Source organism: Falsiroseomonas selenitidurans (assembly GCF_012103215.1).
In the GTDB taxonomy this organism is placed as follows: Bacteria; Pseudomonadota; Alphaproteobacteria; order Acetobacterales; family Acetobacteraceae; genus Falsiroseomonas; species Falsiroseomonas selenitidurans.
The window spans coordinates 1-53,878 of the sequence record NZ_JAAVNE010000029.1; the positions used below are offsets into that span (position 1 = coordinate 1).

Below are 53,878 nucleotides of genomic sequence, written 5' to 3' on the forward strand. Positions count from 1 at the left end.
GTGGCGCCCGCGCCGCTCGGCGGCACGGCGAGCCCGCCGGGGCAGGCGGCGGTGGTGCTCGCGCTGATGGCGCCGGATGCGGCGATCCTGCGGCTGGCGACGGCCTCTGCGTAGGGCCGGGGAGGTGCGGCGCTGGCTGGCCCTGGCGGCGGTGGCCTGGCTTGCCGCCTGCGCCGCGCCGGCCCCGCCGCCGGCCCTGGCACCGCCCCTGTCCTACCCGCCCGCGGCGGCCGAGCGCGCGCTGCGCCTGGCGCTGGCGGAATGGCGGGACTGGGGCGGGCTGGCGCGGGAGGCGTGGTCCGCGCCCTCCACCGCGCCGCCGCCGGAATCGCAGACGGCGAACTTCCCCCGCGTGCTCGCCTATTGGCGCGCGGTGGAGGATGATGAGGGCGCGATCCGCGACAACCGCCCGATCTATGCGGCGGCGCTGTCCGGCATGACCTCCACCGCCCTGTGGTCGGAGCCCGCCTGGTCGGCCGCCTTCATCTCCTGGGTGTTCCGCAGCGCCGGGGTGGATGCGCGGGAGTTTCCGCCCAACGCCACCCATTCCCTGTACCTGGACGCGCTGATGGCGGATGCGGCGGCCTTTCCCGCCACCGCCCCCTTCCTGCCGCAGGCGCCGGAGGCCCATGCGCCGCGCCCGGGCGACCTGGTCTGCCTGGACCGCAGCCGCGCGCCGCTGGGCCATTGGACACAGCGCCGGGCGGAAGCCGGCATCCCCCGGCCGATGCATTGCGACATCGTCACCGCCGCCCTGCCCGGGGTGGTGGAGGTGGTGGGCGGCAATGTGTCCGATTCCGTGACGCTGACCCGCTATCCGGCCGATGCCGCCGGCCGCCTGCTGCCAGCGCCGCCCGGCGGCACGCCCGTGCTGGTCGTGATGGAGAGCCGGCTCGGCCGCCTGCCGCCCTTCGCGCCCGGCCCGCAGATTTCCGCCACGAGGTGAATATCCCCGATGACCGACCTGTTCTCCCCGCTCAGCCTGCGTTCCGTCACCCTGCCGAACCGCATCGGCATCTCCCCCATGTGCCAGTATTGCTGCGGCGAGGATGGCCGGCCGACCGACTGGCACCTGGCGCACCTGCTGCAGCGCGCCATCGGCGGCGCCGGGATGGTGATGGTGGAGGCGACGGCGGTGACGCCGGAAGGGCGGATCACGCCGGGCGATGTCGGGCTGTGGGAGGATGCGCAGATCCCCGCCCATGCGCGCATCGCCGCCGCCATCGCCCATGCCGGCGCGGTGCCGGCCATCCAGATCGGCCATGCCGGCCGCAAGGCCAGCCGCGCGCCGGCCTGGTTCGATGAGCCGGCGAAGCCGGGCTGGGAGATCACCTCCGCCAGCAACCTGCCGATGGGCCATTTCGCGGCGCCGCGGCCGATGACGGAAGCCGAGATCCTGGACCTGCCGGCGGCCTTCGCCGCCACGGCGAAGCGGGCGGTGGAAGCCGGCTACAGGCTGATCGAGCTGCACGGCGCGCATGGCTACCTGCTGCACCAGTTCCTCTCGCCCATCTCCAACAAGCGCAACGACCGCTGGGGCGGCGATTTCGAGGGGCGCACGCGCCTGCCGCTGGCCATCGCCCAGGCGGTGCGCGAGGCGGTGGGGGAGGCGGTGCCGCTGGTGCTGCGCATCTCCCACACCGACTGGATCGAGGGCGGCTGGACCACGGCGGAAAGCGTGGAACTGGCGAAGCGCATGGCGGCGGTGGGCATCGACATGATCGATGTCTCCTCCGGCGGGATCGACCCCGCGCAGAAGATCGTGCTCGGCCCGGGCTACCAGGTGCCGGGGGCGGAGGCGGTGAAGCAGGGTGCCGGCGTGCTGGTGGCCGCCGTCGGCCTGATCACCGAGCCGGAGCAGGCGCAGGCGATCATCACGGAAGGCCGCGCCGACCTGGTGCTGCTGGCCCGCGCCACGCTGCGCGACCCCTATTGGCCGATGCGCGCCGCCGTGGCGCTGGGCCGCGTGGACGCCATCCGCACCCCGCCGCAATACGACCGCGCCTGGGGGTCCATCGCGCGCATGGGCATGCGCCTGGAGACCGGCATGCCGATGCCGCCGCTCGCCTGACATCTCGCCAGGCCCTCTCCGCCCGCAGGGGGGGAGAGGGTTGGGTGAGGGGAGGCGCGCCACCCTCGAAGGCGAAAATGGCAGGTCGGCCAAGGCAACCCGCTCTCCACCCGCAGGGGAGAGCGGGCCTGAAGGTCACGCCCGGCCGGCGGCCTTGTCGGCCTCGTAGCGCGCCTTGGTCTCGGCGTTGGCGGGGTACAGGCCGGGCAGGGCGAGGCCCTTGCCGACCTCGACCATGATCCAGGCCTCCAGCCGCTCCTGCTCCACCGCGGCCTCCACCACGGCGTCCAGCAGCGCCGCCGGGATCACCACGGCGCCGTCCTGGTCGGCCACCACGATGTCGCCCGGCACCACGGTGACGCCGCCGCAGCCGATCGTCTCCTGCCAGCCGACGAAGTTCAGCGCGGCGACGGAGGCCGGCGCCACATAGCCCTGGCAGAACACCGGCAGCCCCGTGCCGATCACGCCGGCGCCGTCGCGCACCATGCCATCCGTCACCAGCCCGGCCACGCCCTTCACCGCCATGCGGGCGCACAGGATGTCGCCGAAGATGCCGGCGGCGGTGCTGCCCATGGCGTCCGCCACGGCGACGCAGCCTTCCGGCATCGCCTCGATCGCGGCGCGGGTGGAGGTGGGGGAGGACCAGCTTTCCACCGTCGCCAGGTCCTCGCGCGTTGGCGTGAAGCGCAGCGTGAAGGCGGGGCCGACGATCCGCTTCGCGGCGCCCGGCACGAGCGGCCGGCTGCCGGCGATGTAGCAGAAGCGCACGCCCTTCTTCAGCAGGACCGTGGTCAGGGTGGCGGTGGTCACCCCCATCAGGGCGGTGCGGGTTGCTTCGTCCATCGGGCGGATCGTCCTTGGCATGTCGGGAAGGCGGGGATGCTGCCTCCTTCAAGCGCGCGCCAGGGGTGCCGTCCAGGGGGGGGCAACCCCACGGCCTATCCGATGCTGGTCAGCGACACGCCCCAGGGCGGCAGCGTCGCGCCTTCCGGGAAGGGCGTGCCCGCCACCGGGCCGCCGACGGGGCCTTCCGGCAGCGGCGCTTCCTCCGCCGAGAGGTTGAACAGGCAGCGCAGGCCGGTGCCGCTGGCAGCGTCGATGCGGTCGTAGCCCAGCAGCGGCGCGGCCAGGCCGAGCGGCACCAGCCTGCCGGTCCGCAGCGCCGGATGCGCCTGGCGCAGCTTCAGCAGCGCCCGGGTCAGGTGCAGCGGGCTGTCCGGGTCGGCCTCCTGCACATCCACCGCCATCGGCAGGTGCGGGTCCACCACGGGCAGCCAGGGCGTGCCGGTGGTGAAGCCGCCATGCGGCGCGTCCCGGCGCCAGGGGATGGGGGTGCGGGACCCGTCGCGGCCGGCGAAATCCGGCCAGAAGGCGATGCCGAAGGGGTCGCGCAGCGCCTCGAAGGGCAGTTGCGCCTCCGGCAGGCCCAGCTCCTCCCCCTGGTAGAGGCAGATGCTGCCGCGCAGCGTCAGCAGCAGGGACAGCAGCATCCGCGTCACCCGCGGCTCCGCCACGCCGCCCGGCGCCCATCGGCTGGCGGCGCGCACCACGTCGTGGTTGCTGAAGCACCAGCAGGCCCAGCCCTCCGGATTGGCCGCGGCCTCCACCAGCGCGGTGGCGATGGCGTGGTCGAAGGCGCCGCGCAGCGGGGCGAGCGTGTAGGCCATGTGCAGCAGCCCCGGCGCGGTGGAGCGCGCGACGCGTTCATGCGCCCCGGGCTGGGAGGACAATTCCCCCAGCAGGGCACGGCCGGGGAAGGCATCCGCCGTGTCGCGGAAATGCCGCAGGATGGTCGGCGTCTCCGGCCCCATCATGTCGTGCTGGTGCAGCTGCATGCCGAACAGCTTGGAGGGGATTTCCGGCTTCGGCGGCGCCGCCGGATTGTCCCGCAGCTGCGGGTCGCGATGGAGAAAATCCAGCGCGTCGATCCGGAAGCCGTCCACGCCGCGCTGCATCCAGAAGCGCATGATCTCGGCCACCGCCTCCCGCGTCGCGGGCTCGGCCAGGTTCAGCGCCGGCTGCTCCGCCAGGAAATGGTGCAGGTAGTATTGCCGGCGGCGGCTTTCCCAGCGCCAGGCGGGGCCGCCGAACACCGAAAGCCAGTTGTTGGGCGGCGAGCCGTCCGGCCTGGGGTCGGCCCAGATGTAGCGATCCGCCAGCGGCCCGGTGCGCCGGGCGCGGCTTTCCAGGAACCAGGGGTGCTGCACGCTGGTATGGCCCACCACCAGGTCCAGCATCACCTTCAGCCCGCGCGCATGGGCGCCTTCCACCAGCGCGTCGAAATCCGCCATCGTGCCGTAGGCGGGGTCGATCGCGCAGTGATCGGCGATGTCGTAGCCGAAATCCGCCTGGGGCGAGACATAGATGGGCGAAAGCCACAGCGCGTCCACGCCCAGCCCGGCAATATGGTCCAGCCCCGCCAGCAGGCCACGCAGGTCGCCCACCCCGTCGCCATCCGAATCCCGGAAGGATCGCGGATAGACCTGGTAGATCACGGCGCCCTGCCACCATTCCTGCATCGATCGATCCTGTTCCTGTTGCACGGCCCCATCCCGCCCGGGCGCAACCCGCCATGCCACGCCTGCGTTCCCTGCCACCCTGGCAGAAGGACCCCGGATATGGACGACAAGGATCGGATGGGCGAAGCAAAAGGCGCGGAGGATTCGCTGCGGCCCGGCCTGACGGGCGGCGAACGGGTGCGGGAGGGCGAGACCGGCGCGGAAACCACGGCCGGCACGGAAGCCCAGGATACCGACGCCGCCGGCACCGTGGCCGATCCCATCCACCCCGGCGAGGCCCAGCCGGGCGAGACCATGGAACAGGCGCAGCTGCGCGGCGGCCCGGTGGATATCTCCCCCGCCCGGCCGCGCGGGCACTAAGGGTCAGCGGGTCGCGGCCTCATAGGCCAGGGCGGCGGCGGCCAGATCCTCGCCGGCCCAGCCGACCGACTTGAACACCGTCACCTCCGCGGCGGTGCGGCGGCCCGGATGCTGGCCGCGGCAGAGTTCGGCGAGGTCGGCCGCGACATCGCCTTCCGCGATCGCGCCTTCCGCGATGGCCTGCACCACGTCCCCTGCCTCCGCCAACCCGCCGGCCCGGGTGTCCAGCACCAGGGTGGCGCGGGCCAGCAGGGCGCCATCGGATTCGCGCATGGTCGGGCGGAAGGCGCCGACCAGGTCGACATGCGCGCCGGGCGAAACCGCCGCGCCGCGCACCAGCGGGGTCTCGGACAGCGTGGCGGCGGAGACGATGTCGTAGCCCGCCGGGTCAGGGTCCTGCGTGGCTCGCGCCGGCAGCCCATGCGCCGCCAGCCGTGCCGCCAGGGCGGCGGCATGGGCGGGGTTGCGGGACCAGACGGCGCAGTCGGCGATCGGGAAGCGGTCGCACCAGGCCTCCGCCAGCGCCGCCCCCACCCGCCCGGCGCCCAGCACCAGCAGGCGGCGGCTGTCCGGCCGCGCCAGGAAGCGGCCGGCCAGCGTGCTGGCCGCAGCGGTGCGCCGGTCCGTCAATTCACCGCCATCCAGCATCGCCAGCGGCTGGCCGGTGGCGGCATCGGACAGCAGATAGACCGCCTGCACCGCCGGCAGGCCGCGGGCGCCATTGCCTGGTGCGACATGGACAATCTTCACGCCGCTGTAACGAGCGTTCCAGGCCGGCATCAGCAGCAGCATGGCCTCCGCCAGGCCATGCCGGTGCCGCAGCGGCGCGTCGCAGCCGTTGCGGAACACGGCCTCCAGCGCCGTTTCCAACGGCGCCCAGGGCAGGCCCCGGGCGATCTCTGCCGCCGAAATGTTCCGCATAGTTCCGGGTCTCCTTCTGTCAGCCCTGCTGCCACAACCCTGGCTGCGCCACGGGAATCGGGAAAGAGGCGGTTTGACAGCGCTGGCCCCGCCGCCTACCGGACAGGCGGACGCGCGCTCGCGCGTTGATCCCGGACCAAGGCAGGCGCAGCATCCTCGGTGCGGGAGGCGCCGCCGACCGGGCCGGGGAAGGCAACACGGCCGCGCATCGGCGCGACGAGATGAGGGAGTTGACGGTATGAAGGCACTTCGCCTTGCCCTGACGGGCGCGATCGCCGGCGCCGCCATGCTGGCGGGTCCGGCCATGGCCCAGGCACCTGGCTCGCCGACGCTGGACGCGATCCGCGCCCGCGGCACGCTTGTCTGCGGCGTGAACACCGGCCTCGCCGGCTTCGCGCAGCCGGACAGCCAGGGCGTCTGGCGCGGCTTCGACGTGGATTACTGCCGCGCCGTGGCCGTGGCGCTGTGGAACGACGCGTCCAAGGTCCGCTACGTGCCGACCACGGCGCAGAACCGCTTCACCGCGCTGCAGTCGGGCGAAGTGGACATGCTGGCCCGCAACACCACCTGGACGCTGTCGCGCGACACCTCGCTCGGCTTCGACTTCCCGGCCATCAGCTTCTTCGACGGCCAGGGCTTCATGGTGAAGGCCTCCGCCGGCGTGCGCACGGCGCGCGACCTGAACGGCGCCACCATCTGCGTGCAGCCCGGCACGACCACCGAGCAGAACCTGACCGACTGGGCGCGCTCCAACCGCATCCGCTTCACCCCGGTGGTGATCGAGCGGGTCGAGGAAGCCGTCGGCGCCTATGTCGCCGGCCGCTGCGACGCCTACACCACCGACGTCTCCGGCCTGGCGGCCACGCGTTCCGCCCAGCCGCGCCCGGCGGAACATCAGATCCTGCCGGACGTGATCAGCAAGGAACCGCTGGCCCCGGCCGTGCGCCATGGCGACCAGCGCTTCGCCGACCTGGTGAAGTGGATTCACTTCGGCCTCGTCGGTGCCGAAGAACTGGGCATCACCGCCGCCAATGTGCAGCAGGCGGCGCAGTCCGACGCCCGGCCGGACGTGCAGCGCATGCTCGGCCGCAGCGGCGAGCTGGGCCAGATGCTGGGCGTGGACAATGCCTGGATGGTGAACATCATCCGCACCCTGGGCAATTACGGCGAGATCTTCGAGCGCAACCTGGCGCCGATCGGCCTGCAGCGCGGCCCGAACGCGCTGTGGACCAATGGCGGCCTGCAATACGCCCCGCCGCTGCGCTGAACGCCTGACCCGACCCGGGCGGCCTCTGGGCCGCCCGGCGCCAGGCGGCGGACGGCCCCGGTCTTGCATGGCACCGCCGCCCCTTCACATGCGTGACGCCACCGCCACGTCGCCGGAGGGAGCCAACCCGCCGGAGCGATCCGCAACAGGGAAGCTGCATGTCGACCTCCACCGCCGATCCGCGCCAGAATTCGGCCGGGCCGCCCCGACGACCGATCCGCCTGTCCTGGTCGGATGAACGCCTGCGCGGCATTGTCTGGCAATTGCTGGTGGTGGGCGTGGTGCTGGCCATTGCCTGGTGGCTCTGGTCCAATACCGTGCACAACCTGGAAGTCCGCCGCATCGCCACCGGCTTCGGCTTCCTGGACCGCGAGGCGGGGCTGCCGATCGGCGAGGCGCTGATCCCCTACGAGCCGACCGATACCTACTTCCGCGCCCTGCTGGTGGGCGTGCTGAACACGCTGAAGGTGGCGGTGGTGGGCGTCGTGCTGGCGACCATCCTGGGCACGCTGGTGGGCATTGCCCGGCTGTCGCACAACTGGCTGCTGTCGAAGATCGCCGGCTTCTATGTGGAGCTGATCCGCGACCTGCCGCTGCTGCTGCAACTGCTGTTCTGGTACACCATCCTGCAATCCCTGCCGGGGCCGCGCCAGGCGCTGAACCCGGTGGATGGCGTGTTCCTGTCGAATCGCGGGCTGCTGCTGCCCTTCATCGAATGGATGCCGGCGCATAACTGGGCGCTGCTGGCCCTGGTGGCAGGCTTCATCGGCACGCTGATGACCGCCCGCGCGCTGCGCGCCCGGCAATATGCCGATGGTCAGCCGCGCAAGATCTGGCCGGCGGCGGTGACGCTGATGGCCGGGCTGCCGCTGCTGGTCTGGGCGGCGCTCGGCGCGCCCTTCACGCCGGACGTGCCGGCGCTGCGCGGCTTCAACTTCCAGGGCGGCCTCATCATGACGCCCGAATACTTCGCCCTGCTGCTCGGCCTGGTGACCTATACCGCCGGCTTCATCGCGGAAATCGTCCGCGCCGGCATCCTGGCGGTGAACCAGGGGCAGTGGGAAGCCGCCCAGGCGCTGGGCCTGCGCCGCGGGGACATCCTGAAGCGCATCGTGCTGCCGCAGGCGCTGCGCGTGATCGTGCCGCCGATGACCAGCCAGTACCTGAACCTGACCAAGAACAGCTCCCTGGCCGTCGCGGTCGGCTACCAGGACATCGTCAGCATCGCCAATACCACGTTGAACCAGACCGGCCAGGCGATCGAGGGCATCGCCATCATCATGCTGGTCTACCTGACCATCAGCCTGTCCATCAGCCTTTTCATGAACTGGTACAATGCGCGCATCGCGCTGGTGGAGCGGTAGCACGATGGCACGGCAGGAATCCTCGGCCTCCGGCGCATTGTCCTTGTCCGGGCGCATCCAGCCTGCGGCTGGACGGAACCCGTGCTGGCGCATCCAGCCTGCGGCTGGACGGAACCCGTGCTGGCGCATCCAGCCTGCGGCTGGACGGAACCCGTGCTGGCGCATCCAGCCTGCGGCTGGACGCGACGCCCGCATCGCGCTGGTGGAGCGTTGAGCATGAGCGACGTCACGCTGGATGCCAGCGCCGCCAACCCGGAAGCCGCGCCGCGCACCGCCCCCGTGCGCAGCACTGGCGCCATGGCCTGGCTGCGCGCCAACCTGTTCTCCTCCTGGCTCAACACCGCGCTGACCCTGGCGCTGGCCTGGCTGGTGGTGCGCTTCGCGATCGGCTTCGTCGACTGGGCCTTCATCAACGCCATCTGGTCCGTGCCCATGCAGGGCACCGTGCCGCAGACCCAGATCTGCCGCGACCTGGAAGGCGCCGGCGCCTGCTGGGCGGTGATCGGGGAAAAGCACCGCTTCATCCTGTTCGGCACCTACCCGTATGAGGAACACTGGCGGCCCCTGCTGGTCTGCGGCCTGTTCATCGGCCTCTACATCTTCTCCGCCATGCGGCGCTTCTGGACCTGGGTGCTGGTGCCGGTCTGGGCGGTGACGCTGACGGTAATCGGCATCCTGATGTGGGGCGGCATCCTGGGGCTGAGCTACGTGCCGCAGGAACGCTGGGGCGGGCTGCCCATCACGCTGATCCTGTCCACCTTCGGCCTGGCCTTCGCCTTCCCGCTGGCCATCCTGGTGGCGCTCGGCCGCCGGTCGAAGCTGCCGGCGATCAAGACGCTGTGCGTGGTGTATGTGGAACTGGTGCGCGGCGTGCCGCTGATCAGCCTGCTGTTCATGGCCAGCGTGATGTTCCCGCTGTTCCTGCCGGAGGGCATGAACATCGACAAGCTGCTGCGGGCGCAGATCGCCATCACGCTGTTCGCCGGCGCCTACCTGGCGGAAGTGGTGCGCGCCGGCCTGCAGACCCTGCCGCGCGGACAGTATGAGGCTGCCGACGCGCTCGGCCTGTCCTACTGGCAGAAGACCGGCTTCATCATCCTGCCGCAGGCGCTGCGCCTGGTGATCCCGCCGCTGGTGAACACCTTCATCGGCTTCTTCAAGGACACCTCGCTGGTGCTGATCATCGGCATCTTCGACCTGCTGACGGCGGGCAAGACCGCCATCGTGGAACCCGCCTGGCAGGGCTTCGGCATCGAGGTCTACGTCTTCGTCGGCGCGATCTACCTGGTGTTCTGCTTCGCCATGTCGAAATACAGCCAGGATCTGGAACGCGACCTCAACCAACATCGGCGCCGCTGAGGAACAGAGACCATGGGCGAGACCATCGACCACGAGGCCCGCTTCGCCTCCGCCATGCGGACCGACGCACCGCCGGCCATCGTGCTGCAGGACGTGAACAAGTGGTTCGGCGCGCTGCATGTGCTGCGCGACATCAACCTCTCGGTCGCCACCGGCGAACGCGTGGTGGTCTGCGGGCCTTCCGGCTCCGGCAAATCCACCATGATCCGCTGCATCAACCGGCTGGAACAGCACCAGCAGGGCAAGATCATCGTCGACGGCATTGAACTGTCCGACGATCTGCGCAGCCTGGACGCGATCCGCCGCGAAGTCGGCATGGTGTTTCAGTCCTTCAACCTGTTCCCGCACCTGACGGTGCTGGAAAACTGCACCCTGGCGCCGATCTGGGTGCGGCGGATGCCGAAGAAGGAAGCCGAAGACCTGGCGATGGAATACCTGGAACGGGTCCGCATCCCGGAACAGGCGAAGAAATTCCCCGGCCAGCTCTCTGGCGGCCAGCAGCAGCGCGTCGCCATCGCCCGCGCGCTGTGCATGAAGCCCAAGATCATGCTGTTCGACGAGCCGACTTCGGCGCTCGACCCGGAAATGATCAAGGAAGTGCTGGATACCATGGTGATGCTGGCGGAAACCGGCATGACCATGATCTGCGTCACCCATGAAATGGGCTTCGCCCGCCAGGTGGCCGACCGCGTGGTGTTCATGGACCGCGGCGAGATCGTCGAAAGCGGCGAGCCGGAAGCCCTGTTCAGCGACCCCAAGACCGACCGCCTGAAACTGTTCCTGAGCCAGATCCTGCGCGGCCACTGACCGGCGGGGCGGGGTGGCGCCGATGATGCAGGGAGGGCGGCGCCCTCCCCGCACCCCACCCACCAGGGGCCGCGGGCCCCTGGACCAAGAGAACCCTGAACGGGATGGGAGACGCGCCGCGGCCCCTTGGGGTGGGGGTTCCGGGAGCGGCAGTGCCCTCCCCCGCGATGACCAGGCGCACCCCGCCACCCCGCCCCGTGCTTGCGTCCGGGCCTGGATCGGTCCTATGGCTCCGCGCGTTGCGCGCTTGGAGCGACCGCTTTGAGTCATCCTTCTGCGGCTGAGCGTCCGGTGACCTTGGCTGCCCTGATCGGCGTGCTGGGTGTCGTCTATGGCGATATCGGCACCAGCCCGCTCTATGCCTTGCGGGCCTCGCTGCTGCATTTCTCGGCCGACGGGATCGAGCGGTGGGAGATCCTGGGCCTGTTGAGCCTGATCTTCTGGTCGCTCGTGCTGACCGTGACGGTGAAGTACGTGGTCTTCATGCTGCGGGCGGACAACCGCGGTGAGGGTGGCATCCTGGCGCTGATGGCGCTGGCGCAGCGCCATGCGCGGACGGAACGCGGCCGTTGGCTGGTGGCGCTGGTCGGCATTGCCGGGGCCAGCCTGTTCTTCGGCGATGGCATCATCACGCCGGCGATTTCCGTGCTGTCGGCGGTGGAGGGCCTCAAGGTCATCTCCCCGGCCTTCGAGGAGGCGGTGGTGCCGATCGCGCTCGGCATCCTCCTCGCCCTGTTCCTGGTGCAGTGGCGCGGCACCGGCAGCATGGGGCGCATCTTCGGGCCGATCTGTGCCCTCTGGTTCGGCGTGATCGGCCTGCTCGGCCTGATCGAGGTGGTGCGGGAGCCGGAGGTGCTGGTGGCGCTGTCGCCCAGCTATGCGGTGCAATTCTGCCTGCACTACCACCTGGCCGCCTTCATCGCCTTCGGCTCCGTCGTGCTGGCGGTGACGGGGGCGGAGGCGCTGTATGCCGATATGGGGCATTTCGGCCGCAGGCCGATCCAGATGGCCTGGGTGGCCTTCGTGCTGCCGGCGCTGGCGCTGAATTATTTCGGCCAGGGTGCCCTGCTGCTGTCCGACCCGGCGGCGATCGAGAACCCCTTCTTCCTGCTGGCGCCGGATTGGGCGCGGCTGCCGCTGGTGGTGCTGGCCACCATGGCCACCATCATCGCCAGCCAGGCGATGATCTCGGGCGCCTTCAGCATCGCCCGGCAATGCGTGCAGATGGGCTTCCTGCCGCGGCTGGAGGTGCGCCACACCAGCGAAACGGAACAGGGCCAGATCTACCTGCCGCAGGTGAACACGCTGCTGCTGATCGGCGTTATCATCCTGGTGCTGGAATTCCGTGACAGCGACAGCCTGGCGGCGGCCTATGGGCTGGCGGTCACGGGCACCTTCGTCTGCACCTCCTGCCTCGCGCTGCTGGTGTTCCGGCGGGCCTATGGCTGGTCCTGGCTGCTGGTGATCGGCGTGTTCGGGCCGCTGCTGATGCTGGACCTGGCCTTCTTTGTCTCCACCGCGCTGAAGATTCCGGAAGGCGGCTATGTGCCGCTGATCCTCGGCCTTTGCATCCTGATGCTGATGCTGACCTGGCGGCGAGGGCGGGACCTGCTGTTCGCCCGCTTCCGGCAGGACAGCCTGCCGCTGAAATCCTTTCTGGCACGCCTGCCGCAATCCCGCACCACGCGGGTGCCGGGGATTGCCGTGTTCATGACCGGCCAGGCGGATTTTGTGCCCGGTGCGCTGCTGCATAATCTGAAGCACAACAAGGTGCTGCATCAGCGCGTGCTGTTCGTGACGGTGCTGAACGAGGATATTCCGCGCGTCGAGAACCGGCGCGAGGTGACGGAGCTGGCGCCGGACATCCACCGCGTGCTGCTGCGCTACGGCTTCCAGGAAAGCCCGCATATCCCGCGGGAGCTGGAGGCGCTGCGCGATATCGGCATTCCGTTCGAGCCGATGCAGGCCAGCTACTTCCTGGGACGGGAGACGGTGGTCTCCGCCGCCGTGCCGAAGATGCCGCGCTGGCGGCAATGGCTGTTCACGCTGATGAGCCGCAATGCCCTGCCGGCGACGGAGTTCTTCCGCATCCCGTCGGACCGTGTGGTGGAGCTGGGTGTCCGCGTCGCCATCTGAACCCTTTTGCGGGTCGCCGCGTTGAGGGACGCTGGCGAGGGGGAGGGCGCGGTCTTGACGGCGGTGCGGCTGGTGGAGGTGAGCCTGGTGCGGGCCTGGAGCCCCTCGGAGCCCGATGGGCAGGAGGGCAACCGGATCCGCTTCCGCATGGCGCTGGACGCGCAGGGCGCGCCGGACGAAGCCGCCTGGCTGGCGGACCCGGATCCTTGGCCGGCGCAGAGGGAAGCGCCCGGCGCGCCGCCCGCGGAGGGCGATGTGGCACATGACGAGGAGGGCTGGTCGCTGCGCTTCGCGCAGGGCGGCCTTCCGCTGGCCGACGCGCCGCCGCACCGTATCCTGGGCGGGGCGGGCTGGCTGCGCCCGGGCGAGGTGGTGACGATCCGCGGCCCGGAAGGCGGGGAGGTTGCCTGGCGGGTGGTGGCGGTGGCGTAGGTTTGTCCCCGCAATCAAAAGGGCGCCCACCCTGCGGCGGACGCCCTTCCGGAAAACCTGGTGGAGCCAAGGGGAGTCGAACCCCTGACCTCTTGAATGCCATTCAAGCGCTCTACCAACTGAGCTATGGCCCCGCACGCCTTGGCGCGAGGCCGGCCGTATAGCCGCCGCCCCGGGGGTGCGCAAGACTGCCACATGCGGGTTTTGCATCACCCCTTCCGCCCCGCGCCGGACCCGCATAGGTTTCGCCCGGTACCGCTGAAGGTGGCATGAGGACGATGGGCAAGATCTACGGGGACGCGACATCGGCATTGGCCGGGCTGCTGCGGGACGGCATGACCATCATGTCCGGCGGCTTCGGCATCAGCGGCATCCCCTCCGTCCTGATCGAGGCGATCCGGGAGTCGGGCGTGAAGGACCTGACCGTCATCTCCAACAATGCCGGCATCGACGATGCCGGGCTCGGCCTGCTGCTGCACACCCGGCAGATCCGCAAGATGATCAGCAGCTATGTGGGGGAGAATGCGACCTTCGCGAAGCAGTACCTGGCCGGGGAGCTGGAGATCGAGTTCAACCCGCAGGGCACGCTGGCCGAACGCATCCGCGCCGGCGGCGCCGGGATCCCCGCCTTCTACACCAAGACCGGCTTCGGCACGGCAGTGGCCGAAGGCAAGGAAACGCGCGAATTCGACGGCGAGCACTACGTGATGGAGCGCGGCCTGTGGGCCGACCTTGCCATCGTCCACGCCTGGATGGGCGACCACGAGGGCAACCTGATCTATCGGAAGACAGCGCGGAACTTCAACCCGATCATGGCCACCGCCGCCACCGTGACGGTGGCGCAGGTGGAACACCTGGTGCGGCCCGGGGAGATGGAGGCGGACCACATCCACACCCCCGGCATCTTCGTGAAGCGCCTCATCGCCCTGCCGCCCGGCTTCGAGAAGCGGATCGAGCAGCGCACCGTGCGCCAGCAGCCGGCGCCGGAACACGCCGCCGCGGCCGCCGGCACCCTGACCAAAGCCTGAGAGGATCGAGAACCATGGCCTGGTCCCGCGACGAAATGGCGGCACGCGCGGCGCGCGAGCTGCAGGACGGCTTCTACGTGAACCTCGGCATCGGCATCCCGACGCTGGTGGCCAACCACGTCCCCGCCGGCATGACGGTGCAGCTGCAATCCGAGAACGGCATGCTCGGCCTCGGCCCCTTCCCCTATGAGGGGGAGGAGGATCCGGACCTGATCAATGCCGGCAAGCAGACCATCACCCAGCTGCCCAGCAGCAGCTTCTTCGACAGCGCCCAGTCCTTCGGGATGATCCGCGGCGGGCATATCGACCTGTCCATCCTGGGGGCGCTGCAGGTGGCGCAGAACGGGGATCTCGCGAACTGGATGATCCCCGGCAAGATGGTGAAGGGGATGGGTGGCGCCATGGACCTGGTGGCCGGCGTCAAGCGCGTGATCGTGCTGATGGAGCACACCGCCGGCGGCAAGCCGAAGCTGCTGAAGGCCTGCACCCTGCCGCTGACCGGCCGCCGGGTGGTGGACACGGTGGTGACGGAGCTTGGCGTCTTCGCCATCGACAAGAAGGGCGAGGCGCCGATGCGGCTGCTGGAGATCGCGCCCGGGGTGACGGAGGCCGAGATCCGCGACAGGACCGAGGCGGATTACGACGTGGCTCTGGTCAGCGCCTAGGGCATTTTCAAGCCTTGCGGCTTCGCAAGGCGACCCGGAAAATGCGTTGAACCAATAAGCTGGAGCCGTTTCACCGTCTTCGCCAGCGGTGAAGCGGCTCCAGGGCACGCGGCGTTCGCTGCAACGCCGATTGCTCTCAGCCTTCGTGCGAACGGCCGCCGCGCCTGCCCCGGGGATCCGCCGGGGGGGCGCCGCGGCGCGGCCTATTGCAACTGCGGCTGGCGCGTCTGCTGGTAGCGCAGGCGGTCTTCTTCGAGGATCCGGCGCAGCCGCTCCAGCTCCCGCTCCCGCTCGGCGATGGAGCGTTCCCAATCCGGCCCGGCCTGGGTCGTGCTGCGCGGCGCGGCGGCGGTCAGCGGCGTGGTGTCGCGGGCCACGTCGCGCTGCACCGGCGCCCGGCGCACCGTCCGGCGCGGCGGGCTGCGGCGGGTGGTGCTGGGGGCGGCCGCGGGCACCGGCGGCGGCGGCACCCAGTCGAGCAGCGGAATCGGGTCCCGCTGCGCCTGCGGCTGGGCCACCGGCGCGCCCGGCGCGAAGCTCGGCGGCGCCACGGTGCGTTCGCGGAAATTGCTGAAATCGGTGATCGTCGAGCCCAGCAGGTCGCGGCCCGGCCCGGTGTCGTTCCAGTGCTGCGCGGCGGCCGGGCGGGCGGAAAACAGGCCGACCGGCTGGGCGAGCAGAAGCCCCAGTGGCAGGGTCAGCAGGGCGAGGCGACGCATCATGCAGGGTCCCGATCTGGTCCGAGGCTTGGGTTCGGCCGGCGGCCTACCATGCCGGAAGATGACGGCCCCTGCCGCGCCGCACAAGCGCGCAAAGCCACCACGGCCGCGGAACCTCCGCCGCCGTCACAACAGGCAAAGCGCCTCCAGCTCCCGCCGCAGGGCGGGGGGCAGGGCGTCCAGCCCGTCGGTCGGGCCGCTGCCGAGAGGCGCGTCGGGCGGCGCCGCCGCGGGCTCCAGGTAGCGCCAGCCCTGGAAGGGCTTCTGCGGCCGCGGCTGCAGGAGCACCAGGTGCGGGTCCAGCACCAGGCCGGCGCAGGCGCTGCCATCGTCCCAGCGTTCCTCCCGCACCGCCAGGATGCGCTGGCGCACGCGGATCAGGCCGGAAAGCACCCAGTAGAGCGAGCCGCCCTCCACCAGCTCCGCCGCCCGCTTCGGAATCATCCGCGTCTGGTGGCGCAGCGGCGGGTCCAGCTGGGCGCGGCGGGCCTGGCCGGCGGCCAGCTCCGCCACCTCCTTCGGTCCGACGCAAAGCTTCAACAGGTGCAGCATGGCGTCTGCATGTGGCCGGTCGTCGAGTCCCGGCAAGCCCCCCGGCTGCGAAGGGAGGCGGCGGGTCCGCGAAAGCTTGCCCGATCCGTCGATCCGGGGATAAACCAGAATCAACGAAACCATCCAAGGGAGACTTTGCCATGCGCCGTCGCCACCTGCTTGCCGCAACCGCACTGGGCGCCGCCGTGCCCGGCCTGTTCAGCCCCGCCATCGCGCAGCCGCGCAACGCCGCCTGGCCGCGCGCCCTGAACATGGGCACGGCCGCGCCGGGCGGCACCTATGCGCTGTATGGGCCGGCCTGGGGGCAGATCGCTCAGGAAGCCACCGGGGTGCAGATTTCCTACCGCACCACCCAGGGCCCGAACCAGAACATCATCCTTGTGAACCGCAAGGAAGTGGAACTGGGCATGGTGACGATGGGCGTGGCGCTGCAGGCCTGGAACGGCACCGGCGCCTGGACCCAGGGCAACCGCTTCCGCGACATCCGCGCGCTGTTCCCGATGTATGACACGCCCTTCCACGGCATCGCCCTGAAGCGCACCGGCATCACCAAGCATGCCGACCTGAACGGCAAGAGCATCGGCGTCGGCCCGCGCGGCGGCACCCCTGGCACCTACTACCCCGCGCTGCTGACCGAGCTGGGCATCACCCCCTCCGCCGTCCGCTACGGCTCCGCCTCGGACCTGGTCGGCCAGATCCAGGACGGGCTGCTGGACGCCTTCCTGTTCGCCTCCGGCGTGCCGGTGCCGGCCTTCTCCGAGATCGAGGTGCAGGCCGAGGTGAACTTCCTGGACTTCACCCAGGCGGAGATCGCCAAGCTGACCGCGAAGTATCCGGAACTGGCCGCCGGGTCGCTGCCCATGGGCACCTACCGGACGCAGCAGAAGCCGCTCGGCATCGTCGGCATGTACAATTTCGCCATTGGCCACAAGTCGCTGTCGGACGACCTGGCCTATGAGATCACCAAGGCCGTGCTGTCGCAGAACGCCCGCTTCAAGTCGGCGATCTCCGCGGCCTCGGACACGCTGGCGACCAACTGGACCAAGAACACCTTCCTGCCGTTCCACCCGGGGGCGGCGCGCTACCTGCGCGAGGTCGGGCAGCAGGTGCCGGACAACCTGGTCCAGGCCTGACCCCGCCGCCCGGCTGCGCCGGGCGGGACACACTGGCACGGCTCGGCGGGGGATCTCCCCTCGCCGGGCCGTTTGCCTGCCGGGCGCGCGGCGCTGCCCGACGCCTCACGGCGGCGTGAACGCAGCATCTGACTCGCGCCTGGAGTTTGTTCACAGGATGGCAAGGCGAAACTGACACCGTCCAGGCTCTGCTCGCGGGAGTTGTGCCGGATGCGTTTCCTCGTCGATATGTCCGTTGGCCGAAAACTGGCCGCCTCCGCCGGACTGGCAATGCTGATGCTGGGCGGCCTGGTCTTCCTGACATGGCATGAGACCGCCGGGATCATCCAGGAGCAGGACGCCTCGGCCCGCACCCAACTGGCCATGGATGTGGTGGATTCGGGCGCGGACGATCTGCGCAACGTGGCCGTCCTGGAACGCGACCTGCTGCTGACGCATGACGAGGCCGGCCAGGCCCCGGCCTGGGCGCAGGTGGAAGCGGCGATCGATCAGGGCGTGCGCACCATCCGCGGCGCCGCGGAAGGCCTGGGCGCGCCGCAGCTGACGGCGGCGGTGGAATCGCTGGCGGTGGTGACGGAAACCTACCGCGCGGCGCTGCGCGCCGTGGCGGAACAGCGCGTGGTGATGGTGACGGCGCGCGACAGCGAGCTGTTCCCGCTCTCCTCCGAATACGACTCCCTGTTCGAAGCGGTGTCCGCCAGCTTCGGCTTCGACCTGCCGGCGGCCGAGCAGGAGGATGCCCGCTACCGTCTGATGACGGTGCACAACGCGGTGAACGACGTGCGCATCGGCGTGCAGCGCCTGCTGGCCACCGGCGACGTGGCGCAGGCGCGGCGCGTGCGGCGCGGCATCGCCCAGGCCCGCGTGCACAGCCGCGGCCTGGTGGCGCTGCAGGCGCCGGGGCGGTTGAAGGAGGATGTGGCCCGGCTGGCGGAGCGGGCGCAGGCCATCGGCGTGGCGGCGGCCAAGATCCTCGATGCCGGCGAGGCGGTGAACAAGGCGCGGGCCGAGCAGGTGGTCCCGGCGCGGGCGGCGATGCAGGCGGCGGTGGCGGAAATGGCGCAGGCCGGCGCCGCCGTGGCCGCGGCGCAGCGCAGCGAGGTGATGGACAAGGCGCATGTCGTCAGTAGCGGCGCCATCTGGTCCGGCGCCGCGATCGGCCTGGTGCTGCTGCTCTCGGCCTTCGGCATGGCCCGCGGCATCGGCGCGCCGATGCGCCGGCTGGCCGGCGTCATGGCCCATATCGCCGAGGGCCGCGCCGACATGACGGTGCCCGACCGCCGCCGCCGCGACGAGATCGGCCAGATGGCGGAGGCGCTGGAGGCGCTGCGCGGCACGGTCGCCCGGGCCTTCGCGCAGGGCCAGATGATCGAGCAGCTGCCGGCCGCGGTGATGAGCGCGGATCCGACCGACGATTTCCGCATGACCTACATGAATGCCGAGACCAAGCGCCTGCTCGGCAGCATCCGCCAGCACCTGCCCTGCGCGCCGGAGGAGATGCTGGGCCAGCCCATCGACATCTTCCACAAGGATGCGGCGCGCCAGCGCGACATCCTGACCGACCCGTCGCGCCTGCCGCATGCGGCGCGGATCACCCTGGGCGACGAGGTGCTGGAGCTGCGCATCTCCGCCATCCGCGATGCGGCCGGCGCCTATACCGCCACCATGCTCTCCTGGACCCTGGCGACGGAGCAGGTGCGCCTGGCCAACACCTTCGAGACCGAAGTCGGTGCGGTGGTGGCCGCGGTGGCGGATTCGGCGGCGCGGCTGCAGCAATCGGCGGAGGCGCTGTCCGGCAGCGCCGTCACCTCCGGCCGGGAAGCCGCGGCGGTGGCCGCGGCCGGCGGCAGGGCGCAGAGCGACGTGCATGCGGTGGCCGCGGCGGCGGAGGAGATGGCGAGCTCGGTGAGCGAGATCAGCCGTCAGGTGGGCGAGGCCGCCCAGGTGGCCGGCCGCGCGGTGGCCGAGGCGCGGGCAACGGACACCACGGTGCAGGGGCTGTCGGAAGCCGCGGCGCGCATCGGCGATGTGGTCCGGCTGATCGGCGACATCGCCGGGCAGACCAACCTTCTGGCGCTGAATGCGACGATCGAGGCGGCGCGCGCCGGCGAAGCCGGCAAGGGCTTTGCCGTGGTGGCGAGCGAGGTGAAGTCCCTCGCCGGGCAGACCGCCAAGGCGACGGAGGAGATCGCGGCGCAGATCGGCCAGATGCAGCAGGCGACGAGCCAGGCCGTCACTGCCATCCGCGGCATCGGCGCGACGGTGGAGCGGACCAGCGAGATCGCCACCGCCATCGCCGCGGCGGTGGAGGAACAGGGCGCCGCGACGCAGGAGATCGCCCGCAGCGCCGCCCAGGTGGCGGAAGCCACCCAGACCGTGGCGCAGCGGATCGAGGGCGTGCGCGGCGCGGCGGAAGCCACCGGCACGGCGGCCAACGCCATGCGCGACGACAGCAGCGCGCTGGCCGGGCAGGCGACGCAGCTGCGCCAGAAGACCGACGGCTTCCTGCGCGCGGTCCGGGCGATCTGAGACCAACGGCCGCTTCCAGCGACTCGTTGGTGATTTCCGTGCCCGCAAGCGCCGGGCGCCGGCTCCGCCGGCCTGGCTTGCCGCAGGGGCGGCGGCCATCCGGCCGCTCGCCCGCCTTCGGCGGGCGCAGGTGAGCCAAACCGGCCGTTGGCATGAAACGTGGCTTCCGGCCCGGGCGTTTCCGCCTGGGCCGGTCTTGCTGTAAGCCCCGGCCCTCAGGGCAGGAGCAGGCAGCATGGGCTATCGGATGGCCGTGGTCGGCGCCACCGGCATGGTGGGGCGGGAGATCCTGAAGACCGTCTCGGAAAGGGGGCTGCCTGTCTCCGCCATGGTGGCGCTGTCTGCCGGGCGTGGCGGCGGCCAGCAGGTCTCCTTCGGCGACGAGCAGGTGCTGACCGTCCGGGCGCTGGACGGATTCGACTTCATGGGCACGCAGCTGGCCTTCTTCGCCGCCGGCAGCGCCGCGGCGCAACTGCACGCGCCGCGCGCCGCGGAAGCCGGCTGCACGGTGATCGAGACCAGCGGCGCCTTCGGCATGGCACATGACGTGCCGATGGTGGTGCCGGAGGTGAACCCGCAGGCGCTGGGGCGGATGCGCCGGCGCATCGTCGCGATCCCGCATCCGGCCACCATCCCGCTGCTGCTGGCGCTGCAGCCGCTGCACGCGCTGGCCAAGGCGCGCCGGGCCGTGGTCTCCACCTATGAATCGGTCTCCGCCCTGGGGCGGGAGGCGATGGACGAGCTGTGGTCGCAGACCCGCGCCATCTACGTGAACGAGGCGCCGCCGGCCGAGCAGTTCACCAAGCAGATCGCCTTCAACTGCATCCCCCATGTCGGCGACTTCCAGGGTGATGGCGCGACGGGCGCGGAAGCGGCCCTGGCCGCCGAGACGCGCAAGGTGCTGAGCCCGGACATCGCCGTGCTGGCCACCTGCGTGCGCGTGCCGGCCTTCATCGGCCATGCCGCGGCCGTGCATGTGGCCTTCGAGGAGCCGATCACGGAAGCCGCCGCCCGCGCGGCGCTGCGCGAGGCGCCGGGAATCATCGTGCTGGATCGGCGGGAGGATGGCGGCTACGCCACCCAGGCCGAGATCGCCGGCGAGGATGCGGTCTTCGTCAGCCGCCTGCGCCACGACCCCACCGTGCCGCATGGCCTGGCCTTCTGGTGCGTCACCGACAACCTCCGCAAGGGCAGCGCGCTGAACGCGGTCCAGGTGGCGGAGGAGATGCTGGCGCGGAGGCTGCTGGGGGCTTAGCCCGGTCTCATGGATCAGCCGACCGAAACGCGAGCGGCGCCTTCAGAACAGCACGCGCAGGATCGCTGCCAGCGCCGCCCCGCCGGTCAGGGCCTTGTGCAGCAGGTCAAGCAGCAGCCTGGCTGGAAGCCGCGGGCAGCGCGGCCGGCCCGGCCGCGGTGGGCGGGCGCGGTGGGCGAAGCGGGGCAGCCTGGTGAAGGGGTCCGGCCGGGGCATCGGCGAAGGATATCATTCCTAATCGTCCTGCATATACCCTGTTTGTTCCGGTATTCCCCGCACGCCGCGTTGACGCTATGGCGCGCTGCACCATAAAACCCTGTCAACAGTGTGCGCCCCGGCCATCGAGGGCCCGGCGCGCCATGAGGAGCGGGCACCGCATGTCGATCCAGGATGCACGGGAGGCGACCATGCTGGGTCGCCGGACGGATGGAACGGCCGTGCGCCGGCCGCTTTCGCCGCATCTGCAGGTCTATGACATGATGCAGATGACCAGTGCGATCTCCATTTCGCACCGCGCCACCGGCATCATCTGGACGGTGGGCGCCGCGGTGATGGTGTGGTGGCTGGTGGCCGCCGCCTCCGGGCCCGAGGCGTTCGACACGGTGCAGTGGTTCCTCGGCTCCTTCCTCGGCATCCTGATGCTGATGGGGGTCACGGCCGCCGCCTGGTTCCACACCCTGGCGGGCCTCCGCCACCTCGTCTGGGATGCGGGCTATGGCTACGATATCCCGAGCGTTTACAAATCCGGCCGCATGGTGCTGATCGGCACGGCGGTGCTGACGGCGCTGACCTGGCTCGCGCTGCTGATCTCCTGGTAAGGCGCAGACCCATGGCCCATCCCGCCGCGGATACCGACCGTCCGACCACGCTGCGCACGCCGCTCGGCCGGGTGCGGGGCTCCGGCTCCGCCAAATCCGGCACGCATCATTGGTGGATGCAGCGCGTCACCTCCATGGCGCTGCTGCCGCTGACCCTCTGGTTCATCGTCGTCCTCGCCACCTCGGCCGGCATGACGCAGGTCGAAGCCGCGCTGTGGATCGGCCAGCCCTTCAACGCGGTGCTGCTGCTGGCGTTGATCGGCCTGACCTTCCACCACACGGCGTCCGGCCTGCAGGTGGTGATCGAGGATTACGCCAAGCCGGAATGGGTGAAGATCGCCGCGGTGCTCGCCGTGAAAGCGGTCTGCGCCCTGCTGGCGCTTGCGGCCGCGCTGGCCGTTCTGCGCCTTGCGGTCTGAGCGGCCGCACCAAATACGCAAGCAACGGCGCGGGCCATTTCGCCCCGCCACCTCGGATGGACGGCAGATCAGATGAACGCCATCTCCAAGCCCGCGATCGGCGGCGGAGCCTATCGCATCGTCGACCACACCTATGACGTGGTGGTGGTGGGCGCCGGCGGTGCCGGACTGCGCGCCACCTTCGGCATGGGGGCCTCCGGCCTCAAGACCGCCTGCATCACCAAGGTCTTCCCCACCCGCAGCCACACCGTGGCGGCGCAGGGCGGCGTCGGCGCCGCGCTCGGCAACATGGGCGAGGATGACTGGCGCTGGCACATGTACGACACCGTGAAGGGGTCGGACTGGCTGGGCGACCAGGACGCCATCGAATACATGTGCCGCGAGGCGATCCCCGCGATCATCGAGCTGGAACACTACGGCGTCCCGTTCTCGCGCACCGAGGACGGCAAGATCTACCAGCGCCCCTTCGGCGGCCATATGCAGGACTACGGCAAGACGCCGGCGATGCGCGCCTGCGCCGCCGCGGACCGCACCGGCCATGCCATCCTGCACACGCTGTACCAGCAGGCGCTGAAGGCCAATTGCGAGTTCTTCGTCGAATACATCGCGCTCGACCTCATCATGGATGATGAGGGCGTCTGCCGCGGCGTCACCGCCTGGAACCTGGAAGACGGCAGCCTGCACCGCTTCCGCGCCCAGTCCGTGGTGATGGCGACCGGCGGCTATGGCCGCGCCTATTTCTCCTGCACCTCCGCCCATACCTGCACCGGCGACGGCGGCGGCATGATCCTGCGGGCGGGCCTGCCGCTGCAGGACAATGAATTCGTGCAGTTCCACCCGACCGGCATCTATGGCTCGGGCTGCCTCGTGACCGAGGGTGCGCGCGGCGAGGGCGGCTACCTGACGAATTCCGAGGGCGAGCGCTTCATGGAGCGCTATGCCCCGACGGCGAAGGACCTCGCGTCCCGCGACGTCGTCTCCCGCGCCATGTCGGTGGAGATCCGCGAGGGCCGCGGCGTCGGCCCGCTGAAGGACCACATCCACCTGCACCTGGAACATTTGGGTGCCGACCTGCTGCATGAGCGCCTGCCGGGCATCTCCGAGACCGCGAAGATCTTCGCGGGCGTGGATGTGACGAAGGAGCCGATCCCGATGCTGCCGACCGTCCATTACAACATGGGCGGCATCCCGACGAACATCCACACCGAGGTCCTGAACCCCACGGCGCAGGACCAGGACCGGGTGGTGCGCGGGCTGATGGCGGTGGGCGAGGCGGCCTGCGTCTCCGTGCACGGCGCCAATCGCCTCGGCACCAACTCGCTGCTCGACCTGGTGGTGTTCGGCCGGGCCGCGGCGCATCGCGCGGCGGAGACCATCAAGCCGGGTGCCAGCCAGGCGCCGCTGCCGCCGGGCGCCGGCGAACAGAGCTGGGCGCGCTTCGACAAGGTGCGCAACGCCAAGGGCGGCTCCACCGTCTCCGACGTCCGCCTGCAGATGCAGCGCACGATGCAGGAACACGCCGCCGTGTTCCGCACCAGCGAGCTGCTGCGCGAGGGCGTGGCCAAGATGGGCAAGGTCGCCGCCGGCTATGACGACATCAAGATCGCCGACCGCAGCCTGATCTGGAACAGCGACCTGGTGGAGGCGCTGGAGCTGGACAATCTGATCGGCAATGCGCTGACCACGATCCATGGCGCGGAAGCCCGCAAGGAAAGCCGCGGCGCGCATGCGCATGAGGACTTCCCGGACCGCGACGATGCGAACTGGATGAAGCACACCCTCGCCTGGGTGGACGAGAAGCGGAACGTCAAGCTGGACTATCGCGACGTGAAGATGCGCACCCTGACCAATGAAGTGCAGGTCTTCCCGCCCAAGGCCCGCGTGTACTAGGGATCGGATCGAAGACCATGGCCACCTTCACGCTGCCGAAGAACTCCACCATCTCGAAGGGCAAGCACTTTCCCGCGCCGGCCGGCGCGAAGAAGGTGCGGCCCTTCAAGATCTATCGCTGGGACCCGGATTCCGGCGAGAACCCGCGCACGGATACCTATGACATCGACCTCGAGGCCTGCGGCCCGATGGTTCTCGATGCCCTCATCAAGATCAAGAACGAGGTCGACAGCACGCTGACCTTCCGGCGGTCCTGCCGGGAGGGCATCTGCGGTTCCTGCTCGATGAACATCGACGGGCTGAACACGCTGGCCTGCCTGAAGCCGATCGAGGATGTGAAGGGCGAGGTGCGCATCCACCCGCTGCCGCACATGCCGGTGGTGAAGGACCTCGTCCCCGACCTGTCGCAGATCTACGCGCAGCTGCGCAGCGTGGAGCCCTGGCTGAAGGCCGATACCCCCCCGCCGCCGGATGGCGAGCGCCTGCAGTCGAAGGAGGAGCGCGCCAAGCTCGACGGGCTGTGGGAGTGCATCCTGTGCTTCTGCTGCTCCACCGCCTGCCCCTCCTATTGGTGGAACGGCGACCGCTACCTCGGCCCGGCCGTGCTGCTGCAGGCCTATCGCTGGATCGCCGACTCGCGCGATGAGCACACCGGCGAGCGCCTGGATGCGCTGGAAGACCCGTTCAAGCTGTATCGCTGCCACACCATCATGAACTGCACCCGGACCTGCCCGAAGGGGCTGAACCCGGCGCAGGCGATCGGCGACATCAAGAAGATGCTCGCCGAACGCGTGGTCTGAACCAGCCGCCTTGCCCCGCTCGGCGGGGCAAGGCTTGCCGGCCTGCCAGGCGGGGCCATCTGCCTGCCATGGCCCCGCAACGATGACCGCCCTGCTGCTGATCGCGCTGTTCTGCACGGCGCTGCTGTTCGGGGGCATGGCGTTCTTCGCCGCCATCATCGCCCCGCTGGTCTTCCGTCTGCTGCCGCCGGACCCTGCCGGGCGCTTCCTGCGCGGCGTCTTCCCGGCCTATTACCTGTGGGTGCTGGCGACCTCGGCGGCGGCCGCCATTTCCCTGTTTCCGTTGTCCAAATTCGATTCCGGGCTGATGGCCGCCATCGCCGCGCTGACCCTGTGGCTGCGCCAGGTGCTGATGCCGCGGATCAACGCGCTGTCGGACCGCGCCAAGGCGGGTGACGAGCGGGCCCGGCGCGGCTTCGACTTGGCGCACCGCCTGTCGGTCGCCGCCAACCTGGTGCAGCTGCTCGGGGCCGGCGTGGTGCTGGCGGGCTTCTTCCTGTGATCGGCGCGACACCGCCTATTTCCGGCCGGCCGCGTTTCGATTAATCCTGGCGTCAGAAGCGGGCGCGCATCGCCCGCACGCCCGAATCGGGAGGATGTCCATGAACCGTCGTGCCATGCTGGGCGCCGCCGCCGCGGCCGCGCCGCTTGCCCTCGCGACCCCCGCCCTTGCCCAGGCCATGCCGGAGGTGCGCTGGCGCGCCGCCTCCTCCTTCCCCCGGGTCTTCGACATCCTGTACGGCACGCTCGAGCGCATCGCCGCCCGCGTCGCGCAGCTGACCGACGGGCGCTTCCGCATCCAGACCTTCCCGGCCGGCGAGATCGTCGGCGGCTTGCAGGTGCTGGACGCGGTGCAGGCCGGCACGCTCGAGGCCGGGCACACGGCCAGCTACTACTACATCGGCAAGGACGTCGCCTTCGTCCCCTTCACCGCGATGAGCTTCGGCCTGACCTCGCGCCAGATGAGCGCCTGGTTCCGCCAGGGCGGCGGCAATGAGCTGGCGGCTGAATTGTTTCGCGACTACAGCATCGTGGCGCACACCGCGGGCGACACCGGCGCGCAGATGGGCGGCTGGTTCCGCAACGAAATCACCTCCGTCGAGCAGCTGCGCGGCCTGAAGTTCCGCATCACCGGCCTGGCGGGCCAGCTGTTCAACCGGCTCGGCGCGGCCGCCACGCTGGTGGCCCCGGCCGATATCTACCCCTCGCTCGAGCGCGGCGTGCTGGACGCGGTGGAATTCGTCGGCCCGCACGATGATGAGCGCGCGAACTATGTGCGCGTGGCGCGGTACTACTACGCGCCGGGCTTCTGGGAGCCGGGGGCACGGCTGCACTTCATGATGAACCAGCGCGCCCATGCCGCGCTGCCCGACCTCTACAAGCACGCGATCGAGGTTGCCTGTGCCGAAGCCGATGCCGACATGACGGCGCGCTATGATGCGGCGAACCCGCAGGCGCTCCGCCGCCTGGTCGCCGCCGGCGCGCAGCTGCGCTTCTGGCCGCGCCCGGTGCTGGAAGCCGCCTGGAAGGCGAATGAGGCGATGAACGCGGACCTCGCGCGCGGCAACCCGCGCTTCGCGAAGATCATGGAAAGCTACCTGCGCTTCCGCACCGAACAGTACCAGTGGTTCCGCGTGGCGGAGAACAGCTTCGACAACTTCGCCTTCTCCGCCGCCCAGACGGTGCGCTGAGCCCCGGGCCGATAAAATCGGCTCCATCCCCGGTGGCGCGCATCGCGGCGCGCCACCGGGCGGTCTATAGCAGCGCAGCAATCGCGGAATCCCAGGCTGCATGGACCTCGGCACGCTGCTTTCCGCCCTGGCCATGGGCGTGGTCGAAGGGGCGACCGAGTTTCTCCCCATCTCCTCCACCGGCCACCTGATCCTGCTGGCGGAGCTGATCGGCTTCCAGGGACCGCCCGGGAAGAGCTTCGAGATCTCCATCCAGCTCGGCGCCATCCTGGCCGTGGTGGTCCTGTTCCGCGCCACGCTGTGGCGCCTGGCCACCGGCTTCTGGCGGCCGGGGGCGGACCGCTACTATGTACAGAACCTGGCGCTGGCCTTCCTGCCCGCGGCCGTCCTCGGCGCGACGCTGCATGCCACCATCACCGGGCTGCTGTTCGACCCCTACGTGGTCTGCGCCGCGCTGATCCTGGGCGGCATCGCCATCATCGCCATCGAACGCTGGCGGCCCACCCCCTCCATCCACTCCGTCCCGCAGATGGGACCGCTGGCCGCGCTGCTGATCGGCTTCGGCCAGGCCCTGGCCATGATCCCCGGCACCTCCCGCTCCGGCGCCACCATCATCACCGCCCTGCTGGTGGGCACGGATCGGCGCACCGCGGCGGAATTCAGCTTCATCCTGGCCATCCCGACCATGGTCGCCGCCACCGCCTACAGCCTGTACAAGGCCCGCGCGGAGCTGGACCTGTCCGCCCTCGGCCAGATCGGCATCGGCTTCACCACCGCCTTCCTCGTCGCCCTGGTGGTGGTGAACTGGCTGATGACGGTGATCGCCCGCATCGGCTTCACCCCCTTCGGCTGGTACCGCATCGCCCTCGGCACCGCCATGCTGGTGTTCCTGATCCTGCGCTGAGCCAGCTTCGGTTGTCGGGTGGTGGCGCGGGTTGGTCGCAGGGCGGGCTTCGCCCCCCTGCACCCCCCACCAGGGAGCGCGGCCCCCTGGACCGCGAGGACTTATAAGCAGGCGAGGAGAGGGGGCCAGCGGTACCGCGCGTTTGGCGGTCGCTCCGGCCCCCTCTCCTCGCCGGCTCAAGTCTCATGGGTTTCCAAAGGGCCGCCGCCCTTTGGCGGGAGGGGTGCGGGGAGGGCAGAGCCCTCCCTGCCATCACCCGCGCAACCCCCTGACCGCCGAGGTGCCCCGGCGCCAGGATTAGCGGAACAGGCCCTGCAGGCGGCCGAGGATGTCGGGCAGGGTCAGGCCGGGGCGGGGTGGGGTGCTGCCTTCGGGGATGCGGCTGCGGTAGCGGGCCATGGCGTCCCGGGTGCGGGAGAGGGCCAGTTCCGCCGGTTCGGCCAGGTTGGAGCCGGCGCCGAGGCCGGTCATGCGCACCAGGGCGGTGGGGGCGTTGGCCAGTTCCTGGCTGGCGCGGGCGGTGTCCTCGGGGCGCGGGGCGCAGACCAGGCTGCGGCCTTCCAGGCTGCAGGGCAGGTCGAAGTGGCGGTTCGGGGGGAAACGCAATTGTGCGGTCCCGGTGACGGCCAGCAGGCCGCTGCGCGCGTTCTCCAGCCCCAGGTCCCGGGCGGTCACCACCGGTACCAGGCTTCCGTCGCGGTCCTGGATCTCCAGCAGCAGGGAGGATCCGGTCCCGCCGGCCGGCTCCACCGGCACCGCGTGGCGCAGCAGGCAGGCGGCCTGGTCCGTCATGCGGTCGTTCAGGCAGGACAGGCGCCAGGAGCCGATTTCCTCGGGCACCTGGCCCTGGATCTGGGTGGCGGGTTGCGCCAGGGCGGGGCTGGCGGCCAGCATGAGGGCGATGAGGGTGCGGTTCATGCCGCGCAGATGGGCAGGCAAGGGGTATTGTTCCATGCGGCAGGTGCGATTTCCGGATGGTGTCATGGTGCCGGCGCTCGGCCAGGGCAGCTGGCGGATGGGCGAGCGTGGCGACCGGCGGGCGGAGGCGGCGGCGCTGCGGCTGGGCCTCGACCTTGGCATGACGCTGGTGGACACGGCGGAGATGTATGGCGAGGGCGGGGCGGAGGAGGTGGTGGGCCAGGCGATCGCCGGGCGGCGGGAGGAGGTGTTTCTCGTCTCCAAGGTCTATCCGCACAACGCCTCCGCGAAGAAGCTGCCGGTGGCGCTGGCTGCCAGCCTGAAGCGGCTGCGGGTGGAGCGGATCGACCTGTACCTGCTGCATTGGCGGGGCGGGGTGCCGCTGGCGGAGACGGTGCAGGCGATGGAGAAGGCCCGCGTGGGCGGGCAGATCGCGCGCTGGGGGGTTTCGAACCTGGATGTGGCGGATCTCAGGGAATTGGGTCCGGCGCTGGCCGATTGCGCCACGGACCAGGTGCTGTGGAACCTGGAGGCGCGCGGCGTGGAGTTCGACCTGCTGCCCTTCTGCGCCGCGCAGGGCATGCCGGTGATGGCCTATTCGCCCATCGGCCAGGGCGGGTCGCTGCTGCGGGACCGGGCGTTGCGGGCCGTGGCGGCGCGGCATGGCGTGGCGCCGGCGCAGGTGGCCCTGGCCTTCGTGCTGGGGCGGGAGGGGGTGATCGCCATCCCGAAGGCCGCGAACCCCGAGCATGTCCGCGCCAATGCCGCGGCGCGCGACCTGGTGCTGACGGAGCAGGACCGCGCCGAGCTGGACGCCGCCTTCCCGACGCCGCGGCGCAAGCAGCCGCTGGAGATGATCTGATACCAGTCGCCGGCGCCGGCATCCGCCGGCTTGGCTGCGCGCCACCTGGCGCGGCCGCCGTTCGGCCGCTCGCCCGCCTTCGGCGGGCGCAGGTCCCGATCCATGGAAACCGGCAGGACGGGCGCCGTTGCCGGCGCTATCCGCGCTTGCGGACGAACTCCGTGCGCAGCACCAGCCCCTTGATGGTGTCGTGCCGGCAGTCGATTTCCTCGGGGTTGTCGGTCAGGCGGATGGAGCGGATGACGGTGCCCTGCTTCAGGGTCTGGTTCGCGCCCTTCACCTTCAGGTCCTTGATGAGGGTGACGGAATCACCATCGGCCAGGAGATTGCCGGCGGCATCGCGGATTGCCGCCGGGCCGGGCGCGGTGGCGGCGGCCACCTCGCTGGCCGGGCGCCATTCGCCGGTCGCCTCGTCGAACACGTAGTCGTCGTCGGCCATCTGGTTCGCCCTCCGCGTCGGGGCGCTTTCCTCCCTGCGGCGCGGCGCCGCAAGGGGTGCGCTACCAGTAGCCGGCCATGATCTCCCGCGCCCAGTCCGGCTCGCGGATGGCGCCGCGCGGGTCGAAGCCGGTCATGTGCGGCTTGATGTCGAAGACCGGCGTGCCGTCGATGGCGTCCAGCCCACGAACCCGCAGCACCGGGCCGTCCACGCCCAGCAGGGCGCAGGTGGTGACGCCGAGGCGGTTGGGCCGTGGCGCGCCGCGCTGGGCCAGGATGCCGGTGCGCGGCCAATCCTGGCGGCCGCGCGGGTGGCGGGCATTGTGTTCCACCACGGCGGGGTCCAGCCGGTGGAAGCCGAAGACCACCACCACATGGCTGAAGGAATCGAGGCCCAGCGCCGCATCCGGCCCCAGCACCGCGGGGTCCAGCACGATGGTGGACTCCACGCTGTCCCAGGCATCGTCGAGGGGCTCCGCCCGGCCGCCGCGCACGGTGCCAATCTGGATCAGGTTCATTGGAAGCTCGGCATGACAGGCAGGTCCGGCGTCACGGGGGGGGGCAGGTCGATGATGACGGTGCTGGGGTCCTGGCGCGGCGTGCGGTCCAGCCAGTAGGTCACGCTCTGCGGCCACAGGATGACCACCGCCACCAGCAGCAATTGCAGGCCGAGCCAGGGGATGGCGCCCAGGTAGATGTCCCGTGTCAGCACCGATTTCGGCGCCACGCCGCGCAGGTAGAACAGCGCGAAGCCGAAGGGTGGGTGCATGAAGGCGGTCTGCATGTTGATGCAGATCAGCACCCCGAACCACACCAGGTCGATGCCGAGCGACTTGGCCACCGGCGCCAGCAGCGGAATGACGATGAAGGCGATCTCGAAGAAGTCGAGGAAGAAGGCCAGGAAGAAGATGAAGATGTTGGTGAACACCAGGAAGCCGGTCTGGCCGCCGGGCAGCAGCCCCAGCAGGTGCTCGATCCAGATGCCGCCATCGACGCCCTGGAACACCAGGGTGAAGACCGTGGCGCCAATCAGGATGAAGATGACCATGGCGGTGATGCGCATGGTGTTGCCCATGGCTTCCCGCACCAGCGGCCAGGTCAGGCGCCGGTTCAGCGCCGCCAGCACCACGGCGCCGACCACGCCCATGGCGCCGGCTTCCGTCGGCGTCGCCAGGCCGAGGAAGATGGTGCCCAGCACCATGAAGATCAGGCCGATGGAGGGCACCATGCCCTTCAGCACCCGCCACCACAGCCGCCAGTCGCGCGGGGCCAGCGCCTCGGGCGGCAGCGGCGGCACCTTCTTCGGCTGGAAGAGGGAGACCAGCCAGATGAACAGCAGGAACAGCGCCACCTGCAGGAAGGACGGCCCGATGGCGCCGGCATACATGTCCCCCACGCTCTGCCCCAGCTGGTCGGACAGCACGATCAGCACGAGGGAGGGCGGAATCACCTGGGTGATGGTGCCGGAGGCGGCGATGACGCCGGTGGCGATGCGCATGTCGTAGCCGTAGCGCATCATGATCGGCAGGCTGATCATGCCCATGGAGATGACGCTGGCGGCGACGGTGCCGGTGATGGCGCCCAGGATGGCGCCGACGATGATCACCGCATAGGCGAGGCCCCCCGGCACCTTGCCGAACAACTGCCCGGTGCCTTCCAGCAGATCCTCCGCCAGGCCGCAGCGTTCCAGCACCGCGCCCATCAGGGTGAAGAAGGGGATCGCCAGCAGCAGGTCGTTGGACAGGATGTTGAAGACCCGCAGCGGCAGGTTGAACATCCAGGCTTCCGGGAAGAAGCCCAATTCGATGGAGATGAAGCCGAAGAACAGCCCGACGGCGGCGAGCGAGAAGGCGGCCGGGAAGCCGATCAGCAGGAACACCACCAGCCCGCCGAACATCAGCGGCGGCATCAGGTCCGCATGCAGCATTTCGGTCATTGGTCGGGCCGGGCGTAGGCGGCGTGCAGCCGTCCGGGTGGCAGCTCGATGCCGCGAAGCAGGGCAACGCGCTTCACCAGTTCCGACAGCCCCTGGATGGTCATCAGCAGGAATCCCAGCGGCAGCAGCAGCTTGGCCGGCCAGCGGATGAGCCCGTCGGGGGAGGAGGAAACCTCCGCCCGCACCCAGCTCTCGACGAAGAAGGGCCAGGTCATCCAGGCCAGCAGCGCCATGGCGGGCAGCAGGAAGAACAGGATGCCGAGCACGTCGACCCAGATCCGCGCCCGCATGCCCAGCGCGCCATAGACCAGGTCCACCCGCACATGCTCGTTGCGGAACAGGGTGTGGCTGGCGCCCAGCATGACCATGCCGGCGAAGCAGTACCACTGCGCCTCCAGCCAGGCATTGGAGCCGGAGGCGAAGCCGTAGCGGGCGAAGGCGTTGGCGGCGCTGATGGTGCAGGCGATCAGCACCAGCCAATCGGCGATCCGCCCGAAACCGGCGGTCAGCGCATCCACGCCACGGCTGAAGGCGAGCAACGGGCGCACAGGCGCGTCCCCCCGGGTCTCAACGGTGCAAGCGGGGGTCGCCCGGCTTGGGTCTGGAAGCCGGCGCGCCATCGCGCCGGGGCGGGACCTCTAGCGCCGGCCGGCAGGCTTGGAAAGCCGGGATTCCCGCGCGGCGGGCGATGGCGGCCGCAGACTTGATGGGCCTGCCATGGTGGAGCCCCTTCTGCCGGGGGGGGAGCCTGCTATCCTGCTTGCCCGTGTCCCGCCCCGCATCCCCGCCGTGCTGACGGCGCTCCTCCTCACCCTGGGGGCCCTCGGGCTTCTGGCACTGGCGGCCGTGCCGCTGGCGCGCTTCGCCTGGGGCGCGGCGGTGGTGCATGGCGGCGTGCTGGCGGCGGCGCTGGCGCTGGCCGGGCTGGGCCTGGCCGGGCTGCTGGCCGGCGCGATGCCGCCGGCGGCGCTGCCGCTTTCGGTGCCGACGCAGGTGGCGGTGGATGCGCTGTCCGCCTGGTTCCTGCTGGTGGTGGGGCTGGCCGCCACCTGTTCGGCGCTGTTCGCCCTGGCGCATGGCGCGCGGCTGGCACCCCGCCTGCTGGCCGCCTACCCGCTGTTCCTGGCCGGCATGGCGCTGGCACTGGTCGCGGCGGATGGCTTCACCCTGCTGCTGGGGTTCGAGGCGATGTCGCTCGCCTCCTGGGTCCTGGTGGCGGCCGACCATGCGCAGGCGGAAAACCGGCGCGCGGCGCGGCTGTACCTGGCCATCGCGGTGTTCGGCGGCATCTGCCTGGTGCCGGCCTTTGGCCTGCTGGCCGGCGTGGCGGGCGACATCTCCTTCGCCGCGATCCGCGCCGCGCCGCCCGCCGGCTGGACGGCGGCGGCGGTGCTGGCGCTGGTGGTGGCCGGCGGCGGGGCGAAGGCGGGTCTGGTGCCGCTGCATGGCTGGCTGCCTTTGGCCCATCCGGCGGCACCCAGCCATGTCTCCGCCCTGATGTCCGGCGGCATGACCAAGGTTTCGGTCTATGTGCTGGCGCGGGTGCTGCTGGACCTCTGCGGCCCGGCGCAGCCGCTGTGGTGGGGCGTGCCGCTGCTGGTGCTGGGGGCGGGCTCCGCCGTGCTGGGCGCGCTGCGCGCCAATCTGGAAACCGATGGCAAGACCCTGCTGGCCTGCTCCACCATCGAGAATATCGGCCTGATCTGCATGGGGCTCGGCCTGGCGGCGGCGTTCCGGGCGGCGGATCTCGGCGTGCTGGCGGCGCTGGCGGCGGGGGCGGCGCTGCTGCACGCGCTGCACCACGCGCTGTTCAAATCGCTGCTGTTCCTCGGGATGGGGGAGGTGCTGCACGCCGCGGCGTCCCGCCACCTGGACCGGCTGGGCGGGCTGATCCACGCCATGCCCTGGACGGCGGGGGCCGTGCTGGTGGGGGTGGGGGCGGCGGCCAGCCTGCCGCCGCTGTCCGGCTTCGCCAGCGAGTGGCTGCTGCTGCAGGCGCTGCTGGCCGCCTGGCGGGTGCAGGACCTGGCCTTCCAGGTGCTGGGCGTGGCGGCGGTGGCCGCCGCCGCCCTGGCCGCGGCGCTGGCCGCGGCGGCGATGGTGCGGCTGTTCGGGCTGGCGTTCCTGGGCCGGCCGCGCACGCCGCGCGCCGCCGGGGCGCAGGACGGGCCCTGGCTGGCGCGGGCGGCACTGCTGCTGCCGGCGGGGCTGACGGTGATCCTCGGCCTGCTGCCGGGGCCGATGCTGGATCTCGCGCAGGGCGCCGTGCAGGTGCTGGTGCCGCTGGGCATGGCGGAGCGCGGCGGCATGCTGGCGGTGCGGGTGGGCGATGGCGGTGCGCGCTACCTGCCGCTGGCCATCGCCGCGCTGCTGGCGGCCATGGCGGCACTCGCCTGGTGGGTGGCGAAGCGCCGCGCCCCGGCTTCAGTGCGCGGCCCGGCCTGGGATTGCGGCTTCATGCCGCCGCCGCCGCACCTGCCCTTCGGCGACCCGGCGACGCAGCCCTCCGCCGCCGGCTTCGGCCAGCCGCTGCGCCGCATGCTGGGCGGCACGCTGCTGGCGGCGCGGGAGGCGGTGGCGATGCCGCCGCCGGGCGACCCTTCCCCGGCGCGGCTGACCGCCAGCTTCGCCGACCCCGCCGACGGCTGGCTGCTGGCGCCGCTGGCCCGGGCGCGGGATGCGCTGGCGGCGCGGGCGGAACGGCTGCGCGGCCTCTCGCTCGGCGCCTGGCTGATGCTGCCCTTCGCCACGCTGGTGGCGCTGCTGGCGCTGGCTGCCTGGGTGGGCGGCTGATGGGCTGGCTCGCTGCCCTGCTCACGCAGATCCTGCACCTGGCACTGGTGCTGGCGGCGGCGCCGCTGGTGGTGGGCGGCATCCGCTGGCTGAAGGCCCGCATGATGGGCCGCCAGGGCCCGCACCCGCTGCAGCCGCTGCGCGACCTGGCCAAGCTGCTGCGCAAGCGCCCGGTTCTGGCCGAGACCGCCAGCTGGGTCAGCCGCGCCGCCCCCTATCTGGGGGCTGCCGCCGCGCTGGCCGCGCTGGCCCTGGTGCCGAGCTTCGCCCGCGGCATGGCCTTCGCCCCGCTCGGCGATCTGGTGGTGATCGCCGGGCTGCTGGCGCTGGGCCGGGTGGCGATGGCGCTGGCCGGCCTCGATGCCGGCACCGCCTTCGGCGGGCTGGGCGCGGCGCGGGAGATGTCCTTCGCCGCCATCGCGGAGCCCGCCTTCCTGCTGGCGGTGCTGAGCTTCGCGATCCTGGCCGGCACCACGGGGCTGGAGCCGATCGGGGCCCTGTTCCAGGAAGGCAGCCTGGGTCTGCGCGTCTCGCTCGGCCTGGCGCTGGTCGCGCTGCTGGCGGTGGCGGTGGCGGAGAATGCCCGCATCCCGGTGGACAACCCCGCCACCCACCTGGAACTGACCATGGTGCATGAGGCGATGCTGCTGGAAGCCTCCGGCCGGCACCTGGCCTTGTGGGAGGCCGCTTCGGCGCTGCGGCTGACGCTGTGGCTGGCGCTGCTGTCCGCCATCTTCTTCCCCTTTGGCACGGCGCCGGCCGGCTTCGCGCCGCTGGGCTGGCTGCTGGGGATCGGCGCCTGGGTGGGCAAGATGGCGCTGCTGTGCCTGGCGCTGGCCGCCTTCGAGAACGCCATCGCCAAGATGCGGGTGTTCCGGGTGCCGGAATTCCTCGGCACCGCGCTGCTGCTGGGCCTGCTGGGGGCGCTGCTGCTGTTCCTGTCCACGAGGCTGGCCTGATGAGCTTCGGCAGCCTGCCCTACGACATCGCCCACCTGCTCGGCGGCGCGGTGCTGCTGATGTCCTTCGTGTTGCTGTACCAGCGGCGGCTGGAGGCGGTGATCGGCGCCTTCGCCGTGCAGGGCGCGCTGCTGGCCGCCGCCGCCTTCTGGCAGGGCTTCGCCCAGGGCGCGCCGCACCTGTATGTGACGGCGCTGCTGGCCTTCGGCGCCAAGGCGCTGCTGATCCCGCTCGCCTTGCGCATCGCGCTGCGCCGGCTCGGCCTGCATCGCACGGTGGAAACCGCGCTGGGCGTCGGGCCTTCCCTGCTGGCGGCCATCGCGCTGGTCGGGCTTTCGGTGCTGGTGGTGCTGCCCGCCACCGCCGGCCAGGCCCAGGCCCTGACGCGGGAGAACCTGGCCCTGGCGCTGTCCGTGGTGCTGCTGGGGATGCTGATGATGATCGCCCGGCGCAACGCGATCAGCCAGCTGATCGGGCTGCTGAGCCTGGAGAACGGGCTGATCCTGGCCGCCATCGGGGTGCAGGGCATGCCGCTGGTGGTGGAATTGTCCACCGCCGCGCTGGTGCTGATGCTGGCGCTGGTCGCCGGCATCTTCGTCTTCCTGCTGCGCGACCGGCTGGCGACGCTCGATACCGGCGACCTCGCCCGGCAGCGGGGGGAGGGGGAGGCGCCATGATGCCGCTGCCCTGGCTGGTCGTCTTCCTGCCCTGGCTCGGGGCGGTGGCGCTGGCGCTGGCCCCGCCGCGCGGGCGGCTGCCCGCCCTGGTCAATCTCGGCGTCGCCGGCGGCTTCTGCGCCCTGGCGCTGGGGCTGCTGGGGGCGGAGCACGGCGTGCAGGGCTGGACGCGGACGGATGCGGTGAACCTGCCGCTGGTCGCGCTGTCCGGCCTCATCGGCCTGGCCAGCGCGGCGTTCTCCGCGGCCACCCTGGACTGCGAGCGCTTCGACGGGCTGCGCGCCCGCGCCTACCACGCCGCCTTCCAGATCTTCCTGGGCGCCCAGGCGCTGGCCCTGCTGTCGGACAATCTCGGCGTCATGTGGGTGGCGATCGAGATCGCCACGCTGTCCTCCGTGCTGATGGTGGCGGTGCATGGCACGCCCTCGGCCATCGAGGCAGCGTGGAAGTTCTTCGTGCTGTGTGGCGTCGGCATCGCGCTGGCGCTGTTCGGCACCATCCTGCTGTACCTGGCGGCGCAGCCGCTGGTCGGGCAGGGCGATCCCGGCCTGTCCTGGGGGGCGCTGCGGGCGGTGGCGGCGCACTGCGACCCCGGCATCCTCTCGCTGGCCTTCGTCTTCCTGCTGGTCGGCTACGGCACCAAGGCCGGGCTGGTGCCGCTGCATGCCTGGCTGCCGGATGCGGAGGCCGAGGGCCCGCTGCCGATGTCGGCCGTGCTGTCCGGCCTGCTGCTGAACGCGGCGCTGCTGGCGGTTCTGCGGGCCAAGGCGGTCGTCGGGCTGCACCCGGGGGCGCTGGCGCCGGGGCCGCTGCTGGTGGGCTTCGGCCTGGCGTCCCTGCTGCTGGCGGCCTTCGCGCTGTGGCGGCGGCGCGATGCCAGGCGGCTGTTCGCCTGGAGCAGCATCGAGCATGTCGGCCTTTCGGCCATCGCCTTCGGCCTCGGCGCGCCCTTCGCCGGGATGCTGCACCTGATGGGCCATTCCCTGGTGAAAAGCGCCGTGTTCTTCGGCGTCGGCGCCGCGGCGCAGATCAAGGGCAGCCAGAAGATCGCCGAGATCGGCGGGCTGGCGGCCAGCCACCCGGCGCTGGGCTGGGGCCTGGCGCTGGGCATCGCCGGCCTGGCCGGGCTGCCGCCCTTCGCGCTGTTCGTGTCCGAGTTCCTGCTGGTGGCGCAGGCGGCGGCGCGGCAGCCCTGGCTGATCCTCCCGCTCGGGCTTGGCCTGCTGGTCGGCGCCACGGCGCTGATCCGCGTGCTGCAGGCACTGTGCCTGGGCGAGCCGACGCCGGACCGCCCGGTGCCCGGTGGCTTCGCCCTGCCGGGCGGGCTGCTATGGGCGACGCTGCCGTTGTGGAGCCTGCTGGCGCTGGCGGTGCTGCTGGGCTTCGCCCTGCCGCCGGGCCTGGCCGCGCTGCTGTCCGACGCCGCGGTGCTGCTGGAATGAGCGTCTTCGACCTGATCCGGGCGGGGGCGCCCCAGGGCGGCCGCCCGGCGCGCCACCTGCTGGCGCCCGCGCAGTTCGCCCAACTGCCGGCGGCGCTGGCGGCGGAGCCGGCGGTGGCGCTGCTGTCCCTGTGGGCGGAGCCGGCGCTGGTGCACGCCGCCTTCCTGGACGAGGCCGCCGGCGCGCTGCTGCTGGCCAGCTGCCCGGCCGAATCCGGCCACTACCCGGCCCTGTCCCCCGCCCGCCCCGGCGCGGTGCGGTTCGAGCGCATGGTGCGGGAATTGTGGGGCCTGACCGCCGAGGGTGGGCAGGACCTCCGCCCCTGGCTCGACCATGGGCGCTGGCCGCTGACCACACCGCTGGCCGCCCGCCCCGGGCGCAACGGCGTGCCGGCCGGACAGCCCACCTTCCTGCCGATCGAGGGCGAGGGCTGGCATCAGATCCCCGTCGGCCCGGTGCATGCCGGCATCATCGAGCCCGGCCATTTCCGCTTCACCGTGCAGGGGGAGATGGTGGTGCGGCTGGAGCAGCGGCTGGGCTACACCCACAAGGGCACGCTGGGCCTGATGCTCGGCAAGTCGCCGCGCACCGCCGCGCGCTTCGCCGCCCGCCTGTCCGGCGACAGCACCGTGGCGCATTCGCTCGCCTTCGCGGAAGCCGCGGAGGCCGCGACCGCCACCCCTGCCCCGCCGCGCGCGCAATGGCTGCGCGCGGTGATGCTGGAGCAGGAGCGGCTGGCCAACCACCTGAACGACTGGGGCTTCATCTGCAACGACGCCGCCTTCGCCTTCCCCCTGGCGCGGCTTGGCCTGCTGCGGGAAGCGGTGCTGCGCGCCAATGCCGCGGCCTTCGGTCACCGGCTGATGATGGACCGCGTGGTGCCCGGCGGCGTCGCCGCCGACCTGGCGGAAGCCGCCCTGCCGGTGCTGCTGGCGACCCTGGCGGCGGTGGAGGCGGAACTGCCAGGCCTGGCCGCGATCTACGACGACCATGCCAGCCTGCAGGACCGCGTGGTGGGCACCGGCGTGCTGCGGCCGGACCTGGCCGCGCGCTTCGCCGCCGGCGGCGTGGTCGGCCGCGCCTCCGCCCGGCGCTTCGATGCGCGGCTGGCCTTCCCCGCCGGCCCCTATGCCGGCAGCCCGCCGGGCCTGGCGGTGCGGGAGGCGGGCGATGTGGATGCAAGGGTGCGGGTGCGGATGGCCGAGATCACCGACAGCATCCGCCTGCTGCGCCGCTTCCTGGCCACCCTGCCACCGGGGGAGATCTACCAGCCCCTGCCGCAGCGGGGCGGGGAGGCGCTGGCGCTGGTGGAGGGCTTCCGCGGCGAGATCGCCACCTGGATGGCGCTGGACGATGGCGGGCTGATCCGCGCCGTCTTCCCGCGCGACCCGTCCTGGCTGCAATGGCCGCTTCTGGAAGCCGCGGTGGAGGGCAACATCGTCGCCGACTTCCCCCTGTGCAACAAGAGCTTCAACTGTTCCTACAGCGGGGTTGACCTGTGAGCGGACGCTACCCCAGCCGGACCGGCACGGCGCAAGGCGCCACCGGGCTTTTCACCGTGACGGTGGTGAAGCCTGGCCCGACGCGCGGCGTGATCGAACACTGGGCCTATGACGATCGCGCCCATGCGCTGGACGAGATCGGCTGGATCGCGGAGCGCGTGGCCCCGGGGACGGAGCTGGTGCTGCGCGATCCGGAGGGCAACGACCTGTTCCGCGTGGCGCGCACGGCATGAGGCGCCCGGGCCGGATGCTCTGGCCGAAGCTGGCGCGCGGGCTGTTCGCCCGCCCGCTGACCGAGAAGCTGCAGGCGCCGCCTGAGGAGGTGGTGCAGGCCCTGGCGCAGAAGCTGGAGGCGACATCCCGCGCCCGGCTGGGCCGCAGCCTGGCGATCCGCCAGGTGGATGCGGGGTCCTGCAATGGCTGCGAGCTGGAGATCAACGCCCTGTCCGGCGTGCTGTACGACCTGGAACGGCTGGGCCTGCGCTTCGTCGCCTCCCCCCGCCATGCCGATGTGCTGCTGGTCACCGGCCCGGTGACGCGCAACATGCGCGAGGCGCTGGAACGCACCCGGGCGGCGACGCCGGAGCCCTGCTGGGTGGTGGCGGCTGGCGATTGCGCGGTGGACGGCGGCGTCTTCAAGGGCAGCTACGCGGTGGAGGGCGGGGTGGGGCAGGTGCTGCCGGTGGATCTGCTGATCCCAGGCTGCCCGCCGACGCCGGCGCAGTTCCTGGAAGCCCTGCTGGCGATCCTGGAAGCGCAGGTGCCGCCGCGCGCCATCACGCCCGGATGAACCGCGCGACGGGATGAAAAAAGCGGGCCGGCCGCACCAGGGCGGCCGGCCCGAAGGACCGGTTCCCTCGGGAACCGGTCGACCCGGCGGCGGCCTGCCGGGAAATGGCCGCCGCCGGAAAGCAAGGTGGGAAGGCCCTACCCGAGGCGGGCCGCTGCCCGCGGAGCATGAGCAGCGTTCAAGCGAAGGCAGCGTGCTCCAGGGGCGGCGGCGATCAGCAGGCGGAACGTGAAGCGCATGGGACGGGTCCTTGCGCCGGGGCCGATTCGGGGGGGGCGCCGGTGACCCGTCCAGGCTGGACCCGGCCGCCTGTCGCCGCGATGGGGGCAGGCTGACATCGCGGCAATGCTGGCGGGAGGTTCCGCCGCCTTCGCCACCCTACCCGGCCACGGCGGCCGGATCGGTGTTGCCGCCGCAGATCACCACCGCCACCACGGCGCCGGGCGGCGGCACGAAGGCGCCGCAGGCCAGGGCGGCCAGCGCGGTGGCGCCGCCCGGTTCCGCCACCACCCGCAGCGCCGACCACAGCAGCTTCTGCGCCGCGGCAATGGCCGCGTCCGGCACCAGCACCGCCTGCGCCACATGCCGCTGCGCCAGCTGGAACATCAGCCCGCCCACCTGCCGCGCGCCAAGGCTGTCCGCCGCCAGGCCGCCCACCGGGGCCGGCACCGGCCGCCCGGCAGCCAGCGCCTGGTGCAGGGTGGGGCAGGCCTCCGGCTCCACGCTGATCACTTCGGTGTTGCGGCCGGCATACCAGGCGGCGATGCCGCCGATCAGCCCGCCGCCGCCGGTGGCCACCAGCACATGGGTCGCCTGCGGCGCGTCCTGCCACAACTCCATCCCCAGCGTGCCCTGGCCGGCCAGGACCTCCGCCTGGTCATAGGCGTGCACCTGCAGCGCACCGGATTCCGCCGCATGCGCCTCGCTGGCCACGCGTGCCTCGTCATAGGCGGCGCCGATGCGGTGCAGCCGGGCGCCATAGGCGGTGATGCGGTCCGCCTTGGCGGCCGGCGTCGCCGCCGGGCAGAAGATCTCCGCCCGGTGGCCCAGCGCGCGGGCGGCATAGGCCACCGCCGCGCCGTGATTGCCGCCCGAGGCCGCGACCACGCCGGCCGCCGGCACCGGTTGCGACAGCAGGCGGTTGAAGGCGCCGCGCGCCTTGAAGGAGCCGCTGGCCTGCAGCGTTTCCAGCTTCAGCACCAGGCGGCCGGGCAGGCCGAGCTCCGCCCCGTTCAGGCGCAGCACCGGGGTGCGGCGGATATGCGGGGCGATGCGGGCGGCGGCGGCCTGGATGGCGGCCGCGTCGGGGGGGGTCTCGAACATGGCGGGAAGCTCGCAGCCAGGCGGCAGCCTGGCAACCATCGCCCGATGCCGGCTTCGTGCCCCTGGGCCTTTAACCCTCGCCACCTTTCTGCCATGGTCCGCCGGCCAGCGAGGATTGAAGCTTCAAGATGCCGCTGCACGGGTCCTGTGTGGCCCTGGATGAGGAGGGGGTTCTGATCCTGGGTCCTTCGGGCAGCGGGAAGTCCGACCTCGTCCTGCGGCTGATGGGGCGGGGCTGGAGTCTGGTGGCGGATGACCAGGTGGAGCTGACGACGGCCGAGGACGGATTGCAGGCCAGCGCCCCCGCGGCGCTGCGCGGCCTGCTGGAAGTGCGCGGGCTCGGCCTGATGGAGGGCCTGCCGACGGCCGCGGCGGCGCGGTTGTGCCTGGCCGTCCGCCTGCTGCCCGCCGCCACGCCACAGCCCCGCCTGCCGGAGCCCGAGCGGTGGGAGGCGTTGGGCCACAGCCTGCCGCTGGTCAGCCTGCACGGCCTGGAAGCCTCCGCCCCGGACAAGCTGGCCCTGGCGCTCGCCGCCGCCTGCGGCCGCGCCCGCATGGCCGCCGGCGCCTTCCCGGCATGAGCGCCGAGCCCCGCCATCCGCCGCGCCCGGTGCTGCTGGTCACCGGCCTGTCCGGTGCCGGCAAGGCTTCCATCCTGCGGACGCTGGAGGATCTGGGCTTCGAGACGGTGGACAATCCGCCGCTGCCGATCCTGGCGGAGCTGGTCGCTGATGGCGACGCGCCGCTGGCCATCGGCGTCGATGCCCGCTCCCGCGGCTTCGACGCGGCGGAATTGCTGCGCGCCATCGCCCGGCTGCGCGCCGACCCCGGCATCGCCGCCAACCTGATCTTCGCCACGGCGGAGGAGCCGGTGCTGCTGCGCCGCTTTTCCGAAACCCGCCGTCGCCACCCGCTGGCCCCCGGCGGCCCGCTGGGCAGCCGGGTGACGGAGGGCATCGCGCGGGAAGCGGCGCTGCTGGCGCCGCTGCGCGATGCCGCCGACCTGGTGCTGGACACCTCCGACCTGCCGCTGCCGGAGCTGCGCCGGCAGATCGAGCGCCGCTTCCGGCCCGAGAACGCCGCCGGCCTGGCGATCGGCATCGTCTCCTTCGGCTTTCCGAAAGGACTGCCGCGCGAAGCTGACCTGGTGTGGGATGTGCGCTTCCTGCGCAACCCGCATTACGACCCGGCGCTGCGGCCGCTGACCGGTCGCGATGCGTCGATCGCCGGCTTTGTCGAGTCCGATGCCACCTATCGCCCATTCTGGGACCGCATGACCGGGATGATGGAGCTGCTGTTGCCCCGCTACGCCGCGGAAGGGAAGAAGTACCTCACCGTCGCCATCGGATGCACCGGCGGGCGGCATCGCTCGGTCCTTGTGGCGGAACGCCTGGCCTCCCATCTCGAAACCCTTGGCTGGCGCGTGGACCTGATCCATCGCGACCTAGCCGCCCCCCCGAAGCCCGGCGGGGCATCCGCTGCGGGGCAGGAGGCCCTGGCGCACACACCATGATCGGATTGGTCCTCGTCACCCACGGCCGTCTCGCCGAGGAGCTCCGCCTCGCCATGGAACACGTGGTGGGGCCGCAGGGCGCCGTCGCGACGGTCTGCATCTATCCCGAGGACAAGCTCGAGGCGCGGCGCGAGGATATCCGCCATTGCATCGAGCGGGTGGACCAGGGCGACGGCGTGGTGGTGCTGACGGACATCCTGGGCGGCACCCCCTCCAACCTCGCCTTCCAGCTGTGCGAGCATCGCGCGGTGGAGGTCATCGCCGGCGTCAACCTGCCGCTGCTGGTGAAGCTCGCGAAGATCCGCGGCACGGAGCCGCTGTCCGAGGCGGTGGCGCATGCCACCGCGGCCGGGCGCAAATACATCGCCAGCACCGGTGACCTGCCGGATGGCCAGAAATCTGCCGGTGGGCAGCCCGCCAATGGCCAGCACGGCCCGGATGGGAAAAGCGGAGGCAGTGCATGAACGAGTGGCCCGACGATGCCGGCGAAACCAAGGCCGCGACGGGCGCTCCGCCGGGCTTTGCCGAAGCCGGTCCCTGCGGTTGCGACTCCTCCGGGGGGCTGGCAATGCGCAAGACCGTGAAGATCGTCAACAGCCGCGGCCTGCATGCCCGCGCCGCCGCCAAGCTGGTGACGGTGGCGGAGCGGTTCTCCGCCTGCGTCACCGTGATCCGCCACGGAAATGCCGTACCGGCCTGCTCCATCATGGGCCTGATGATGCTGGGCGCCGGCCAGGGCAGCGAGGTGGTGGTGGAAGCCGAAGGCTGGGACGCGAAGGAAGCCCTGGAGGCGATCACCGGGCTGATGGAGGCCGGCTTCCATGAGGATTAGCCCGCCCCGCGGTTCGCTGCATGAAGGCTGACAAGCCCGAAGCCAGGCCGGAGGCCGCGAAGGCCGCCGCCGAGCCCGGGCGCCGCGCGCCGCGCCGCACCAAGGAGGTGGTGATCCGCGGCATCCCCGTCTCCGCCGGGATTGCCATCGGCATCGCCTTCGACACCACCGAGCCGCCGGCGGAAGCGCCGCGCCGCAGCATCGAGGTCGCGGCGGTGGAGGCGGAGCGCCAGCGCCTGGCCGCCGCCGTCCAGGCCTCCCGCAAGCAGGTCGCCAAGCTGAAGATGCGCCTCGGCGTGCTGCCGGAGGAAGCGCAGGAGGAGCTGGAGCCCCTGCTGGACGCCTATGCGATGATGCTGGGAGACAGTCGCCTGATCCGCGGCGCCCGCAAGCGCATCGAGACCGGGCTGGTGGCGGCGGAAACCGCCGTGGCGGACGAGGCCGACGCGATCGCCGAGATCATCCTGTCGGCGCGCGACGACGACAAGGCCGGCCTGCGCCGCCGCGCCGGGGAGGTGCGGGAGATCGCCCGCCGCCTGACCCGCAACCTGACCCAGAACCCCTTCCGCAGCTTCAAGGACGTGCCGGAAGGCGCCATCCTGGTGGCGGAGGAGGTGACGCCCGCCGATGCCGCGCTGCTCGACCCCGCCCGCATCGCCGGCGTGGCGACGGAGGAAGGCGGCGCCGATGGCCACACCGCCATCATGCTGCGCGCGCTGGGGATTCCCGCGGTGCTCGGCGCGCATGGGCTGACGGAAGCGGCGCGGCGCGGCGACCAGATGGTGCTGGACGGCGCCGCCGGCACCATCGCGCTGCACCCCACCCCCGCCACGCTGGTCTGGGCCAAGGACCAGGTCGCCGGCTATGCGCGGGAACGCACCAAGCTGGCCAAGCTGCGCCGCCTGCCCGCCGTCACCACGGATGACGAGGCGGTGGAGCTGCAGGCGAACATGGAGATCCCGGCGGAGCTGCCGCTGATCGCCCAGGCCGGCGCCCAGGGCATCGGCCTGCTGCGCACCGAATTCCTGTTCATGAACCGCGAGGATCTGCCGGACGAGGACGCCCATGTGGCGGCCTATGCCCCGATCGTCGAGGCGATGGCCGGCTACCCGGTGACGATCCGCGTGCTGGATTGGGGCGGCGAGAAGGACATGGAGGCGCTGGCCGCGGGGATCGAGCCGCTGCACGCCAGCCCCAACCCGGCGCTCGGCCTGCGCGGCATCCGCATGCTGCTGAAGCGGCCGGAGCTGCTGGAGGCGCAGTTCGCCGCCATCCTCCGCGTCGCCGGCGCGGCGCCGGATGGCGTGGTGCGGGTGCTGCTGCCGATGGTGACGGTGCCGGCCGAGGTGAAGGCGGCGCGCGAGATCTATGAACGCGTCGCCCGCCGCCTGCGCCGGCGCGGCGAGAAGCTGCCGGACAAGCTGCCGGAGCTGGGCGCCATGATCGAGACTCCCGGCGCCGCCCTGGCCGCCGACGCCATCGCGCTGGAGGCCGATTTCTTCGCCATCGGCACCAACGACCTGGCGATGTACACGCTGGCGGTGGATCGCGGCGATGCCGAGGTCAGCCATCTCTACGACCCGCTGCACCCGGCGGTGCTGCGGCTGATGCAGTTCGCCACCGAAGCCGCGCTGCGGCTGCGCATGCCGGTGTCCATCTGCGGCGAGATGGGCGGCAATCCCCGGCTGGTGCCGCTGCTGCTCGGGCTCGGCATCCGCTGCCTGTCGATGAACGCCAGCGCCATCCCGCGGGTGAAGCAGGCGGTGCGCAGCCTCGACATCGGCGACTGCGCCCGGTTTGCCCGGCGCGTCATGGAACAATCCGATCCCGCCCGGATCCGCGAACTGGTGGACGGTTTCGCCAGCGGGGAGACGGAGCGAGGCTGATCGCGCGGCCGTGAAGCGGCGCCGCGTTGTGGCCATGATGGTGCCACCCATGTGCCGCCCCGGGCCGGTGCACTGTGCAGGGTTCAACGGAAGGGAGGACCTTGCCCATGCGACAGATCCGCCGCGCCGCGGTCACCGGGCTGCTTGCCGCCTGGCTGGCCCCGCTTGGTGCCCTGGCCGAGAGCCAATCCTCCAACACGTCATCCAACTGCTCCGATGGCCGCTGCACCCGGGTGGAATCCCTGCTGGTGGAGGATGAGCGCGGCCGCCGCGGCTGGACGCGCGTGGAACGCTGGCGGGAGGATGACGACCGCAGCCGGCGCGAGGACCGGCGTCGGCTGCGCCGCGACCGCGCCGATGATGACAGGGATGACGACTGAGGGCGCTCAGCCGCGCCGGAACGCCACCAGCAGGTTGTTCGCCGGCATCGGGGTGACCGCCGGCGCGCCGAATCCCGCGGCCGCCGCGGCATCCGCCACCTGCTCCAGCCGCCGCAGGCCCCATGCCGGGTTGCGGGCGCGCAGGCTGGCATCGAAGTCCAGGTTGCTCGGCGCGGTGGCCACCCCGTCCTGGATGTAGGGGCCATAAAGGATCAGCGGCGCGCCCGGCGGCAGCAGGCGCGCGGCGCCGCGCAGCAGGCCCGGCGTCGCCGACCAGGGCGCGATGTGGATCATGTTGATGCACAGCACCGCCGCCGCGGCCGCCAGCGGCCAGGCCCCGGCGGCGGCGTCCAGCGCCAGGGCCGGGCGGATATTGGACCGGCCGGCGCACCAGGCATCGATGCTGGCGCGGGCTTCGGCATCCGGGTCACTGGGCTGGAAGACGAGGGCGGGCAGGGCGGCGGCGAAATGGGCGCAATGCTCGCCGGTGCCGCTCGCCACCTCCAGCACCAGGCCGGAAGGCGGCAGCAGGTCGCGCAGCGCGGCCAGGATCGGCTCCCGGTTGCGGCCGGCGGCGGGGGCGATGCGGCGGGCGTCTTCGACCATGCCGCCCGGTCTCGGCGCTGGGCGCGAAAACGTCAATGGCCAGGGGTGGCAATCGGTTGCAGACAGCCCTTGAAGCCAAGCCTGCCATGCGGTCATGCTGCCGCCCGACGCGGGCTGCGCAAGGACCCGCGCGGAGGGAACATCATCATGATCCGCCAAAAGATCATCGCGGCCGGGTTGCTGGCCGCGCTCGCCTGCCTGCCCGGCCTGGCCCAGGCCCAGCAGGCCGCACCCCCTGCCTGGGCCATCGGCCGGGAAGGCAGCGGCATGGCGGCGACCCTGGCGCCGCACGCCCCCCGCCTGACCGTCACGCCGCGCGACCAGCTGCCGCTGGCCGCGATCCGCCTGCCGCCGGGCTTCCACGCGGAGATCTACGCGCATGGCATCCCCGGCGCGCGGATGATGGCGGAGGGGCCGAACGGCACCGTCTTCGTCGGCACCCGCACCATCGGCCGGGTCTATGCCATCACCCGCAACGCGGACGGCACCACCCGCACCCGCACCCTGCTGCAGGGGCTGACCCAGCCCAACGGCATCGCCGTGCTGAACGGCAGCCTCTATGTCATCGCCATCAACAAGGTGCTGCGCTTCGACAATATCGAGCAGAACCTGGACAACCCCGGCAGCGGCGTGGACATGACGGCCGCCTTCGGCCTGCCACCCGAGGAACACCATGGCTGGAAGTTCCTGGCGCTGGGGCCGGATGGCCGTTTGTATACGAATGTTGGCGTGCCCTGCAACATCTGCGACTTCAACCGCGACACCCATGCGCTGCTGGTGTCCTTCAAGCCGGATGGCAGCGATCGCCGGATCGAGGCGCGCGGCGTGCGCAACAGCGTCGGCATGGACCACCATCCGGTGACCGGGGAGCTGTGGGCGACCAATAACGGCCGCGACTGGGCCGGCAACGACATCCCCAACGACACGCTGGTGCGGGTGCGCCGCAGCGGCGAGGATCACGGCTTCCCCTACTGCGTCGGCAACTGGGCCGATCCGGGCGCCCCGGCACAGCGCAATTGCAGCGAGTTCCAGCAGCCCGCCGCGCTGCTCGGCCCGCATGTCGCGGCGCTCGGCATGCGCTTCTATGACGGGACGATGTTCCCCGAGGCCTACCGCAACCAGATCTTCATCGCCCGCCGCGGCTCCTGGAACCGGGAGAGGCTGAACGGCTATGACGTGATGGTGGCGAAGCTGGACGGGCAGGGCAATGTGACGGGCATCGAGCCCTTCCTGCAGGGCTTCCGGGACGAGGCGAACAACCGCTTCCTCGGCCGCCCGGTGGATGTGCAGGTGATGCGCGACGGGTCCCTGCTGGTGGCGGAGGAACAATACGGCGCGGTCTACCGGATCACCTGGCGCCAGTGACCCGGGTCTGGCTTCTCGCGGCGGCGCTTTGCGCCGCCGCGCTTCCCGCCGCGGCGCAGGATGCGATCCGCGGCGCGGCCCTCGCGGAGGCGCGCGGCTGTGGCGGCTGCCACGGCCCGGCCGGGCGCAGTGCGGTGGAACTGGTGCCTTCGCTGGCCGGGCAGCCGGCCGAATTCATCACCCTGCAGATGATCCTGCTGCGCGAAGGGCTGCGCCAGGCGCCGCCGATGAACCAGCTGGCCCAGGGGCTGGAGGACCAGCAGGTGGAGGACCTGGCCGCCTACTACGCCAGCCTGCCCGCCGGCCCGGCGGAGGACCGCGCTGCCCGCGATGCGGCGCTGTATGCGCGTGGCCAGGCGCTGTCGGCGCAGATGAATTGCGGCGTCTGCCACCTGCCGGATTTCAGCGGCCGCAACCAGATCCCGCATCTGGCCGGCCAGCGGGAGGATTTCCTGCGCCACACCCTGGCGCAGTACCGCGACAGCCAGCGCCGCGGCACCGACACCAACATGAACGCGGTGATGTACAACGTGCCGGACGACGCCATCGCCGCCCTGGCGCATTTCATGGCGCAGCAATAAGCCGGCGTCAGCGCGCGGCGATGCGGCCCTCGATCACGGGCGCGACAGTGCCGCGGGCGGTGAGGTAGGCGGCGAAGGCATCCTCCATCGGCGGGCCGGCATCATAGGCTTCCAGCGCCTGGTCGCGCAGCACGGCGTAGCCGTCGCCACCGGCGCGCAGGAAGTTGTTGGTGACCATCAGGTAGTCCGCTTCCGGCCGCACCGGCCCGGCCTGCCGGCCGGTGGTGATGCGCGCGGTGGCGATGCGCTGGCCGGCTGGGGCCGCCGGGTTCCAGGTGAAGGCCAGCCCCGCCACCTGCGGGAAGCGGCCGCTGCCGGGGGCGGAGACGCCATTCTCCAGCGCCGCCAGCAGCGCCGCCCCGCGCAGCCGCACCGTGGCGACGGTGTTGGAGAAGGGCAGCGTGGTCAGCACGTCGCCCAGCGTGATGGCGCCGGTCGGCAGGCCGGTGCGGATGCCGCCCGCATTGGTCAGCGCCAGATCCGCCCCGGGCACCGCGGCCAGCAGCGCATCGGCCAGCAGGTTCCCCACGGCGCATTCGCCCAGGCGGCAGATGGTGTTCTCCAGCCCGCCGGCGGACTGGGCCACCGGCCGCGCCCGCAACCCGGCCAGCGGTGCGCCGTATTCGGCGACGATCCGGGCCGTCGCCGGGTCCTCCGGCATGTCCGGCGTGATCTCCGCCGCGCCGCCGGCATGCGCCGCGACCCGCCCATCCGCCGCCAGGTCCAGGTCCAGCCGCCCGCGCCAGCGCCCCAGCGCGCCGGCCTGCACGATCCGCGCCGGCCGGTCCGCGCCATCCACCACAAGCGGCGGCGTGACCAGGGTGTGGGAATGGCCGCCGACGATCACGTCGATGCCCGGCACGGCGGCGGCCAGCGCCTGGTCGGCCGCCAGGCCGAGATGCGAGAGAACCACGATGGTGGTGGGCGCTTCGGCGCGCAGCCCGGCGATCGCCCGCGCCACGGGCTCCTCCGGCGCGGTGAAGCGCAGGCGCGGGCCGGGGGAGGAGATCTCCGGGATGGTCTCCAGCGTCACGCCCACCACGCCGAGGCGCGCGCCGCCCAGGCTGAAGACGGCGGCCGGCGCCACCAGCCCGGCGAGCGCCGGCTCGGCCGAGGCATCGAGGTTGGCCGCCAGCAGCGGCACGCCCAGGGCGCGGAGATAGGCGGCCAGCGTCTCCGGCCCGCCATTGAAGTCGTGGTTGCCGGGCGCCATGGCCTGCACGCCCCATTGCCGCTGCACCGCGGCTTCCGCCAGGCCGCGATGGCGCGTGTAGAACAGGCTGCCGAGGAACTGGTCCCCCGCATCCAGCGCCAGCACGGGGCGGCCTTCCGCCGTGGCCGCCGCCCGCGCGGCGTGGAAGGCGGCGACCAGCCGGGCGGCGCCGCCGGCGCAGGGCGCGCCGGTGCGGCAGGCGGCGCCGCTGGCCTGCGCGCCCTCATGCCGGCTGTGGAAGTCGTTCAGGTGCAGCAGGCTCACCCGCGCCGTGGTGGCGGCCGCGGCCCGGCGCAGCGTGGGCGCCGCGAGCGGCAGGGCGGTGAGCAGGGTACGGCGGCGGAGGATCATCGGCGGCGCTCCCATCGGCCCCTCCTGCGGGGCGATCGTCGCATAAACGATCCGGTGCCCGGCGTCATGCACGCACCGATGTCGGTTTTGCACCCACGGTGATCTGATCCGCAATGATTGCGCTGCGCGTGCGAAGTCGTCTTGCGGCGCCGCACAAGCGGGGGGATACCGCCTTCTTGTCGCCACGCCGCCAGCCGAGACTCGCAAGCGGAATGCAGGTCTATCTGCCGATTGCCGAAATGTCGGTCGATGCCCTGCTGCTGCTGGGGATCGGCTTCGGCGTGGGCTGGCTGTCGGGCCTGTTTGGGGTCGGCGGCGGCTTCTTGCTGACGCCGCTGCTGATCCTGATCGGCATCCCTTCCCCCGTCGCCGTCGGCTCCGGCGCCAACCAGACGCTGGGTGCCTCCGTCTCCGGCCTCATTGCCCAGTGGCGGCGGGGCAATGTGGATGTGCGGATGGGCGGCGTGCTGATCATCGGCGGCTTCCTCGGCTCGCTCGCCGGGGTGCAGCTGTTCGCCTGGCTGCGCAGCGCGGGCCAGGTCGATCTGGCCGTGTCCATCTTCTACATCGTCGTGCTGGGCGCGGTCGGCGCGCTGATGGTGCGGGAGAGCGTGACGGCCATCCTGCGCCGCAAGCGGTCCCGGCCGCAGCGCCTGCACGAGCATTTCTGGATGCACGGCCTGCCCTTCAAGATGCGGTTCCGCAAGTCGCGGCTGTACATCTCGGTCATCCCGCCGCTGCTGGTGGGCTTCGGCATCGGCGTGCTGTCGGCGGTGATGGGCGTGGGCGGCGGCTTCATGCTGGTGCCGGCGATGATCTACCTGCTGGGCATGCCGACCGCGGTGGTCATCGGCACCTCGCTGTTCCAGGTGGTGTTCGTCACCGCCAACGTCACCTTCCTGCAGGCGGTGCAGGTGGGCAGCGTGGACATCGTCCTGACCCTGCTGCTGCTGGCCGGCGGCGTCTCCGGCGCGCAGTTCGGCGCCGCCATGGGCACCAGGCTGCGCGGCGAGGAGATGCGCGCGCTGCTGGGCGCGCTGGTGCTGTCCGTCGCGCTGTCCCTGCTGTGGGGCCTGCTGAAGGTGCCGGAAGCCATGTTCGTCATCGGCCCGGTGACATGAGGCGTCTGGCGGCGTTGGCCTGGCTGCTGCTGGTCGCGCCGGTCCTGGCCCAGGCCCAGGCGCCAGCCCCCCCCCAGGCCATCCCCCCGCCGCCGGTGCTGGCGGCGGAGCTTTCGCTGAACCGGATCGAGGTCACCACCGCCTTTTCCGGCGCCGAGATCCTGGTCTTCGGCGCCACGGAACGGCTGATCGGCGAGGCCGGGGACCAGGTGGTGGTGCTGGCCACCGGGCCGGAGACCTCCATGATGGTCCGGCAGAAGGTGAACGTGCTGGGCTTCTGGGTGAACGGCGCCTCCGCCCGCTTCAACCGGGTGCCGAGCTATTGGGCGCTGGCCTCCACCCTGCCGCTGCCGCAGCTGCTGGACCGGGTGGAGCGGAGCGAGCTGCGGCTGGGCCTGGCGCAGCTGCCGCTGGTCCAGCTTGGCGCGCAGGGCGGCGAATTCCGCGGCGCGCTGGCGGCGTTGCAGCAGCAGGCCGGGCTCTGGGTGGACCGCGAGCGGCCGATCGAGATTTCCGGCGGCCGGCTGTTCCACGCCCGCCTGCCGCTGCCCGCCACCGTGGCGCATGGCGCCTACCATGTGCAGGTGATGCTGGTGCGCGATCGCCGCGTGGTGGCGCGGCAGGAATTGCGGCTGGACGTGGTGCGCAGCGGCACCGCGGCGCAGATCGCCGACATCGCCCGTGGCCAGCCGGTGATCTATGGCCTGGTCTGCATCCTGCTGGCCGCGCTCGCCGGCTGGCTGGGCAGCGTGATCTTCCGCCGCAACTGAGGCCTCGCGGCGCGGGGTTTGGCCTCGGCCTGGCAAATATGCTCTACCGCCTGCCGGGATCGGCGCAGACTGGGTGCGCCCCTTGGGGGATCGGGACATGGTGGAGACGGAGGAAGCCGCCCAGGCGCGGCGGGACCGGGTCTTCCTGGTGGTGGTGGATGACAGCGCCGAACGCAGCGTGGCGCTGCGCTATGCGGCGCTGCGGGTGCGCAAATCCGGCGGCCGCGTCGCCCTGCTGCGGGTGATCGAGCCCGCCGGCCAGGTGGAATGGGCCGGCGTCGGCGCCATGCTCAGCGAGGAACGGCGGGAGGAGGCGGAGCGCCTGCTATCCGGCCTGGCGGCGGAGGTGAACGAGATCACCGGCGGCGTGCCGATGCTGCTGATCCGCGAAGGCGATGCGCGCGATGAGCTGCTGGCGCTGCTGGAGGAAGACCCGCGCATCTCCATCCTGGTGCTGGCCAGCGCCACCGGCGGCGCCGGGCCCGGCCCGCTGATCCAGGCCCTGACCGGTCGCTACGCCAGCAAGCTGCTGGTGCCGATGACGATCGTGCCCGGCGCGATGAGCGATGCGGAATTGCAGCGGGTGACATGAGAAGCCCCCGGTTGCAGGGGCACCCAATCCAGACCACATAGGTCCGATATCGCCATCAGCGCGGAAAATCACACAGATGTTCATCGAGACGGAAGCCACGCCGAACCCCGCCACCCTGAAGTTCCTGCCGGGCCGGGATGTGATGGGCGCCCGCGGCACCGCCGACTTCACGGCGGCCGAAGACGCCACCGGCCGCAGCCCGCTGGCCGCCCGCGTCTTCGCCGTGGGTGATGTCGCCCGGGTGTTCCTGGGCAACGACTTCGTCACCGTCACCAAGGCGGAGGATGCCGATTGGCAATCGCTCCGCCCCCGGGTGCTGGGCGCGGTGATGGAACACTACCTGGCCGGCATGCCGGTGATGGAAGGCGCGGAGGAGGCCGAGGAGGCCGAGGACTTCGCCGCCGAGGACGAGGAAATCGTCGCCCAGATCAAGGAATTGCTGGACACGCGCGTGCGTCCGGCGGTGGCCGGGGATGGCGGCGACATCGTCTTCCGCGGCTTCCGCGAAGGCGTGGTGCGGCTGCACATGCAGGGCGCCTGCGCCGGCTGCCCCTCCTCCCGTGCCACGCTGAAGCACGGGGTGGAAACCATGCTGCGCCACTACGTGCCGGAAGTGCTGCGGGTGGAACAGGTGGAAGCCTGAATCCGGCATCCGCCCGACCTCATTGCGGGGACGGATGACCACCATGGGAAGCCGGGATTGGTCGTGCGGCCGGCCCCGGCCTATTTCCGCGGCACGCCAATGACCTGGAGTTTCGCCGCATCATGACCCAGACCCTCGACGAGGCTTCGCTCGACAGGCTGTTCCGCGAGGCGCGGACGCAGAACAAGTGGCAGGACCGGCCGGTGCCGGACAGCAAGCTCGAGGAGCTGTACAACCTGCTGAAATTCGCGCCGACCTCGGCCAACAGCTCCCCCGCCCGCTTCATCTTCGTGCGCACGGCGGAGGCCAAGGCGCGGCTGAAGCAGGCGCTGTCACCCGGCAACGTCGAAAAGACGATGACGGCGCCGGTGGTGGCGATCATCGCCCACGACACCGCCTTCTACGACAAGCTGCCCTTCCTGTTCCCGCACGCCGATGCGCGGTCCTGGTTCGCCGGCAACCCGGCCTTTGCGGAGACCACGGCCTTCCGAAACGGCACCCTGCAAGGCGCCTACCTGATCCTGGCCGCCCGCGCCGTGGGCCTGGACGCCGGGCCGATGAGCGGCTTCGACAACGCCAAGCTGGACGAAGTTTTCCTGGCCGGCACCAGCTGGAAGTCCAACTTCCTGGTCAACCTCGGCTACGGCGACCCCACCGGCCTGTTCCCCCGCAGCCCGCGGCTCAGCTTCGACGAGGCGGCACGGCTGGAATAGGCGCCGGCTGCCTGCAGGAGGGCCGGGCCCTCC

Annotated in this window: 56 protein-coding genes and 1 tRNA gene; 42 read left to right on the forward strand and 15 right to left on the reverse strand. The window is 71.6% G+C overall.

The window, feature by feature from the left end:
• The first annotated feature begins 124 nt into the window (after positions 1–124).
• On the forward strand, positions 125–946 hold the full coding sequence (locus tag HEQ75_RS17055) for a DUF2272 domain-containing protein (RefSeq protein WP_328734212.1): 822 nt from the start codon (positions 125–127) through the stop codon (positions 944–946).
• Between the two features lie 9 nt (positions 947–955).
• The gene (locus tag HEQ75_RS17060; protein WP_168032834.1) at positions 956–2,071 is read left to right on the forward strand and encodes an NADH:flavin oxidoreductase/NADH oxidase; all 1,116 of its coding nucleotides are present in this window, start codon (positions 956–958) and stop codon (positions 2,069–2,071) included.
• A gap of 135 nt (positions 2,072–2,206) precedes the next feature.
• Here HEQ75_RS17060 and HEQ75_RS17065 read toward each other — a convergent pair whose 3' ends face one another.
• Both HEQ75_RS17065 and HEQ75_RS17070 read right to left on the reverse strand, forming a co-directional pair.
• Complete coding sequence (locus tag HEQ75_RS17065; RefSeq protein ID WP_235961851.1) at positions 2,207–2,914, reverse strand: ribonuclease activity regulator RraA; 708 nt, start codon at positions 2,912–2,914, stop codon at positions 2,207–2,209.
• A 95-nt stretch (positions 2,915–3,009) separates the two neighbouring features.
• Positions 3,010–4,590 carry an alpha-amylase family glycosyl hydrolase gene (locus HEQ75_RS17070; RefSeq protein ID WP_168032838.1) on the reverse strand — a complete coding sequence of 527 codons (1,581 nt, stop codon included), beginning with the start codon at positions 4,588–4,590 and terminating at the stop codon, positions 3,010–3,012.
• Between the two features lie 99 nt (positions 4,591–4,689).
• On the opposite strand from HEQ75_RS17070, the gene HEQ75_RS17075 reads away from it, so the two are divergent.
• Complete coding sequence (locus tag HEQ75_RS17075) at positions 4,690–4,950, forward strand: hypothetical protein (protein ID WP_235961853.1); 261 nt, start codon at positions 4,690–4,692, stop codon at positions 4,948–4,950.
• 3 nt (positions 4,951–4,953) lie between these two features.
• Here the strand turns inward: HEQ75_RS17075 and lhpI are convergent, their stop codons facing one another.
• On the reverse strand, positions 4,954–5,871 hold the full coding sequence (gene lhpI, locus HEQ75_RS17080) for a bifunctional Delta(1)-pyrroline-2-carboxylate/Delta(1)-piperideine-2-carboxylate reductase (RefSeq protein WP_168032840.1): 918 nt from the start codon (positions 5,869–5,871) through the stop codon (positions 4,954–4,956).
• Positions 5,872–6,109: 238 nt separating this feature from the next.
• Here lhpI and HEQ75_RS17085 point away from each other — a divergent pair, with 238 nt between their 5' ends.
• The 6 genes from HEQ75_RS17085 (at position 6,110) to HEQ75_RS17110 (ending at position 13,236) form a co-directional block, all read left to right on the forward strand.
• Positions 6,110–7,138: an amino acid ABC transporter substrate-binding protein gene (locus HEQ75_RS17085; RefSeq protein ID WP_168032842.1), complete on the forward strand. Its 1,029-nt coding sequence runs from the start codon at positions 6,110–6,112 to the stop codon at positions 7,136–7,138.
• A gap of 158 nt (positions 7,139–7,296) precedes the next feature.
• A complete protein-coding gene (locus tag HEQ75_RS17090; RefSeq protein ID WP_168032844.1) occupies positions 7,297–8,502 on the forward strand; it encodes an amino acid ABC transporter permease in 1,206 nt (401 codons plus the stop codon).
• Between the two features lie 216 nt (positions 8,503–8,718).
• Positions 8,719–9,861, forward strand: a complete 1,143-nt coding sequence (locus HEQ75_RS17095; protein ID WP_168032846.1) for an amino acid ABC transporter permease — start codon at positions 8,719–8,721, stop codon at positions 9,859–9,861.
• Positions 9,862–9,873: 12 nt separating this feature from the next.
• Positions 9,874–10,668 carry an amino acid ABC transporter ATP-binding protein gene (locus tag HEQ75_RS17100; protein ID WP_168032848.1) on the forward strand — a complete coding sequence of 265 codons (795 nt, stop codon included), beginning with the start codon at positions 9,874–9,876 and terminating at the stop codon, positions 10,666–10,668.
• A 291-nt stretch (positions 10,669–10,959) separates the two neighbouring features.
• Positions 10,960–12,804 carry a potassium transporter Kup gene (locus HEQ75_RS17105; protein ID WP_168032850.1) on the forward strand — a complete coding sequence of 615 codons (1,845 nt, stop codon included), beginning with the start codon at positions 10,960–10,962 and terminating at the stop codon, positions 12,802–12,804.
• 54 nt (positions 12,805–12,858) lie between these two features.
• Positions 12,859–13,236 (forward strand): hypothetical protein, encoded by a 378-nt coding sequence (locus HEQ75_RS17110; RefSeq protein WP_209318614.1) that lies wholly within the window; start codon positions 12,859–12,861, stop codon positions 13,234–13,236.
• Positions 13,237–13,294: 58 nt separating this feature from the next.
• Here the strand turns inward: HEQ75_RS17110 and HEQ75_RS17115 are convergent.
• Positions 13,295–13,370: transfer RNA gene (locus HEQ75_RS17115), tRNA-Ala, on the reverse strand.
• Positions 13,371–13,514: 144 nt separating this feature from the next.
• Here HEQ75_RS17115 and HEQ75_RS17120 point away from each other — a divergent pair.
• The gene (locus HEQ75_RS17120) at positions 13,515–14,264 is read left to right on the forward strand and encodes a CoA transferase subunit A (RefSeq protein WP_168032854.1); all 750 of its coding nucleotides are present in this window, start codon (positions 13,515–13,517) and stop codon (positions 14,262–14,264) included.
• Positions 14,265–14,278: 14 nt separating this feature from the next.
• Positions 14,279–14,929 (forward strand): CoA transferase subunit B, encoded by a 651-nt coding sequence (locus HEQ75_RS17125; protein WP_168032856.1) that lies wholly within the window; start codon positions 14,279–14,281, stop codon positions 14,927–14,929.
• A gap of 203 nt (positions 14,930–15,132) precedes the next feature.
• Here HEQ75_RS17125 and HEQ75_RS17130 read toward each other — a convergent pair whose 3' ends face one another.
• On the reverse strand, positions 15,133–15,648 hold the full coding sequence (locus tag HEQ75_RS17130; protein ID WP_209318615.1) for a hypothetical protein: 516 nt from the start codon (positions 15,646–15,648) through the stop codon (positions 15,133–15,135).
• 126 nt (positions 15,649–15,774) lie between these two features.
• A complete protein-coding gene (locus tag HEQ75_RS17135; RefSeq protein WP_168032860.1) occupies positions 15,775–16,200 on the reverse strand; it encodes a DUF1489 family protein in 426 nt (141 codons plus the stop codon).
• A gap of 140 nt (positions 16,201–16,340) precedes the next feature.
• Between HEQ75_RS17135 and HEQ75_RS17140 the strand changes: the two genes are divergently transcribed.
• The 3 genes from HEQ75_RS17140 to HEQ75_RS17150 all read left to right on the forward strand — a co-directional run bounded on the left by HEQ75_RS17140 (position 16,341) and on the right by HEQ75_RS17150 (position 21,117).
• Positions 16,341–17,333, forward strand: coding sequence for a TAXI family TRAP transporter solute-binding subunit (locus HEQ75_RS17140; RefSeq protein WP_168032862.1), 993 nt, complete (start codon positions 16,341–16,343; stop codon positions 17,331–17,333).
• Between the two features lie 210 nt (positions 17,334–17,543).
• Positions 17,544–19,862 carry a methyl-accepting chemotaxis protein gene (locus HEQ75_RS17145; RefSeq protein WP_168032864.1) on the forward strand — a complete coding sequence of 773 codons (2,319 nt, stop codon included), beginning with the start codon at positions 17,544–17,546 and terminating at the stop codon, positions 19,860–19,862.
• A gap of 235 nt (positions 19,863–20,097) precedes the next feature.
• Positions 20,098–21,117: an aspartate-semialdehyde dehydrogenase gene (locus HEQ75_RS17150; protein WP_168032875.1), complete on the forward strand. Its 1,020-nt coding sequence runs from the start codon at positions 20,098–20,100 to the stop codon at positions 21,115–21,117.
• Between the two features lie 42 nt (positions 21,118–21,159).
• Here HEQ75_RS17150 and HEQ75_RS17155 read toward each other — a convergent pair whose 3' ends face one another.
• Entirely contained in the window at positions 21,160–21,333 is a 174-nt protein-coding gene (locus HEQ75_RS17155; RefSeq protein WP_168032877.1) for a hypothetical protein, read from the reverse strand.
• Between the two features lie 161 nt (positions 21,334–21,494).
• Here HEQ75_RS17155 and sdhC point away from each other — a divergent pair, with 161 nt between their 5' ends.
• From sdhC to HEQ75_RS17190, 7 genes are all read left to right on the forward strand, one after another.
• Positions 21,495–21,935 carry a succinate dehydrogenase, cytochrome b556 subunit gene (gene sdhC, locus HEQ75_RS17160; RefSeq protein WP_235961856.1) on the forward strand — a complete coding sequence of 147 codons (441 nt, stop codon included), beginning with the start codon at positions 21,495–21,497 and terminating at the stop codon, positions 21,933–21,935.
• A gap of 11 nt (positions 21,936–21,946) precedes the next feature.
• A complete protein-coding gene (gene sdhD, locus HEQ75_RS17165; protein ID WP_168032879.1) occupies positions 21,947–22,354 on the forward strand; it encodes a succinate dehydrogenase, hydrophobic membrane anchor protein in 408 nt (135 codons plus the stop codon).
• A gap of 72 nt (positions 22,355–22,426) precedes the next feature.
• The gene (gene sdhA, locus HEQ75_RS17170; protein WP_168032881.1) at positions 22,427–24,244 is read left to right on the forward strand and encodes a succinate dehydrogenase flavoprotein subunit; all 1,818 of its coding nucleotides are present in this window, start codon (positions 22,427–22,429) and stop codon (positions 24,242–24,244) included.
• A 17-nt stretch (positions 24,245–24,261) separates the two neighbouring features.
• Positions 24,262–25,044, forward strand: a complete 783-nt coding sequence (locus HEQ75_RS17175) for a succinate dehydrogenase iron-sulfur subunit (protein WP_168032883.1) — start codon at positions 24,262–24,264, stop codon at positions 25,042–25,044.
• A gap of 82 nt (positions 25,045–25,126) precedes the next feature.
• On the forward strand, positions 25,127–25,546 hold the full coding sequence (locus HEQ75_RS17180) for a DUF4149 domain-containing protein (protein WP_168032885.1): 420 nt from the start codon (positions 25,127–25,129) through the stop codon (positions 25,544–25,546).
• A gap of 100 nt (positions 25,547–25,646) precedes the next feature.
• Positions 25,647–26,735, forward strand: coding sequence for a TRAP transporter substrate-binding protein (locus HEQ75_RS17185; protein ID WP_168032887.1), 1,089 nt, complete (start codon positions 25,647–25,649; stop codon positions 26,733–26,735).
• A gap of 100 nt (positions 26,736–26,835) precedes the next feature.
• Positions 26,836–27,639, forward strand: a complete 804-nt coding sequence (locus tag HEQ75_RS17190; RefSeq protein WP_168032889.1) for an undecaprenyl-diphosphate phosphatase — start codon at positions 26,836–26,838, stop codon at positions 27,637–27,639.
• Between the two features lie 297 nt (positions 27,640–27,936).
• Here the strand turns inward: HEQ75_RS17190 and HEQ75_RS17195 are convergent, their stop codons facing one another.
• Positions 27,937–28,557, reverse strand: a complete 621-nt coding sequence (locus HEQ75_RS17195; RefSeq protein WP_168032891.1) for a hypothetical protein — start codon at positions 28,555–28,557, stop codon at positions 27,937–27,939.
• A gap of 34 nt (positions 28,558–28,591) precedes the next feature.
• Here HEQ75_RS17195 and HEQ75_RS17200 point away from each other — a divergent pair, with 34 nt between their 5' ends.
• On the forward strand, positions 28,592–29,419 hold the full coding sequence (locus tag HEQ75_RS17200; RefSeq protein WP_168032893.1) for an aldo/keto reductase: 828 nt from the start codon (positions 28,592–28,594) through the stop codon (positions 29,417–29,419).
• Positions 29,420–29,555: 136 nt separating this feature from the next.
• Here HEQ75_RS17200 and HEQ75_RS17205 read toward each other — a convergent pair whose 3' ends face one another.
• From HEQ75_RS17205 to HEQ75_RS17220, 4 genes are all read right to left on the reverse strand, one after another.
• A complete protein-coding gene (locus tag HEQ75_RS17205; RefSeq protein WP_168032895.1) occupies positions 29,556–29,858 on the reverse strand; it encodes an alkylphosphonate utilization protein in 303 nt (100 codons plus the stop codon).
• A 61-nt stretch (positions 29,859–29,919) separates the two neighbouring features.
• A complete protein-coding gene (locus HEQ75_RS17210) occupies positions 29,920–30,375 on the reverse strand; it encodes an SAM-dependent methyltransferase (RefSeq protein ID WP_168032897.1) in 456 nt (151 codons plus the stop codon).
• Positions 30,372–31,793 (reverse strand): TRAP transporter large permease, encoded by a 1,422-nt coding sequence (locus HEQ75_RS17215; protein WP_209318616.1) that lies wholly within the window; start codon positions 31,791–31,793, stop codon positions 30,372–30,374. Before HEQ75_RS17215 ends, HEQ75_RS17210 begins: the two co-directional genes overlap by 4 nt.
• Positions 31,790–32,341 (reverse strand): TRAP transporter small permease subunit, encoded by a 552-nt coding sequence (locus HEQ75_RS17220; protein WP_168032899.1) that lies wholly within the window; start codon positions 32,339–32,341, stop codon positions 31,790–31,792. The genes HEQ75_RS17215 and HEQ75_RS17220 overlap by 4 nt, the downstream gene beginning before the upstream one ends.
• A 169-nt stretch (positions 32,342–32,510) precedes the next feature.
• On the opposite strand from HEQ75_RS17220, the gene HEQ75_RS17225 reads away from it, so the two are divergent.
• The 7 genes from HEQ75_RS17225 to HEQ75_RS17255 are packed head-to-tail and all read left to right on the forward strand — an operon-like array spanning position 32,511 to position 39,956.
• Positions 32,511–34,586, forward strand: a complete 2,076-nt coding sequence (locus HEQ75_RS17225; RefSeq protein WP_168032901.1) for a proton-conducting transporter transmembrane domain-containing protein — start codon at positions 32,511–32,513, stop codon at positions 34,584–34,586.
• Positions 34,586–35,545 carry a respiratory chain complex I subunit 1 family protein gene (locus HEQ75_RS17230; protein ID WP_168032903.1) on the forward strand — a complete coding sequence of 320 codons (960 nt, stop codon included), beginning with the start codon at positions 34,586–34,588 and terminating at the stop codon, positions 35,543–35,545. Before HEQ75_RS17225 ends, HEQ75_RS17230 begins: the two co-directional genes overlap by 1 nt.
• Positions 35,545–36,222, forward strand: coding sequence for a hydrogenase-4 component E (locus tag HEQ75_RS17235; protein ID WP_168032905.1), 678 nt, complete (start codon positions 35,545–35,547; stop codon positions 36,220–36,222). The genes HEQ75_RS17230 and HEQ75_RS17235 overlap by 1 nt, the downstream gene beginning before the upstream one ends.
• Entirely contained in the window at positions 36,219–37,664 is a 1,446-nt protein-coding gene (locus HEQ75_RS17240) for a proton-conducting transporter transmembrane domain-containing protein (protein ID WP_168032907.1), read from the forward strand. The genes HEQ75_RS17235 and HEQ75_RS17240 overlap by 4 nt, the downstream gene beginning before the upstream one ends.
• Positions 37,661–39,166, forward strand: a complete 1,506-nt coding sequence (locus HEQ75_RS17245; RefSeq protein ID WP_168032909.1) for a hydrogenase large subunit — start codon at positions 37,661–37,663, stop codon at positions 39,164–39,166. The genes HEQ75_RS17240 and HEQ75_RS17245 overlap by 4 nt, the downstream gene beginning before the upstream one ends.
• On the forward strand, positions 39,163–39,399 hold the full coding sequence (locus HEQ75_RS17250; protein ID WP_168032911.1) for a hypothetical protein: 237 nt from the start codon (positions 39,163–39,165) through the stop codon (positions 39,397–39,399). The genes HEQ75_RS17245 and HEQ75_RS17250 overlap by 4 nt, the downstream gene beginning before the upstream one ends.
• Positions 39,396–39,956, forward strand: a complete 561-nt coding sequence (locus HEQ75_RS17255; protein ID WP_209318618.1) for an NADH-quinone oxidoreductase subunit B family protein — start codon at positions 39,396–39,398, stop codon at positions 39,954–39,956. The genes HEQ75_RS17250 and HEQ75_RS17255 overlap by 4 nt, the downstream gene beginning before the upstream one ends.
• Before the next feature lie 378 nt (positions 39,957–40,334).
• Here the strand turns inward: HEQ75_RS17255 and HEQ75_RS17260 are convergent, their stop codons facing one another.
• Positions 40,335–41,279: a serine/threonine dehydratase gene (locus HEQ75_RS17260; RefSeq protein WP_168032913.1), complete on the reverse strand. Its 945-nt coding sequence runs from the start codon at positions 41,277–41,279 to the stop codon at positions 40,335–40,337.
• Positions 41,280–41,407: 128 nt separating this feature from the next.
• Between HEQ75_RS17260 and HEQ75_RS17265 the strand changes: the two genes are divergently transcribed.
• From HEQ75_RS17265 to HEQ75_RS17290, 6 genes are all read left to right on the forward strand, one after another.
• Positions 41,408–41,860: an HPr kinase/phosphorylase gene (locus tag HEQ75_RS17265; RefSeq protein WP_168032915.1), complete on the forward strand. Its 453-nt coding sequence runs from the start codon at positions 41,408–41,410 to the stop codon at positions 41,858–41,860.
• Positions 41,857–42,792, forward strand: a complete 936-nt coding sequence (rapZ, locus tag HEQ75_RS17270) for an RNase adapter RapZ (protein WP_168032917.1) — start codon at positions 41,857–41,859, stop codon at positions 42,790–42,792. Before HEQ75_RS17265 ends, rapZ begins: the two co-directional genes overlap by 4 nt.
• The gene (locus HEQ75_RS17275) at positions 42,789–43,256 is read left to right on the forward strand and encodes a PTS sugar transporter subunit IIA (protein WP_168032919.1); all 468 of its coding nucleotides are present in this window, start codon (positions 42,789–42,791) and stop codon (positions 43,254–43,256) included. Before rapZ ends, HEQ75_RS17275 begins: the two co-directional genes overlap by 4 nt.
• Positions 43,257–43,360: 104 nt before the next feature.
• A complete protein-coding gene (locus HEQ75_RS17280) occupies positions 43,361–43,624 on the forward strand; it encodes an HPr family phosphocarrier protein (RefSeq protein WP_235961861.1) in 264 nt (87 codons plus the stop codon).
• 20 nt (positions 43,625–43,644) lie between these two features.
• The gene (gene ptsP, locus HEQ75_RS17285; RefSeq protein ID WP_168032923.1) at positions 43,645–45,510 is read left to right on the forward strand and encodes a phosphoenolpyruvate--protein phosphotransferase; all 1,866 of its coding nucleotides are present in this window, start codon (positions 43,645–43,647) and stop codon (positions 45,508–45,510) included.
• 107 nt (positions 45,511–45,617) lie between these two features.
• Positions 45,618–45,890: a hypothetical protein gene (locus tag HEQ75_RS17290; protein WP_168032925.1), complete on the forward strand. Its 273-nt coding sequence runs from the start codon at positions 45,618–45,620 to the stop codon at positions 45,888–45,890.
• A gap of 6 nt (positions 45,891–45,896) precedes the next feature.
• Here the strand turns inward: HEQ75_RS17290 and HEQ75_RS17295 are convergent, their stop codons facing one another.
• A complete protein-coding gene (locus tag HEQ75_RS17295) occupies positions 45,897–46,496 on the reverse strand; it encodes a DUF938 domain-containing protein (RefSeq protein WP_168032927.1) in 600 nt (199 codons plus the stop codon).
• 147 nt (positions 46,497–46,643) lie between these two features.
• On the opposite strand from HEQ75_RS17295, the gene HEQ75_RS17300 reads away from it, so the two are divergent.
• Positions 46,644–47,861, forward strand: a complete 1,218-nt coding sequence (locus HEQ75_RS17300) for a PQQ-dependent sugar dehydrogenase (RefSeq protein ID WP_168032929.1) — start codon at positions 46,644–46,646, stop codon at positions 47,859–47,861.
• Positions 47,858–48,442 carry a c-type cytochrome gene (locus tag HEQ75_RS17305; protein ID WP_168032931.1) on the forward strand — a complete coding sequence of 195 codons (585 nt, stop codon included), beginning with the start codon at positions 47,858–47,860 and terminating at the stop codon, positions 48,440–48,442. Before HEQ75_RS17300 ends, HEQ75_RS17305 begins: the two co-directional genes overlap by 4 nt.
• A gap of 7 nt (positions 48,443–48,449) precedes the next feature.
• Here HEQ75_RS17305 and HEQ75_RS17310 read toward each other — a convergent pair whose 3' ends face one another.
• Positions 48,450–50,006: a bifunctional metallophosphatase/5'-nucleotidase gene (locus HEQ75_RS17310; protein ID WP_168032933.1), complete on the reverse strand. Its 1,557-nt coding sequence runs from the start codon at positions 50,004–50,006 to the stop codon at positions 48,450–48,452.
• Between the two features lie 212 nt (positions 50,007–50,218).
• On the opposite strand from HEQ75_RS17310, the gene HEQ75_RS17315 reads away from it, so the two are divergent.
• The 5 genes from HEQ75_RS17315 to HEQ75_RS17335 all read left to right on the forward strand — a co-directional run bounded on the left by HEQ75_RS17315 (position 50,219) and on the right by HEQ75_RS17335 (position 53,845).
• Positions 50,219–51,127 (forward strand): sulfite exporter TauE/SafE family protein, encoded by a 909-nt coding sequence (locus HEQ75_RS17315; protein ID WP_168032935.1) that lies wholly within the window; start codon positions 50,219–50,221, stop codon positions 51,125–51,127.
• Positions 51,124–51,897 carry a TIGR02186 family protein gene (locus tag HEQ75_RS17320; RefSeq protein WP_168032937.1) on the forward strand — a complete coding sequence of 258 codons (774 nt, stop codon included), beginning with the start codon at positions 51,124–51,126 and terminating at the stop codon, positions 51,895–51,897. The genes HEQ75_RS17315 and HEQ75_RS17320 overlap by 4 nt, the downstream gene beginning before the upstream one ends.
• Before the next feature lie 97 nt (positions 51,898–51,994).
• Entirely contained in the window at positions 51,995–52,489 is a 495-nt protein-coding gene (locus HEQ75_RS17325; protein ID WP_168032939.1) for a universal stress protein, read from the forward strand.
• Positions 52,490–52,565: 76 nt separating this feature from the next.
• Positions 52,566–53,132, forward strand: coding sequence for a NifU family protein (locus HEQ75_RS17330; RefSeq protein WP_168032941.1), 567 nt, complete (start codon positions 52,566–52,568; stop codon positions 53,130–53,132).
• Positions 53,133–53,254: 122 nt separating this feature from the next.
• Positions 53,255–53,845: a malonic semialdehyde reductase gene (locus HEQ75_RS17335; protein ID WP_168032943.1), complete on the forward strand. Its 591-nt coding sequence runs from the start codon at positions 53,255–53,257 to the stop codon at positions 53,843–53,845.
• Positions 53,846–53,878: the final 33 nt, after the last annotated feature.

Coding starts and splice junctions, on each gene's coding strand:
- HEQ75_RS17060 (WP_168032834.1), top strand. CDS start 956: ATGACCGACCTGTTCTCCCCGCTCAGCCTGCGTTCCGTCACCCTGCCG.
- HEQ75_RS17065 (WP_235961851.1), bottom strand. CDS start 2,914: ATGGACGAAGCAACCCGCACCGCCCTGATGGGGGTGACCACCGCCACC.
- HEQ75_RS17070 (WP_168032838.1), bottom strand. CDS start 4,590: ATGCAGGAATGGTGGCAGGGCGCCGTGATCTACCAGGTCTATCCGCGA.
- HEQ75_RS17075 (WP_235961853.1), top strand. CDS start 4,690: ATGGACGACAAGGATCGGATGGGCGAAGCAAAAGGCGCGGAGGATTCG.
- lhpI (WP_168032840.1), bottom strand. CDS start 5,871: ATGCGGAACATTTCGGCGGCAGAGATCGCCCGGGGCCTGCCCTGGGCG.
- HEQ75_RS17085 (WP_168032842.1), top strand. CDS start 6,110: ATGAAGGCACTTCGCCTTGCCCTGACGGGCGCGATCGCCGGCGCCGCC.
- HEQ75_RS17090 (WP_168032844.1), top strand. CDS start 7,297: ATGTCGACCTCCACCGCCGATCCGCGCCAGAATTCGGCCGGGCCGCCC.
- HEQ75_RS17095 (WP_168032846.1), top strand. CDS start 8,719: ATGAGCGACGTCACGCTGGATGCCAGCGCCGCCAACCCGGAAGCCGCG.
- HEQ75_RS17100 (WP_168032848.1), top strand. CDS start 9,874: ATGGGCGAGACCATCGACCACGAGGCCCGCTTCGCCTCCGCCATGCGG.
- HEQ75_RS17120 (WP_168032854.1), top strand. CDS start 13,515: ATGGGCAAGATCTACGGGGACGCGACATCGGCATTGGCCGGGCTGCTG.
- HEQ75_RS17125 (WP_168032856.1), top strand. CDS start 14,279: ATGGCCTGGTCCCGCGACGAAATGGCGGCACGCGCGGCGCGCGAGCTG.
- HEQ75_RS17130 (WP_209318615.1), bottom strand. CDS start 15,648: ATGCGTCGCCTCGCCCTGCTGACCCTGCCACTGGGGCTTCTGCTCGCC.
- HEQ75_RS17135 (WP_168032860.1), bottom strand. CDS start 16,200: ATGCTGCACCTGTTGAAGCTTTGCGTCGGACCGAAGGAGGTGGCGGAG.
- HEQ75_RS17140 (WP_168032862.1), top strand. CDS start 16,341: ATGCGCCGTCGCCACCTGCTTGCCGCAACCGCACTGGGCGCCGCCGTG.
- HEQ75_RS17145 (WP_168032864.1), top strand. CDS start 17,544: ATGCGTTTCCTCGTCGATATGTCCGTTGGCCGAAAACTGGCCGCCTCC.
- HEQ75_RS17150 (WP_168032875.1), top strand. CDS start 20,098: ATGGGCTATCGGATGGCCGTGGTCGGCGCCACCGGCATGGTGGGGCGG.
- HEQ75_RS17155 (WP_168032877.1), bottom strand. CDS start 21,333: ATGCCCCGGCCGGACCCCTTCACCAGGCTGCCCCGCTTCGCCCACCGC.
- sdhC (WP_235961856.1), top strand. CDS start 21,495: ATGTCGATCCAGGATGCACGGGAGGCGACCATGCTGGGTCGCCGGACG.
- sdhD (WP_168032879.1), top strand. CDS start 21,947: ATGGCCCATCCCGCCGCGGATACCGACCGTCCGACCACGCTGCGCACG.
- sdhA (WP_168032881.1), top strand. CDS start 22,427: ATGAACGCCATCTCCAAGCCCGCGATCGGCGGCGGAGCCTATCGCATC.
- HEQ75_RS17175 (WP_168032883.1), top strand. CDS start 24,262: ATGGCCACCTTCACGCTGCCGAAGAACTCCACCATCTCGAAGGGCAAG.
- HEQ75_RS17180 (WP_168032885.1), top strand. CDS start 25,127: ATGACCGCCCTGCTGCTGATCGCGCTGTTCTGCACGGCGCTGCTGTTC.
- HEQ75_RS17185 (WP_168032887.1), top strand. CDS start 25,647: ATGAACCGTCGTGCCATGCTGGGCGCCGCCGCCGCGGCCGCGCCGCTT.
- HEQ75_RS17190 (WP_168032889.1), top strand. CDS start 26,836: ATGGACCTCGGCACGCTGCTTTCCGCCCTGGCCATGGGCGTGGTCGAA.
- HEQ75_RS17195 (WP_168032891.1), bottom strand. CDS start 28,557: ATGAACCGCACCCTCATCGCCCTCATGCTGGCCGCCAGCCCCGCCCTG.
- HEQ75_RS17200 (WP_168032893.1), top strand. CDS start 28,592: ATGCGGCAGGTGCGATTTCCGGATGGTGTCATGGTGCCGGCGCTCGGC.
- HEQ75_RS17205 (WP_168032895.1), bottom strand. CDS start 29,858: ATGGCCGACGACGACTACGTGTTCGACGAGGCGACCGGCGAATGGCGC.
- HEQ75_RS17210 (WP_168032897.1), bottom strand. CDS start 30,375: ATGAACCTGATCCAGATTGGCACCGTGCGCGGCGGCCGGGCGGAGCCC.
- HEQ75_RS17215 (WP_209318616.1), bottom strand. CDS start 31,793: ATGACCGAAATGCTGCATGCGGACCTGATGCCGCCGCTGATGTTCGGC.
- HEQ75_RS17225 (WP_168032901.1), top strand. CDS start 32,511: ATGGTGGAGCCCCTTCTGCCGGGGGGGGAGCCTGCTATCCTGCTTGCC.
- HEQ75_RS17230 (WP_168032903.1), top strand. CDS start 34,586: ATGGGCTGGCTCGCTGCCCTGCTCACGCAGATCCTGCACCTGGCACTG.
- HEQ75_RS17235 (WP_168032905.1), top strand. CDS start 35,545: ATGAGCTTCGGCAGCCTGCCCTACGACATCGCCCACCTGCTCGGCGGC.
- HEQ75_RS17240 (WP_168032907.1), top strand. CDS start 36,219: ATGATGCCGCTGCCCTGGCTGGTCGTCTTCCTGCCCTGGCTCGGGGCG.
- HEQ75_RS17245 (WP_168032909.1), top strand. CDS start 37,661: ATGAGCGTCTTCGACCTGATCCGGGCGGGGGCGCCCCAGGGCGGCCGC.
- HEQ75_RS17255 (WP_209318618.1), top strand. CDS start 39,396: ATGAGGCGCCCGGGCCGGATGCTCTGGCCGAAGCTGGCGCGCGGGCTG.
- HEQ75_RS17260 (WP_168032913.1), bottom strand. CDS start 41,279: ATGTTCGAGACCCCCCCCGACGCGGCCGCCATCCAGGCCGCCGCCGCC.
- HEQ75_RS17265 (WP_168032915.1), top strand. CDS start 41,408: ATGCCGCTGCACGGGTCCTGTGTGGCCCTGGATGAGGAGGGGGTTCTG.
- rapZ (WP_168032917.1), top strand. CDS start 41,857: ATGAGCGCCGAGCCCCGCCATCCGCCGCGCCCGGTGCTGCTGGTCACC.
- HEQ75_RS17275 (WP_168032919.1), top strand. CDS start 42,789: ATGATCGGATTGGTCCTCGTCACCCACGGCCGTCTCGCCGAGGAGCTC.
- HEQ75_RS17280 (WP_235961861.1), top strand. CDS start 43,361: ATGCGCAAGACCGTGAAGATCGTCAACAGCCGCGGCCTGCATGCCCGC.
- ptsP (WP_168032923.1), top strand. CDS start 43,645: ATGAAGGCTGACAAGCCCGAAGCCAGGCCGGAGGCCGCGAAGGCCGCC.
- HEQ75_RS17290 (WP_168032925.1), top strand. CDS start 45,618: ATGCGACAGATCCGCCGCGCCGCGGTCACCGGGCTGCTTGCCGCCTGG.
- HEQ75_RS17295 (WP_168032927.1), bottom strand. CDS start 46,496: ATGGTCGAAGACGCCCGCCGCATCGCCCCCGCCGCCGGCCGCAACCGG.
- HEQ75_RS17300 (WP_168032929.1), top strand. CDS start 46,644: ATGATCCGCCAAAAGATCATCGCGGCCGGGTTGCTGGCCGCGCTCGCC.
- HEQ75_RS17310 (WP_168032933.1), bottom strand. CDS start 50,006: ATGATCCTCCGCCGCCGTACCCTGCTCACCGCCCTGCCGCTCGCGGCG.
- HEQ75_RS17315 (WP_168032935.1), top strand. CDS start 50,219: ATGCAGGTCTATCTGCCGATTGCCGAAATGTCGGTCGATGCCCTGCTG.
- HEQ75_RS17320 (WP_168032937.1), top strand. CDS start 51,124: ATGAGGCGTCTGGCGGCGTTGGCCTGGCTGCTGCTGGTCGCGCCGGTC.
- HEQ75_RS17325 (WP_168032939.1), top strand. CDS start 51,995: ATGGTGGAGACGGAGGAAGCCGCCCAGGCGCGGCGGGACCGGGTCTTC.
- HEQ75_RS17330 (WP_168032941.1), top strand. CDS start 52,566: ATGTTCATCGAGACGGAAGCCACGCCGAACCCCGCCACCCTGAAGTTC.
- HEQ75_RS17335 (WP_168032943.1), top strand. CDS start 53,255: ATGACCCAGACCCTCGACGAGGCTTCGCTCGACAGGCTGTTCCGCGAG.